Annotated in this window: 47 protein-coding genes and 1 rRNA gene (1 of these 48 only partly in view); 4 read left to right on the top strand and 44 right to left on the bottom strand. The window is 29.4% G+C overall.

Features of this window, described 5'->3' with window-relative positions; all coding sequences use genetic code 11:
* The 7 genes from FNZ64_RS08160 to FNZ64_RS08190 all read right to left on the bottom strand — a co-directional run.
* Positions 1-1,579, bottom strand: partial view of a glycoside hydrolase family 94 protein gene (locus FNZ64_RS08160; RefSeq protein WP_142414302.1) — the 5' end (the start) only. The gene continues 7,031 nt to the left of window position 1, outside the view; the window shows 1,579 of its 8,610 coding nt (coding positions 1-1,579); its start codon is at positions 1,577-1,579; its stop codon lies off the left edge, out of view.
* Positions 1,580-1,770: 191 nt separating this feature from the next.
* Positions 1,771-3,072, bottom strand: a complete 1,302-nt coding sequence (locus tag FNZ64_RS08165; RefSeq protein WP_142414303.1) for a M18 family aminopeptidase — start codon at positions 3,070-3,072, stop codon at positions 1,771-1,773.
* A 223-nt stretch (positions 3,073-3,295) separates the two neighbouring features.
* Positions 3,296-4,024, bottom strand: coding sequence for a class I SAM-dependent methyltransferase (locus FNZ64_RS08170; RefSeq protein WP_185903720.1), 729 nt, complete (start codon positions 4,022-4,024; stop codon positions 3,296-3,298).
* Position 4,025: 1 nt separating this feature from the next.
* Positions 4,026-4,583, bottom strand: coding sequence for a TetR/AcrR family transcriptional regulator (locus tag FNZ64_RS08175; RefSeq protein WP_185903721.1), 558 nt, complete (start codon positions 4,581-4,583; stop codon positions 4,026-4,028).
* A gap of 217 nt (positions 4,584-4,800) precedes the next feature.
* On the bottom strand, positions 4,801-5,451 hold the full coding sequence (locus FNZ64_RS08180) for an ATP-binding cassette domain-containing protein (protein WP_142414305.1): 651 nt from the start codon (positions 5,449-5,451) through the stop codon (positions 4,801-4,803).
* Positions 5,444-6,904: a hypothetical protein gene (locus tag FNZ64_RS08185; RefSeq protein WP_142414306.1), complete on the bottom strand. Its 1,461-nt coding sequence runs from the start codon at positions 6,902-6,904 to the stop codon at positions 5,444-5,446. The genes FNZ64_RS08180 and FNZ64_RS08185 overlap by 8 nt, the downstream gene beginning before the upstream one ends.
* Positions 6,905-6,948: 44 nt before the next feature.
* The gene (locus FNZ64_RS08190; protein WP_142414307.1) at positions 6,949-7,437 is read right to left on the bottom strand and encodes a hypothetical protein; all 489 of its coding nucleotides are present in this window, start codon (positions 7,435-7,437) and stop codon (positions 6,949-6,951) included.
* 220 nt (positions 7,438-7,657) lie between these two features.
* Here FNZ64_RS08190 and FNZ64_RS08195 point away from each other — a divergent pair, with 220 nt between their 5' ends.
* Positions 7,658-8,845, top strand: a complete 1,188-nt coding sequence (locus tag FNZ64_RS08195; protein WP_142414308.1) for a cation diffusion facilitator family transporter — start codon at positions 7,658-7,660, stop codon at positions 8,843-8,845.
* A gap of 191 nt (positions 8,846-9,036) precedes the next feature.
* Positions 9,037-10,110, top strand: coding sequence for a PRK06851 family protein (locus tag FNZ64_RS08200; RefSeq protein ID WP_423244942.1), 1,074 nt, complete (start codon positions 9,037-9,039; stop codon positions 10,108-10,110).
* Positions 10,111-10,445: 335 nt separating this feature from the next.
* Here the strand turns inward: FNZ64_RS08200 and FNZ64_RS08205 are convergent, their stop codons facing one another.
* The 5 genes from FNZ64_RS08205 to FNZ64_RS08225 all read right to left on the bottom strand — a co-directional run bounded on the left by FNZ64_RS08205 (position 10,446) and on the right by FNZ64_RS08225 (position 19,178).
* Positions 10,446-12,584, bottom strand: a complete 2,139-nt coding sequence (locus tag FNZ64_RS08205; protein WP_142414310.1) for a HelD family protein — start codon at positions 12,582-12,584, stop codon at positions 10,446-10,448.
* Positions 12,585-12,665: 81 nt separating this feature from the next.
* Complete coding sequence (locus FNZ64_RS08210; protein WP_142414311.1) at positions 12,666-13,760, bottom strand: mandelate racemase/muconate lactonizing enzyme family protein; 1,095 nt, start codon at positions 13,758-13,760, stop codon at positions 12,666-12,668.
* 222 nt (positions 13,761-13,982) lie between these two features.
* A complete protein-coding gene (pepV, locus tag FNZ64_RS08215) occupies positions 13,983-15,374 on the bottom strand; it encodes a dipeptidase PepV (protein WP_142414312.1) in 1,392 nt (463 codons plus the stop codon).
* 142 nt (positions 15,375-15,516) lie between these two features.
* Positions 15,517-17,448 (bottom strand): OPT family oligopeptide transporter, encoded by a 1,932-nt coding sequence (locus tag FNZ64_RS08220; protein WP_207705521.1) that lies wholly within the window; start codon positions 17,446-17,448, stop codon positions 15,517-15,519.
* Between the two features lie 251 nt (positions 17,449-17,699).
* The gene (locus FNZ64_RS08225; protein ID WP_142414314.1) at positions 17,700-19,178 is read right to left on the bottom strand and encodes a leucyl aminopeptidase; all 1,479 of its coding nucleotides are present in this window, start codon (positions 19,176-19,178) and stop codon (positions 17,700-17,702) included.
* 520 nt (positions 19,179-19,698) lie between these two features.
* Between FNZ64_RS08225 and FNZ64_RS08230 the strand changes: the two genes are divergently transcribed.
* The gene (locus tag FNZ64_RS08230; RefSeq protein ID WP_142414315.1) at positions 19,699-20,772 is read left to right on the top strand and encodes an HD-GYP domain-containing protein; all 1,074 of its coding nucleotides are present in this window, start codon (positions 19,699-19,701) and stop codon (positions 20,770-20,772) included.
* Between the two features lie 98 nt (positions 20,773-20,870).
* On the opposite strand, the gene FNZ64_RS08235 is transcribed toward FNZ64_RS08230, so the two are convergent.
* From FNZ64_RS08235 to FNZ64_RS08370, 28 genes are all read right to left on the bottom strand, one after another.
* Entirely contained in the window at positions 20,871-22,763 is a 1,893-nt protein-coding gene (locus tag FNZ64_RS08235) for a type IA DNA topoisomerase (protein ID WP_142414316.1), read from the bottom strand.
* A gap of 11 nt (positions 22,764-22,774) precedes the next feature.
* Positions 22,775-23,389: a 3'-5' exonuclease gene (locus FNZ64_RS08240; RefSeq protein ID WP_142414317.1), complete on the bottom strand. Its 615-nt coding sequence runs from the start codon at positions 23,387-23,389 to the stop codon at positions 22,775-22,777.
* Between the two features lie 227 nt (positions 23,390-23,616).
* A complete protein-coding gene (locus FNZ64_RS08245; protein ID WP_142414318.1) occupies positions 23,617-25,053 on the bottom strand; it encodes a spore germination protein in 1,437 nt (478 codons plus the stop codon).
* Positions 25,054-25,065: 12 nt separating this feature from the next.
* Positions 25,066-26,217: a Ger(x)C family spore germination protein gene (locus FNZ64_RS08250; protein WP_142414319.1), complete on the bottom strand. Its 1,152-nt coding sequence runs from the start codon at positions 26,215-26,217 to the stop codon at positions 25,066-25,068.
* The gene (locus FNZ64_RS08255) at positions 26,201-27,301 is read right to left on the bottom strand and encodes a GerAB/ArcD/ProY family transporter (RefSeq protein WP_142414320.1); all 1,101 of its coding nucleotides are present in this window, start codon (positions 27,299-27,301) and stop codon (positions 26,201-26,203) included. The genes FNZ64_RS08250 and FNZ64_RS08255 overlap by 17 nt, the downstream gene beginning before the upstream one ends.
* A 108-nt stretch (positions 27,302-27,409) precedes the next feature.
* The gene (locus FNZ64_RS08260; protein WP_142414321.1) at positions 27,410-28,783 is read right to left on the bottom strand and encodes an MATE family efflux transporter; all 1,374 of its coding nucleotides are present in this window, start codon (positions 28,781-28,783) and stop codon (positions 27,410-27,412) included.
* Positions 28,784-28,805: 22 nt separating this feature from the next.
* Positions 28,806-29,612 (bottom strand): sugar-phosphatase, encoded by an 807-nt coding sequence (gene yidA / locus FNZ64_RS08265; protein ID WP_142414322.1) that lies wholly within the window; start codon positions 29,610-29,612, stop codon positions 28,806-28,808.
* A gap of 180 nt (positions 29,613-29,792) precedes the next feature.
* Complete coding sequence (locus FNZ64_RS08270) at positions 29,793-30,260, bottom strand: cupin domain-containing protein (RefSeq protein WP_142414323.1); 468 nt, start codon at positions 30,258-30,260, stop codon at positions 29,793-29,795.
* A 94-nt stretch (positions 30,261-30,354) separates the two neighbouring features.
* The gene (gene eutH / locus FNZ64_RS08275) at positions 30,355-31,440 is read right to left on the bottom strand and encodes an ethanolamine utilization protein EutH (protein WP_142414324.1); all 1,086 of its coding nucleotides are present in this window, start codon (positions 31,438-31,440) and stop codon (positions 30,355-30,357) included.
* A 49-nt stretch (positions 31,441-31,489) separates the two neighbouring features.
* On the bottom strand, positions 31,490-32,026 hold the full coding sequence (locus tag FNZ64_RS08280; RefSeq protein ID WP_142414325.1) for a BMC domain-containing protein: 537 nt from the start codon (positions 32,024-32,026) through the stop codon (positions 31,490-31,492).
* A gap of 24 nt (positions 32,027-32,050) precedes the next feature.
* Positions 32,051-32,323 (bottom strand): EutN/CcmL family microcompartment protein, encoded by a 273-nt coding sequence (locus tag FNZ64_RS08285; protein WP_142414326.1) that lies wholly within the window; start codon positions 32,321-32,323, stop codon positions 32,051-32,053.
* Positions 32,324-32,345: 22 nt separating this feature from the next.
* The gene (locus FNZ64_RS08290) at positions 32,346-33,095 is read right to left on the bottom strand and encodes a hypothetical protein (protein WP_142414327.1); all 750 of its coding nucleotides are present in this window, start codon (positions 33,093-33,095) and stop codon (positions 32,346-32,348) included.
* 12 nt (positions 33,096-33,107) lie between these two features.
* Positions 33,108-33,932 carry an ethanolamine utilization protein EutJ gene (gene eutJ / locus FNZ64_RS08295; protein ID WP_142414328.1) on the bottom strand — a complete coding sequence of 275 codons (825 nt, stop codon included), beginning with the start codon at positions 33,930-33,932 and terminating at the stop codon, positions 33,108-33,110.
* A 13-nt stretch (positions 33,933-33,945) separates the two neighbouring features.
* Entirely contained in the window at positions 33,946-34,596 is a 651-nt protein-coding gene (pduL, locus tag FNZ64_RS08300) for a phosphate propanoyltransferase (RefSeq protein ID WP_142414329.1), read from the bottom strand.
* An 11-nt stretch (positions 34,597-34,607) separates the two neighbouring features.
* The gene (locus FNZ64_RS08305) at positions 34,608-35,363 is read right to left on the bottom strand and encodes a cobalamin adenosyltransferase (RefSeq protein ID WP_142414330.1); all 756 of its coding nucleotides are present in this window, start codon (positions 35,361-35,363) and stop codon (positions 34,608-34,610) included.
* Between the two features lie 80 nt (positions 35,364-35,443).
* A complete protein-coding gene (eutM, locus tag FNZ64_RS08310; protein ID WP_142414331.1) occupies positions 35,444-35,728 on the bottom strand; it encodes an ethanolamine utilization microcompartment protein EutM in 285 nt (94 codons plus the stop codon).
* 51 nt (positions 35,729-35,779) lie between these two features.
* The gene (locus FNZ64_RS08315; protein WP_142414332.1) at positions 35,780-37,246 is read right to left on the bottom strand and encodes an acetaldehyde dehydrogenase (acetylating); all 1,467 of its coding nucleotides are present in this window, start codon (positions 37,244-37,246) and stop codon (positions 35,780-35,782) included.
* Between the two features lie 4 nt (positions 37,247-37,250).
* Positions 37,251-37,997, bottom strand: coding sequence for a BMC domain-containing protein (locus FNZ64_RS15020; protein ID WP_142414333.1), 747 nt, complete (start codon positions 37,995-37,997; stop codon positions 37,251-37,253).
* A 14-nt stretch (positions 37,998-38,011) separates the two neighbouring features.
* Entirely contained in the window at positions 38,012-38,668 is a 657-nt protein-coding gene (gene eutL / locus FNZ64_RS08325; protein ID WP_142414334.1) for an ethanolamine utilization microcompartment protein EutL, read from the bottom strand.
* A 22-nt stretch (positions 38,669-38,690) separates the two neighbouring features.
* Positions 38,691-39,566, bottom strand: coding sequence for an ethanolamine ammonia-lyase subunit EutC (gene eutC, locus FNZ64_RS08330; RefSeq protein ID WP_142414335.1), 876 nt, complete (start codon positions 39,564-39,566; stop codon positions 38,691-38,693).
* A gap of 14 nt (positions 39,567-39,580) precedes the next feature.
* Positions 39,581-40,948, bottom strand: a complete 1,368-nt coding sequence (locus FNZ64_RS08335) for an ethanolamine ammonia-lyase subunit EutB (protein WP_142414336.1) — start codon at positions 40,946-40,948, stop codon at positions 39,581-39,583.
* A 22-nt stretch (positions 40,949-40,970) separates the two neighbouring features.
* Complete coding sequence (eutA, locus tag FNZ64_RS08340) at positions 40,971-42,416, bottom strand: ethanolamine ammonia-lyase reactivating factor EutA (protein WP_142414337.1); 1,446 nt, start codon at positions 42,414-42,416, stop codon at positions 40,971-40,973.
* A gap of 146 nt (positions 42,417-42,562) precedes the next feature.
* Positions 42,563-44,029, bottom strand: coding sequence for a histidine kinase N-terminal domain-containing protein (locus tag FNZ64_RS08345; protein ID WP_142414338.1), 1,467 nt, complete (start codon positions 44,027-44,029; stop codon positions 42,563-42,565).
* A gap of 25 nt (positions 44,030-44,054) precedes the next feature.
* A complete protein-coding gene (locus FNZ64_RS08350) occupies positions 44,055-44,636 on the bottom strand; it encodes an ANTAR domain-containing response regulator (RefSeq protein WP_142414339.1) in 582 nt (193 codons plus the stop codon).
* 147 nt (positions 44,637-44,783) lie between these two features.
* Positions 44,784-45,215 carry a EutP/PduV family microcompartment system protein gene (locus tag FNZ64_RS08355; protein WP_142414340.1) on the bottom strand — a complete coding sequence of 144 codons (432 nt, stop codon included), beginning with the start codon at positions 45,213-45,215 and terminating at the stop codon, positions 44,784-44,786.
* A 12-nt stretch (positions 45,216-45,227) separates the two neighbouring features.
* Positions 45,228-45,581 carry an ethanolamine utilization microcompartment protein EutS gene (eutS, locus tag FNZ64_RS08360; RefSeq protein WP_243129240.1) on the bottom strand — a complete coding sequence of 118 codons (354 nt, stop codon included), beginning with the start codon at positions 45,579-45,581 and terminating at the stop codon, positions 45,228-45,230.
* Between the two features lie 233 nt (positions 45,582-45,814).
* Entirely contained in the window at positions 45,815-46,984 is a 1,170-nt protein-coding gene (locus tag FNZ64_RS08365; protein WP_142414341.1) for a 1-propanol dehydrogenase PduQ, read from the bottom strand.
* Between the two features lie 272 nt (positions 46,985-47,256).
* Positions 47,257-48,270, bottom strand: coding sequence for a hypothetical protein (locus FNZ64_RS08370; RefSeq protein WP_142414342.1), 1,014 nt, complete (start codon positions 48,268-48,270; stop codon positions 47,257-47,259).
* A 199-nt stretch (positions 48,271-48,469) separates the two neighbouring features.
* On the opposite strand from FNZ64_RS08370, the gene FNZ64_RS08375 reads away from it, so the two are divergent.
* Positions 48,470-49,888, top strand: a complete 1,419-nt coding sequence (locus FNZ64_RS08375; RefSeq protein ID WP_142414343.1) for an alanine/glycine:cation symporter family protein — start codon at positions 48,470-48,472, stop codon at positions 49,886-49,888.
* A 390-nt stretch (positions 49,889-50,278) separates the two neighbouring features.
* Here FNZ64_RS08375 and FNZ64_RS08380 read toward each other — a convergent pair whose 3' ends face one another.
* The 4 genes from FNZ64_RS08380 to rrf all read right to left on the bottom strand — a co-directional run bounded on the left by FNZ64_RS08380 (position 50,279) and on the right by rrf (position 53,975).
* The gene (locus tag FNZ64_RS08380) at positions 50,279-50,818 is read right to left on the bottom strand and encodes a signal peptidase II (protein WP_185903722.1); all 540 of its coding nucleotides are present in this window, start codon (positions 50,816-50,818) and stop codon (positions 50,279-50,281) included.
* 432 nt (positions 50,819-51,250) lie between these two features.
* Positions 51,251-52,822, bottom strand: coding sequence for a LexA family protein (locus FNZ64_RS08385; RefSeq protein WP_142414345.1), 1,572 nt, complete (start codon positions 52,820-52,822; stop codon positions 51,251-51,253).
* Between the two features lie 231 nt (positions 52,823-53,053).
* A complete protein-coding gene (locus FNZ64_RS08390) occupies positions 53,054-53,719 on the bottom strand; it encodes a Bax inhibitor-1/YccA family protein (protein WP_142414346.1) in 666 nt (221 codons plus the stop codon).
* 139 nt (positions 53,720-53,858) lie between these two features.
* A 5S ribosomal RNA gene (gene rrf / locus FNZ64_RS08395) occupies positions 53,859-53,975 on the bottom strand.
* Positions 53,976-53,983 lie beyond the last annotated feature (8 nt).

A 53,983-nucleotide genomic window follows, 5' to 3' on the forward strand; every position in this document is an offset into this window, starting at 1 on the left:
CTAGTTCTGATACTAATTCTCGTGCTCTTTTAACATTATTTATTAAGGTAGGCACTATAACTATAGTACTATTTTCTTCTGTTATACCCTCTGATAATTCTAGTTTAGGTATAAACCTTATGGGAGCAAGTTTTGTAGCACTCCAATTAAATATAGAAATAACTATTTCACTACATGGAATAATTAAAACTAAAAATGCTAAAATATATTTCCAAAGCTTAAAATTAAAGTCACTATCATAACTTACTTTTAAAAATACTCCTATAATTGCTATGGTTAAGACTGTTAAAGTACATAAATAAACCCTAACCCTATGTTCTAGTGGTTTAAATCCTATTTTAGAATTTGATTTTGCCTCATTACCTAGTTTATCTATAAGTTCCTTTTTACCTTCATCAAAGATATAATAACCTATATGTTTTAAATATCCCTCTTTACCATTAGGATTCTTAGCACATTCTAAGGCTTTTTTAGCTACAGTTAATTCACTTTTTCCTGTGTTTTTAGATATTTTTTGTATTTCATGCCTATAGTAATCCCTAGATTTAAAATCCATGGTTGAATATACCCCAATAGGATCTTTATCTAAAATTTCATTTACCTTACATAGTTCTTCAAAATTATCTTCCCAACTTAATGATTCCATTTTTCTTACGCTGTTAATGCTATTTCCAATGCTCATTTCATAGTAAGACTCTTTCTTATGGGCATTAGATACGATATGTTCAAAAGTAGTTTCTGATTCCTCTAATTTTTCCTCTATCCAATTGTAAATTTCTCCATTATCAACACTGTTATCCCTTAATAACTTTAATAGTCTCTCAGCAAAGAATGGATTAAAATCTACTTGTAACTTATATAATTTGCTTATTTCCTCATTTAATCTCTCTTCATTAAAAGCATTTATAAACATATCTCCAAAAAACTCTGCTTTATCTCTTTCCCCTTGTATAAAAGAAATTTTATCACAAATTCTACTTATATTTTGTATTAGAGCAATTCTTATCATAATTGGCATTGCCCATAGTTCTGCCATGGATAACACCGTATGTTTTTCATAAGACTTAATAAATCTTTTAATTGTAGTTTCATCAATTTGTCCCTCTGTATGAGATACAATTTGAATTGCTAAATGGTATACCCTTGGATATCCTTTCATTATGCCTTTTTCCATAAGAGGTAACTCTTTATAGTAACTTCTAGGCATAGCTTCCTTTATGCCCTTATATTCTTTTTCTATTAAATATAAATTATCTAATAACCATTCTGCTGATGATATTATATTTTTATTTTCTCTGGATTCCTTTTCCATAAAATTGTATGTACTAACTATTGTATTAAAACTAGAATCTAAACTTTTAATAAGATTTTTTCTTGAAACATTTTGTTTAATCTTAGAGTTTTCATGTGAAATACTTTCAGCATGTTCCTCTAAGTTTTTCCCATTACCTGCAGATACGAAATCTATAGAATCTGCTATGTCTTCTTCCTTATAATCTTTATATTTAAAAACTAATATCCCTAAAATAAAAATAGCTATAACTAATATTAAAATTTCACCATATAAGAACAAACTCATACTCCTCCACCTCTTTAGTAAAATTATACTTATGCTTAATATATTATTGCCAAAGTTTATAAAACTTATTACTGTTTTATATTTTTCAAGTGTTCTTATGGTAAAATAATGAATATCTAAAATAGAAAAACCATGTATAGATAGAGAATAAATTCCCATCTCATACATGGTTTTACTTACAATAAATTAAATTATATAGAATAGAATTCTACGAAAGATTTATATACATAAGTATGGTCATCTACCCCTGCAAGTTCTCTTATGGAGTGCATTGCTAGAGTTGGATTTCCTATATCTACTGAACGAATATTTATATGTGCTGAAGATATAGGCCCTATAGTAGATCCTCCTCTTTCATCAGAACGATTTACAAATTTTTGATAAGGAACCTGTGATTGTTTACAAATTAATTCATATACCACATCTGATTCTGCATCTGTAGTATAGCTTTGATTAGCATTTATTTTAATTACTGGTCCTTTATTTATATAAGGTCTATTTGTAGGATCATGTTTTTCTGGACTATTTGGATGTACTGCATGAGCATTGTCCGCTGAAATAATATAAGATTTTGCAAGAGCTCTAAAATAATCTTCTCTAGATTTTCCAGAAGATATTACTATTCTCTCTAAAACATTTGCAAGCATATCAGAATCTGCTCCTTGCTTTGTTAGGGAACCAATTTCCTCATTATCAAAGCAAACCATTACATTTGTGCCCTTTGAAGCCTTTGAATCCTTAAGTGCATTAATTCCAGCATGAACCATTTGAAGGTCATCTAGTCTTGATGCAGATATAAACTCATTGTTTAATCCCATGATGCAGCCTTTTTCATATTCATATAAGAAAAGATCAAAGTCTAATATTTCTTCTTTTGACACACCTAATTCTTTTGCAACTAAATTTAATAGATAGTTTCCTTTTTCTAACTCTTCATTAACTAAAGAAAGTAGAGGAAGCGTATCCTTTTGCTTATTTAGTTCTATTCCCTTATTTAAGTCTCTATTCATGTGAATACAAACATTTGGTATGATTAAAATAGGTTTATTTATATTAACTAGTTTTATTTCTGGATATAATATTTCTTCTCCTTTTAAAACTACCCTTCCTGCTATAGCTAAAGGTCTATCCATCCATGTATTTAAAATAGGACCACCATAAACCTCTGTATTTAATCTAACATAAGTATCTTCAACCACCATCTCTGGTGAAGGTTTAACTCTAAATCCTGGAGAATCTGTATGTGCCCCAACTAATTTAAAACCTGATTCCTCTATTTCACCTGTGCCTACAACAAATGCAACTAAAGCAGAACCATTTTTTGTTGTGAAATATTTACCACCCTTTTCAAGGTTCCATTTTTCCTCTTCTTTTAACTGCTTAAACCCAGAGTTTAATAAGATGTTTTTAACATTTTCTGTAGCATGAAAAGCTGAAGGACTTTCATAAAGAAAATCCACAAGATTTTGTGCGAATTCCATTTTATTCATAATACTACCTCCCCTAAAACTCTATTTAACAATAAATACTCTTTAATCAAAAAAGTATTTATCTTGTTATTTTAAAATATAATATAAATAAAGTATACTAGATATTTCGTAAATATACAAAATAACCTACTATACTTATATTCTACAATGAATTTTAAAAACCCTTTATAGATTTATGTAATACAATAAACTTTAATAATACATACTATATAATCACAGATTTTGCTTATTCATTAGCATTTACTAACTTTTTAGTGGCAACAATCATAGGTGTATGATCTTCCCCTCTGTATCCCATAAACTCAACTTTTTCAAATCCTGCTTGTTTCATTAAATTAATCTCATGTTCTAGGGTTAAAGGTGTGTCAAAATGTACAAATACATCTTCTGGAATATTATCTCGCTTTCTTCTACGATTACACTCAGCAAATAATAATTCCTCTTGTTCCTGCGTTCTTGCAATATAATCACATTCAATATAAGATCCGCCATTTCTTAAACTATCATATAATTTTTGGAAAATTATAATTTTCTTTTCTGGTCTAAAATGGTGTAAGGTTTGAAAGGATAGTGCTACATCAAAACATTCCTTTCCAAAGGGTTCAACAAAATAGTCTTTACAAATCAATTTAATATTCTTATCTATATGCTTTCTTTTAAGCTTATTTAACATAGACTCTGCCAAATCAATACCTGTTACTTTTATATGGGGAAACTTCTGAAAAATACGGTCTAATTCTAACCCCGTTCCGCATCCAATATCCAACAATTCCTTTGTACCTTCTGGTATAAGCTCTGCCATCCATTCATAGCATTCTTTCCATGGAGACATATGTTCTTCATAATCCCCAACTCGTAATTCAAAAAACTTATCCATTTCCTCCAATTTTGTATCCTTTGTATCTTCAAGCCACGCCTTAAGCCCCTCCATATATTCTACATCTTTTTCTTCCATTTTAAGATTCCCCCTTTAAAAAACACTTAATCGCATGTGTTATTAATTCCTTTACCTCTTCAGTGGATAACACTATAGCATTTCCATATATTTGTGTTGCAACTCCATGTGTATACAGCCAAGTATCACGAAATATATTTTTTGCACATATTCTAGAAATGTTATACCTAATCATTGTCTGTTTAATAACCCCTTGGTTCCATTCAGCTTGTAATACATCTTTAATACTCCAGGCTGCATTTGCATTTGATACAAACATTGCTTGAAATAAATTACGTTCAGTTTGTGCCATTTCTATATATGCTAGACTAATTGTTAATAGCTGATCCTCTGGATTTATACGCTTCTCCATAAACTCATTATAAAAATTAACAATTTCCGTCATGATATCAGCTTTACAAGCATCCATATTTTCATATAATCTAAACAATGGTTTTACTGAACAATTCAACCTATCTGCCAGGCTTCTCGCATTTAAATAGTCAATTCCCTGTTCTCGAATCAGTTCAAAGCCTGCATAAACTACCATATCTCTATTTATCTTTACCTTAGGTGGCATATTTCCTCCCCCAAACGCAACAAGTGTTGCGCAACATTTGTTTCCTATTATATTATACATATTTTTAAATGTCAAATTAAAAGCTTGCACTTTACATTGCAAGCTTTTTGCCGTTTTATATTCTTATTTTTAATTATAATTCTATAGACCTGAAGAGGCCCTACCTTAATTGATAAAAATTTTTCTAATTACATATTATATCCTTAATCGTATACTTTTAACTTAATATTATTTTTTTAATTTCACTGCTACTCTTAAAATTATTATCAAACTCTTGAATTTTGCCATTTTGTAGCAACAATATCTTATCACTTATTTCCTGTGCAATATCTAACATATGTGTAGAAATAACAATTGTATTTCCTGCCTTTGTATACTCTCTTGCTACATTAATCATGGCATCTGAGGCAATGGCATCTAATGAAGTAAAGGGTTCATCCAAAAGTATATATCTATAATTCAATAAAAATGACATAATAAGAACCAGTTTATGTTTCATTCCAAAGGAATAATTAGAAATTGGTTCTTTTATTTTTTCCTTCATTAAAAGTTTGTCTACAATCATATTATATTTAGATTCATCTATTTGCATTTTCTTTAAACTTAAGATAAAATTTATAAATTCATATCCTGTCAAATATTCGTAGAACTTCATTTCATCATGAATATATAATATTTCATCTTCATAACTACTTAAATCAATATTTGAGTGTAAATCTCCATTCATAAGCTTTAATAGTGTAGTCTTACCAGCACCATTTATACCTAATAAAGAGTATACATACCCTGGTTTAATATCAAAAGACAAATCCTGAAATATATTATTTTCCCCATCATAAGCGAATTTTAGATTTTTTATTTTAATCAATTTTTAAGCTCCTTTCTTGAAATCTAATTAATATTAAGTTTGCATAATATGCTATTGTATTTAGTAAAACTACAGCGGAATATTTTAAAACTAAATCCCCTACATTTGTAAATTTATTTAAAAAAGCTATCTCTACCATGAGTTTAATGCTAATTATAGTTACCACCATAAAAATTACGCCTCTCAGTTCCTCCCTCTTAAAATTATTAATATCTACAATTATCAAACACCAGTATCTAATTGATGATAAAAGTAAAAATAAAATGCAAAGAGTTTGTAGTAAACCATTTAAATTAAACTTTAAAACTAAATTAGTAAATATTAGTCCAAATATAGGAATTGTAGCCATTAAAAATAAAACTTTAGATTTTACCTCAATTAATTTTAAAATATCTGCCTTAACTTTAAATCTTCTAAAAATCTCCACATCATCATTGATTTTTAACATTTTAAGATTTGTAAATGCAGCTATGGCAATAAGAAATATAGAAACAAAACAACAAACAACATAAAAAACTGCTACAAAATAAAATTTATCTATAAATCTTATAGGATTCTCTTTTAAAATAGTAAAATAATAAAAAGTATAGCTAATAACTTGTGCTAGTATTACTAAATAAAAACCAATACTTTTTTTCCTTATGAAAGCGCTTAAATCCTTGAATAAAATTTTCCAATAAAAATTATTAATCTTAAAATTCAATATTCTTCCTGAAAAACTTTTTTCAATACTTTTATATCTATTAGGACTACTTGAAATTACATGTAAGCTATTTTTAACCAATCTTAATGTTATTACATATAATATTATTTCTATTAGAAGTGAAATGCTCAAAATCATAATATATGACTCTGAGTAAAAATTAAAAATTTCACCTCCTTTTTTTATGATTCCAATTAATATTTCTCTTGATAAAAATATTTCTAAATTAATAGTAGCAATAGCTAGTGCCACTATTTCTATTATGTATATAAGTCCGTATAATATATTTCTACAGTACATAAAACTAAAATACTTAATTGAAACTGCTAATACAATGTTGAAAAAATAAAAATTAAGTATACTTAATATACTCACTGTTATAAATGACATATTTCCCTTTGAATAAATTATTAAAGGGAATAACATTGGAACAAGTACTAATAGTATTACCTTAACCACTTTTAATTGCAATTTTGTTTTAATATAGTTATGCCTTTCTTTTTTCAAAAATACTATTGCAGGGTCATACTTAATTTCCTTTATTTCCGAATGAAGCATTACCTGTAATATAGCAGTTAAATAACTACTTAAATGAACTACAATAGCCATATAAGCATTACTTTTTACATCTATTAATATAAAAAAAGACAATATAAAAACTATTAATAAAATAGTTATAAAAGACTTTATTAAGTTTATTTTCTTAGATCTTTTGTCCAAATAATCAAAATAAATTAATTCTTTTATCATTCATAATACCTCATTTGAAAATTTTTATTTTAAATATGTTCTATCTATGGTCTCTTTATATTTTTTTCTCCTAAGATTGATGTAAATATTATTATTATACTAGATAGCAAATATTCAATTAATAGCAAGTAAAAATTTTTAATTTCTCCCCTATATAAATAAGATAAGTTTAATATTCTTATAAAAAAAGGATAAGAAAATAACAAAGCCCCTATTATATATCCTGTTGTAGGATATGCATTCAATAATTCTCTATCAAGTTCATTATCATCTTTTAACTTTCTAATTTTTCTATAAATCTTAAAATAACTAAATACTAAATATAAAATAAATAAAATTATAGACATTACAACAAAATCTTTATGATAGTGAAAATATTTTAGTAAACATATCTTAATTCCTGTATATAGTGCACTACCTAAAATAAAGTATTTAAATAAATTATATTTTTTAAAATCTACAATTACATATTTAAATAATACAACTACAAATCCAAAAGGAATCATAAAATGCATTTCTCCTGAAAAACCCATACTTTAATATTCCTTTTACATCTATTACATTCAATATTATACAATATATATAACAAAATCACAATTACAACCAATTAATCCATAAAAATTTTATAAACTTTTATTTTTTCTCTTCATAAAGATAGATTTATGTTATAATAAAAGTTAAACTTATATATTAATTTACCTATATTAATACTATAATTTGTATAGTTACTACTAAAAAAGAAAGGTGAACACTATGTTTTCTAAAATTTTAATAAAAAGATTCATAAAGAATTATGATAAAGTAGAAGATAGGCAGGTTAGAAAATCTTATGGATATCTAGCTGGAGTTGTAGGTGTTATAGTTAATATTTTATTATTTGCAATTAAATTTTTTGTAGGTATTTTTACTAAAAGTATAGCTATTACTGCAGATGCATTTAACAACTTATCCGATTCTGCTTCTTCTTTGATTACTATATTTGGCTTTAAACTTGCAAGTAAACCTGCAGATAAGGAACATCCTTTTGGTCATGGAAGAATAGAGTATATTTCAGCCTTAATTGTATCTTTTTTTGTACTACTTGTAGGTGTGGAGTTTACTAAAAGTTCTTTTTCAAGAATAACTAATCCTGTAGAAATTAAATTTAATGCTGTAGTTTTCATGCTTATGGTGTTTTCTATATTAATGAAAATTTGGCTTGGTTATTTTTATAAATCTTTAAGTGATTCTATAAATTCTAATACACTTAAAGCTTCTTCCAAGGATTCTTTTGCGGATGTTATAACTTCTAGTGTAGTTGCTTTTTCTCTTATAAGCTCAAAAATATTCCCTTACCCTATAGATGGGTACATTGGCATTGTGGTTTCTCTGTTTATAATTTATTCAGGTATATCCTTAATAAAGGAAACCTTAGATCCTCTACTTGGTGAATCTCCTGATCCTGAACTTGTTGAGGATATTAAAAATTCTCTTTTAAAATATGAAGGCATAACTGGAACTCACGATTTGATAATTCATAACTATGGTCCTGGAAGATGTATTGCCTCTATTCATGCTGAAGTTCCTGCCGACTCTGATATTGTTCGCATTCATGAGGTAATAGACAGGGCTGAAAGAGAGATTTCTCTTGATTTAGGAATACTTTTAGTTATCCACATGGATCCTATTAACACAAACTGTAAGGAAGTTGAAAAAACTAAAAAATTTATAAAAGATATATTAAAAGAATATAATATTGTTAAATCTATACATGATTTTAGAGTGGTTGGCGAGGGTGAAAATAAAAACATTATATTCGATGTGGTAATTGATTATGATAAAGATTTTACTATAGAAAATGAAAATAAACTTATAAATGAAATAAATGAGGATATTAAAAAACATCATCCAAATTTTAATGCTATTATAACTGTAGATCAAGATTTTCTAGGTGTATCTTAGGGCTGTCGCATTAAGAAATTTACATACAATATACTGTTTTACAAATTTAAAGTTAACACAGTATATTGTATCATTTATTTCTAGTGCAACAGCTCCTTTTTAATAATATATTTAAAATATAGTAAACAATTTAAAATTGCACAAATATAATGTTAGTGATACAAATTTATGGAGTGTGATTTTTTTTGAATATGAGAAATAAACGTTTCTTTTTAGGTGGTAATACCCCCTTAGGGTTTTACTCCTTTTTTTCAGAGGTAATTCCCCTAGAAAAAGCAAATAAAATTATATGCTTAAAGGGTGGTCCAGGTACAGGAAAATCTTCACTTATGAAAAAACTAGGAGAATACTATAAAAATTTAGGACATGATGTAGAGTTTTATCATTGTTCTTCAGATAGTGATTCTTTAGATTGTATTTTAATAAAGGACTTAAAGGTTGCTATTTTAGACGCAACAGCACCACATATTACAGATCCTAGAGCTCCTGGTGCTATAGACGAAATAATTAATTTAGGAGAGTTTTGGGATGAAGCAGGCATAAGGCAAAATAAAGAACAAATTTTAAATATACAAAAATCAATTTCTAAGACCTTTAAAAGAGCCTATAAATATTTTGCTGCTGCTAAAATTATTCATGATGATTGGAGTGAAATGAATAAAGAAGCCTTAGACCTTAATAAATTTAATTTTTTAAGGGAAGATTTAAAAAATAGGATATTTAAACAACCTATTTCTTCCTTAGGTACTTCCAGAAACTTATTTATAACAGCTTTTACCCCTAAAGGTGTTGTAACTTTTCTTGATGAGCTAATAGATAATTGCGAAAGTACTTATGTTCTAAATGGTCCACCTGGAACAGGTAAAAGTGAAATTTTAGAATACCTTAGAGATGAAGCATTAAAAAGAGGTTTTAATGTTGAAGTGATGCATAACCCAATTTCACCTACAAAAATTGAGCATTTGTATATTCCTGCTTTAAACTTAGCTATAATAAGTTCTAATGAAATAAATCAAAATTTATATAAAGGTCATCAGATTTATATGGAGAACTATTTAGATTATAATATTATAAATTGTTCTAATGAAAAAATTATAAATGCTAAGGATTGTTTCTATACTCTTTTAAATAAGGGGCTTTCTATATTAACAGAGGCTAAGAAATTACATGATGATATTGAGAAATACTACATTCCTAATATGGACTTTAAAGAGATAGACAAGGTATATGATGAGATAATAAAAAAAATAAGTAATATGTACTAAATCTTTTATTATTTAAGTAAAAGATATTTTTAAAAATAACCGAAAAAATTGATGTCTATACTTTAATAACTCCATAGTATAGAATAACAGGTAACAACGTATATGTTTAAAAAACAATATTTATTAATTTGCTATGAATAAAACCATGTATAAAAGGAGTTTTAAAATGTCCTTTACAAAGGGTACACTTTATTTCTCCTAATTTATACATGGCTTTTATTATATATATGTTAAATTTTTATAATACTCTTTTATAGCTCTATTAGTCTTATGATTTTTGCTAATTTTATTAGCTTTTTAGTCTTATAAGTTTTACTTATATTGTAGGTATTTACTTATTTCAGTTTCAATACTGATAATTTGTGAAGAGCTCTTGTAGACATTATATAGTTCATTTTGCCACTATTAATATATTTTGATGCTGTTTCTTTTCTCTCATCCATAATAAACACAACACCATCAAACTCTAGACCTTTTGCAAAATATGAAGGAATAATTACAAGTCCACCTTTATATATTAAATCATCACTATCTAATAATCTTATGTGAACCTTATGTTTTATACTCTCATGTATTTCTCTACACTGATTTATATCCTTGCATATTACAGCTACACTTTCATAGCCCTCTTCTTTATATCTTAAAATTCTTTCTAATATACATTCTTTTAGAACTTCCTTTGAATGAACTTGTTTTTCCCATACCTTATCACCACTTCTAACTAGTGGAACTATAGTATCCTTCTCTAAAAACTTATTAGCATATTCCATAATTTCTACTGTAGACCTATAACTTTTATCTAAATTATAATGTTTTATATCTAAATCTTTATATATACTATTTAAGTTTTCCATAGGTAGTTCACCTTCTAGTGGAAGTATTCTTTGATTTTTATCTCCTAAGATGGTAAAGGCTGATGCGCCAGTAATCGCTCTAATAACCATAAATTGTAGTTTACTTAGGTCTTGTGCCTCATCAATAATTACATGCTTTATCTCATCCTTTATCTTATAATCTTCTAACTTTATTTTAAGATATAATATTGGTGCTAGGTCTTCTGGGGTAAGCTTTTTATACTTATTAAACTCATGGTATAAAGATACTACATCTTCTGTATCTAACCAGTTTAAGGACTCCTTAGTCTTTACAAAATCTTTTATAACTTCTCTTACAAGATTTTTTCTCTTAAATTCTAGATGATTTTCATTAAGTTTTAATTCCTCTTCAGAAAGAGATTTGCATTTTTCATCATATGATTTGTTTATACTTCTTACTTCCTCATCTCTAAAGTCCTTTAATCTTGCTATTATTATTCTTTTTATCTTTGAAACTCTCTTATATAGAGGCATATATTTATAGTGATTATTATATAATTCATCTATTTCTTTTTCACTAAAAACTTGTTTTTCTCTAAATTCAACCTGTCTAGGTTTAAATTTATTTTCTTCTAAGTATTTTATAAGGTTATTTAAAGCTTCTATATATTCTTCTGAATTTTTATAAAGAAAATCCTCAGTTAAATCTTCTTCACCCTTTATAATTCTTTCAAAATACTCTTTATGAGGTATTACTTCCATATCTAGATTTAAAAGCTTTTCTGCCATGTCCCAAAAGGTATCTTGCTTTACTGCAGTTTCTCCTAGGCTAGGCAACACATTGGATATATAATCCATAAATATGCCATTAGGCCCTAGGATTAGAATTTTGTCTTCTAATTTTTTTCTATTGTTATATAGAAGGTAAGCAACCCTATGTAGAGCAATAGTTGTTTTACCGCTACCTGCAACTCCATTTACAACTATTGTCTTTAAGTAGGATTCTCTAATTATAGAATCTTGTTCTTTTTGTATGGTCATTACTATATCAGTAAGTTTATCACTAGCATTTTTAGAAAGAACCATCTGTAATATTTCATCTTTTACATCTAAGTCTGAATTAAACATACCCTTTAAAATTGAGTTTTTAATTATATACTGCCTTCTTCCCAATATTTCAACTGGTATTTCTGCTTTTGGTGCCTTATACTTAGCTTCACCAACCTTACCTTCATAAAAAAGAGAAGAAACTGGCGCCCTCCAGTCTACTATAATAGGCTCAAAATCTCCTTCTTTTATTAGTCCAAACTTACCTATATATATATTTTCTATGCCATACTCTTCTTCCCTAAAATCTATCCTTCCAAAGTAAGGTGATTCCTTTAAAGTAGTAAGTTCTTTTAATCTTCTATCCATATAATTGAAGGCTTCTTCTGTAACAAACTTTTCATGATCGAAGTACTCAATAACCTTATCTTCATCATCTCTATACTCTTCTATGAACTTCTTTCTATACTCTAGTAATTCACCTATAAAATTCTTTCTCTTTTCTACTACCTTTTTTATTTCCTCATCTATGATAGTAAGAGTATCTTTTAGTTTTTCCTTTTCTATTTGAACTTGGATTTCTTTTTCTAATTCTTTTTTTACTTCATCCATTAAGCCTATCACCTCATATATACTTAAAATCTTGGTTGAATTATTTTACCAAAGATTTTGGATTTATTCAAGTTAATAGTATTATTCTATCTTCTCCCATCCCTTAACTTCTTCTATGCCTAAGCCTGGTTTATCTGAAAGAGTTAAAATATCATTTTTTAACTCTACCCCACCTTTTATAGACTCTTGTGAAAACATAAGCATGGTATCTAAATCAGCTTTAATCATATTATGTTTTGCTACTGCGAAGCTTGCAGCTGCAGTAATACCTATTTTACTTTCTGTCATACATCCCATCATACATTTTATTCCCATAGTCTCTGCCATATTATAAATCTTTATAGCATTATGGAAACCACCACATTTCATTAATTTTATACTAATTAAATCTGCAACCCTATTTTTAATTATTTTAAATGCTTCTGGTGCTCCCATTACAGCTTCATCTGCTAATATTTCAGTTTCTACATTGTCTGTGACATACTTTAAGCCTTCTAGATCCCAAGACTTAACTGGTTGTTCTACAAACTCAATATCTAGTCCCATATCTTCTATTCTTCTTATAATTTTTACTGCCTCTTTAGGTCTCCACCCTTGATTAGCATCTATTCTTATGGTAGTTCCTCTTTTTATAGCTTTTTTTATAGCAAAAACCCTATCAAGGTCTCCTTCTACGTCATCATTATATCCTATTTTAATTTTTAAATTTCTGCAATCAGCCATACTAGCCTCTACAGATTTTGTAACCATTTCTTCAATGGTTCCATAATTAATAGTTATATCTGTACCAATAGATTTTGAGAATCCACCAAATAATTTATAAAGAGGTATATTATATTTTTTACCGAACAAATCATAGATAGCCATATCAATAGCTGCTTTTGCAGAATTGTTATTTACTAAATTTCTATTTAATATAGTCATTATTTCTTCTCTGCAATCTATGCTCTTACCAAGGATTAAAGGCTTTATAAATTTAATAGCACCTATTATAGAAGATTCTATTTCTCCAGTAATTTCAGCTGTGGTTACTGCACTTCCTATGCCTATTTCACCATCTTCTGTTATAAGTTTTATTACAATTTCTTTTGGATCTTTAATTTCTCTTCCTTGTTCTTTGTAACTTCCTATTATAGGAAGATTTATTTTCCCTATTTCTAAATCTTTTATTTTCATATTAATATTTAGTAAAAAACAAAACTGTAAGTAAAGTATAAGTAATTCTATAGTTTATTACAGATCTAATTTTTACTAAACTTCCCCCCCTCTATTTTTTAATAGTCCATTTAAACTTTAAATAAGCATGCAAAGTTTAAATTGCATGCTTATTAGATATATTGTCCTAAGTCTATTATAATACTTAATTATAACATTTACCCATAATATTTAATTATACCACTATTTAGCTAATTCATATAGTGCATGAGCATATATTTTAGCATTTAAAACTAAATTATCTAAGGTTATAAACTCATTTGGCTTATGAATACAATCTGGGTCTCCTGGGAACATAGGTCCAAATGCTAGTATGTTAGGCATTTCCTTTGCATATGTTCCTCCACCAATTGAAATTAGCTCTGCTTCTTTTCCGGTTTGCTCTGTATAAACCTTTTGTAATGATTTAACTAATGGATGTTCTGGTTCAAAATAAAGAGGTTCTTGGTGTGAGAAATTCTCTACTTTTAATCCAGTACCTTCAATAGTCTTATTGAAAGGTTCCATCATATCATCTAATTTCTTAGTTACAGGATATCTTAAATTTAATGTTAAAACAGATTTTTTACTATCCATTTTTATTACTCCAGTATTAAATGAAAGTTTTCCTGAAACTTCATCTTCTAGGCAAACTCCAAAGGATTCTCCATGGAACTCCATACCAATATGATCATTTAAGAACTTAACATAATCTGAAACTTCTTTATTAGAAATTTCTAAAGTTCCTAGGAAAGCAAATAATTGCATAATAGCATTTTTACCTAATTGTGGAGTACTTCCATGAGCAGATTCTCCCTTAGATTTTATAACTACCATACCATCTTTTTCTTCTGCACATAGTTCATAAGATTTTTCCTTTGCAAAAGCTTCTAACTTTTCAATTATGCATTTAGCATCTTTAACTTTTAAATGAGCTTCACAGTGGTCTGGAACCATATTAGATGCCTGACCGCCAGTAATGCTTTCTATAACTATATCTCCCTCTTCAGAAGATTTAAATTCCTTTATAAGATCAAAAGAAGTTAATCCCTTTTCTCCATTAATTAGAGGATATTCAGCATCTGGAGTAAATCCAGCGACTGGTGCCTTTTCTCTTTCTAAATAGTATTCTAATTCTTTACTACCAGTTTCTTCATTGGTACCAAAGATTATTCTTATTCTCTTTGAAGTTGAAAGTCCTAAGTCCATTATAGCTTTAGCTCCAAATAAAGCTGCTACTATAGGTCCCTTATCATCTGTTGTTCCTCTTCCATACATTTTCCCATCATGAATTTCTGCTCCATATGGAGGGTATATCCATCCTTCTCCTTCAGGAACAACATCTAAATGTCCTAAAGCAGCTACATAGTCTTCTCCCTCTCCCATTTCAGCATATCCAACATAATTATCTAAGTTTACAGTTTTAAATCCTAATCTTTTCGCAATGTCAAGTGCACATGCTAATGCTTTTGCAGGATCTTCACCAAAAGGCATTCCCTCTTTTGCTTCACCCTCAAGACTTTTAATCTTGATTAACTCTGCCGTACTATTAATAAGGTCTTCCCTCATCTCATCAATCTTTTTATTTATATCCATAATCTTACCCTGAAATAAAAATAGTTAAATTTTTATTTCAAGTTCCCCCCTTTCTTATAAAAGAAACTATATACTTTGAGTATAGACTGTAAAAATATAAAAATCAACCATTTAATTTCTATGATTCTTCTATATTTACATTTTATCGTTCTCTTTCTACTCTTGTGGAAAATCTATAAATCCAAAGTCCAAATAAGAAAAATATTATGGTAGCAAACCCTGAATTACCTGTTAACATAGGATATACTTTTTTTCCAAAGGCTATATCTATATTTAATGTAGCAAAAATAGCTATAATAATACCCATTAAAGCATCTCCTGCAACTATACCAGAAGATAATAGTATTCCTTTTTCTACTTGTTCTTTCTGTTGTTGTTCCTTATGTTTAAACTTTTTCTCTACCAATAATCTAACTATACCACCACAAAGTATTCCTGCATTTAAATGTATTGGAAGATATAAGCCTAGAGCAATTGGAAGTATTGGTAACTTTACAAGTTCACAGAAAATAGCTATAACTGCACCTACTATAACTAATATCCAAGGTAATTGCCCTGTCATAACTCCCTTTACAACTACAGCCATTAATGTAGCTTGGGGAGCTGCAACGTCTTTTGTACCTATTCCGAAAGTACTATGAAGCATTAATATTACCATTCCAGAAAACACTGCAGAACATATAAGTCCTAAATACATACCTATTTGAACACTTTTAGGTGTTCCTCCAATAATGTATGTAGTTTTTAAACTCTGAGCTGTTCCACCAGCTACGGCAATAGCAACACAAACTATTCCTCCAATTAGTATAGCTGTCATCATACCTTTATCTCCAACATTTCCTGTAAGCTTCAACACTGATGTAACTATTAATAAGGTAGCTATAGTCATCCCAGAAACTGGATTGTTAGAAGCACCTATTATTCCAACCATTCTTGCTGATACCACTGAAAAGAAAAATGAGAATACAACCACAAGTATTGACCCTAAAACGCCTACTTTAATACCTGGTAATAGCCATGAAAGCAAGAAAACTAAAATAGCAGAAGCTATAACCCAAGTAATAGGAGCATCTTTATCCATTCTTCTCTCTTCATGCTTTGATGCACCTTTACCTATACCAGACATAGCTGATTTAAATGACTTAAATATAGTAGGTAGTGATTTTGCAAGACTTATAAACCCACCAGTTGCAACTGCACCTGCACCTATATATTTAATGTAGTTTTTCCATATTTCCCATGCTCCCATATTTTTTATTAATTCTGTAGAAGGGAATATAGGACTAGCTAAGCCTTCACCTATATATTTTATTAAAGGAATTAATCCAAGCCAAGCTACTAGGGAACCTGCAAACATATATAGTGATGCTTGAAGTCCTACTATATATCCAACCCCCATTAAGGATGCAATAGTATCAATACCAAATATGGTACCACCAACAGGTTTTATAACCCATTCAGGTTCTTCTAACCAGAAACTAAAGCCACCAGATAATAATTTGTAAAGTCCTCCTCCTCCAAGACCAAGTAAAACGGTCTTAAAAGCGGAACCTCCTTCACTTCCTGTAACTAAAACCTCCGCTGCAGCCATGGCTTCTGGATATATTAAAGTTCCATGTTCTTCAACTATTAAAAATCTTCTTAAAGGAGTTACAAAGAAAACTCCAACTAAACCACCTATGGCTGTAACCATGAATATAGTACTTAATTTTAATTCTAAGCCCCATAAAATTATAGCTGGTAGAACGAATATTATCCCCCCTGCTATGGATTCACCAACAGCAGCAATAGATGATATCATATTAGATTCTAAAATATTATTTCTTTTAAATCCGAATTTTAATAAGCCTGTTGCTAAAATGGCACCTGGAATACCAGCAGAAATTGTAAGTCCCACTTTTAGACCTAAATAAGTATTAGCAGCAGCAAAAATTATGGCAAATAATATACCTATAATAAATGAAATTGCTGTACTTTCTGGCACTACTACATCGGAAGATATGAATGGTACATAGTCCTCACCTTTTATACCGCCGTAAGCAGTATGCGATAACTTTCTTTTTTCTTCCATGATTTCTCCTCCTTAGTTAGAATCAATATAATTACACAATAATACTAAATTAAATAATACACATAACTACTTAATCTTCAGTTAAAGAAAATGTAATTACACAATCTTTAGTTAAATATAACTCTAAGAAATTTAGATTAAAGCTTTATGTATAAATATTTTGTACTTAATTACAAAATATATACTAAAAAAACGTCGATTAACATTAATCGACGTTTTTTAGTATATTTATTTAAATCTCTACAACCAACTTTTTATGAATTCATAGACTTAGCTAAATAGTATAAAGTTCTAACTCCTACACCTGTACCACCTTTTGTAAAATAGCTCTCTTCACTATCTTTCCATGCAGTACCTGCTATATCCATATGAACCCAAGGTGTATCTCCAACAAATTCTCCTATAAACAATCCTGCTGTTATAGTTCCTGCCCATCTACCACCAATATTCTTTAAGTCTGCTATATCAGATTTTATTAATTTTTTATATTCTGGGAAATTAGGTAGTTCCCATACTTTTTCCCCTGACATATTTGATGCCTTTTTAAGGCTTTCTAAGAACTCATTATTATTTGTTACAAGTCCAGTTACATCCTTACCTAAAGCTACTAAGACAGCTCCTGTTAATGTAGCAATATCTATTACTTTTGTTACTTTTTCTTTATGGATTGCATAATAAACAGCATCAACTAAAGTAAGTCTTCCTTCAGCATCTGTATTTAAAACTTCTATAGTTTTATTTCCCATAGAATTTATTATATCTCCTGGTTTATATGCCTTACCTGAAATTAAGTTTTCACATGCTGCAACTACTGCAACCACATTTATCTTAAGCTTGCTTTTAGCAATAGCACTAATAGCTCCTATGACCGCTGCAGATCCTCCCATATCTGATTTCATTGTAACCATGCCATCAGTTGGCTTAATTGAGTATCCGCCGCTATCATAAGTTAATCCCTTACCTACAAATCCTAATATTTCTTCACTATCTTTATCTCCAAAATATCTCATAACTATTAATCTTGGACTTTTTTTAGATCCCTTAGCTACAGCTAAGAAGGCATCCATATGAAGATCTTCTATTGCATCCTCTTTTAACACTTCTACTTCAAAACCATATTCTTCTCCTGCTTTTTCTGCTGCCTTTGCAAGTTCATTAGGTCCTAGTATATTTGCAGGCTCATTTACAAGGTCTCTTGCTAAAATAGTTGTGCTTGCTAAAATTTCTGCCTCTTCTATAGCTAATTTAGCATCTTCAAAATCTATTTCATTATTAAAATTGATTAAGTTTAACTTATTAAGATGAAACTCTTTTTTCTTTGATAAATATTTTTGGAATGAATACTCTGTTAATAATGCCGCCTCAACAATGGACTTAACCATTCTCTTAACACAAACTTTATCTGATTTAAATAAGTTTAAGGTAATCTCTTCTTCCTTTATTTCATTTATCTTTCTTAAGGCTTTACCTAATGATAATCTTATTGTTTCACTATTTAATTCTTCTTGTTTTCCAAGTCCGAAGAACACAATTGGAAAAATTTTATCTTCTTTTAATATATTTATTGTAACTTGCTCTCCTATGTCACCCTTAAACTTTTTATTATTTATTAATCCATTAAGTATTTCTATATGTTCTTTTCCTACATGTGCATTTTGGTTTTCAGTAAATACCGGTATCAATATACCACCATTTTTGATTTCTTCCTTATTTTTAATGATTTCTATTTTCACAAAATCACCTCGTCTTAGATTTTATTGATTATTATTATTATATAATATTAATTCACAATATTCAACCTAAGTTTTAAATACTATATAAGTTTCCAAGTTGTCTTAAAATCCTTATTTTATATAAATTTTAAAACTAACTAATATATTACATTAAAATAAATCTATAAATCTAATAAATTTAAATACTAAATTTATTAGATTTATAGATTTATAGATTTAAAAATCAAATTAAAATATTAATTTTAATATACTTATAAATTATGTTATAATTAATAACATATACACTTTAATGTTTAAGTAATTCTTGGAATTACATGGAATATATTTGTAATACTTCTTAAATTCAGAGAGATTTTTACTTCAAGTAAAGCTTAAAAATTCTTATTAGGAAACTTTACTAATTCTTTGCTCCATTTTAAACAGCAAGGGGTATTGGAGATAAAAGTCATGAGGTGAAGATTCCTTCTTTCCATGTATAACTTTGGATTGCTTATAAATTAATCTTTATAAGGAGAGGTTTATGGGTAAAGAGGATTATGTTTTAGTTAATAGTTTTGACTTAAAAGAAGGCATGATTATAGCTAAGGATGTATTTATGGGGGAAACTAAGCTTTTAAATAAACATACTGAACTTAATCAAGCCTTAATTGAAAAACTTAATAATATTTTTTCTTACAACAGCGTGCCTGTTATATTATCTTCATTTTCTGCCTATGATGACAAAATTAATGATATTTCAGAAAAAACTAAATTTTTAGAAAGTGAAGCTATATTTGAAAGCATAAGCGCTAGTGTAGATGAGATTCTTTTTTCTTTAAAATTTACATCCCAACCAAAGTTAAACAATATACGGGAAGTTTCTAAGAACATAGTTAGTAACATAACTGATTATACCAATGCCCTAAAATCAATTTCTAATGAAAGGGAAGTTGATGAATATTTAGTAAGACACTCAGTAAATGTTTCTGTGCTAAGTTCTATGATGGGAAAATGGCTTAATTTTTCACAAAAGGATATTACTTTGTTGACCTATGCTGGTCTTCTTCATGACATAGGGAAAACTAAATTACCTCAAAAAATACTAAACAAAACTTCAAAACTTACTAAAGATGAATTTGATATAGTAAAAAAACATCCAATTATAGCTTATGAAATCATAAAAAAAATACCTTATATGGACTCTTCCGTATCTCTTGCAGTTTTAATGCACCATGAGCGAATTGATGGTTCTGGATATCCTCTGGGATTAAGAAGTAGTAATATATCAAATTTTGGTAAAATAGTTGGTATAGCAGACATGTATGATGCCATGACTTCTAATAAAGTATACGCTAAAAAAGTATCTGCTTTTAAGGCCTTAGACATTATGCAAAAAGAACATATAGATAAATTAGATTCTGTATATCTAAATGTTTTTATACAAAGAATAAGTGATTATTTTACTGGTGAAATGGTTAAATTAAATAATAATTCTATAGGTAAAATAATTAAAATGGATTTAAATAATATTTCAAAACCTCTTATTCTCGTGAAGGAAGAATTTATTGATTTAAAAGAGAGAGAAGATCTTCTAATAGAAGACATTTTAAATTAAATATACCTCAAAAGAAAGATGTTTTTATATCTTTTCTTTTGAGGTAATTTCTCTTTTAAATCTATTTCTCTACTATCCCAACTAAGTATTTGGGACCACTACTTAGTTTTAGTTGCTTTTGATGGTTCAATGTCCCTACTATCACAAATAAGTATTTTGGAACCTCTTTTTATTTGTTCCACACCTCTTCTAGTAAACTTGTAGATATAATTTAAAAATACATCTTTCTCAATTTTACCTTTTTCCATATCTGATAGAGCTTTTTCCATTCTTCCTGTATAATCTGTATCTAATAACTCTTTTATTGGAAAAGTTTCTATTAGATTTATTCCTTTTTCCGTTATAATAAGAGATTTACCCTTAGTCTTTATGTAACCTGCAGTTTTTAGCTTATTTATTATTTCTGCCCTTGTAGCTGCTGTGCCTATAGAATACCCACTTAAAACTTCAATGGTCGCCTCATCATTCTCTTCATTATTACTATCATTACTATCTGAATTTTTACCACAGGTTTCCATAGCTTTAAGTAAAGTCTTTTCTGTATGATGAGCAGGTGGTTTAGTTTTCTTACTCTCCATTTTTAAATTTATAACTTCTACTTTATCACCTTTATTTATTTCAGGTAAAAGTTCATCTTTCTTTTCGTAGCCCTCAAGCTTAAGCCAACCTTCTTTTAATAAAATTTTACCCTTAGTTGAAAATAATCTACTATATTTTTCGCCTTTTATGCATGTTACTATCTCTGTATGCTCAAATTGAGCTGGCTCCATAAATTGAGCTAAAAATCTATTTTTTATAGCCTTATATACTTTGCTCTCATCCTCTGATAAGCCCTTAGGCATTATGTATGTTGGTATTATAGCACTGTGGCTCTCTACTTTATCATTATTAAATACTTTTTTACTCTCTGAAAATATTATTTCTTCTTTGAAAGGTATATCTTTTATAAGATTATTTAAAACCTTCTTTGCCTTGTCTTTTAAGCTTTCTTCTAAAGCTGTACTAGAAGTTCTTGGATATGTTATATATTTTTTTTCATATAAACTTTGGGCAACTTTTAATACTTTATCTGCAGTCCACCCTTTATATTTACTAGTTATATATCCCTGCAGATTTGTTAAGTTAAACAATGATTGTGGATAATCTTTTTTGAGCTCCACTTTTTTTTCTATGACTTCTCCATCTTTTCCTTCTAATTCCTTAATCAGTCTGTCTATACTTTCTTTTTTAGGAAACTTATCTAACTTTTCATGAAAGAACTTGCCTCTATACTCTCCTTTTTCTCCCTTGAAATCCGCATAAAGTTCAAAGTATTTTTCCGATTTAAACTTTTCAATTTTCATATCCTTGTCATATACCATTTTTAAAGTAGGCATCAAAACTCTTCCTACATTAAGTAAGTTTCCTTTTCCCCTACAATACTTCATAGTTGCAACAGAAGTAAAGTTTATTCCTATTACCCAATCTGTAATTTGTCTACTAATTCCTGCATCTTGAAGAAGTCTCATCTCTTCATTTTTCTTTAAACTATCCATACCACGCTTTATTTCATCTGGTGTCCATTCATTTATAAGTATTCTATATATAGGCTTTTTAACCTCTAAATAATCAAATATTAAAAGGGCTATGGTCTCTCCCTCTCTATCATAGTCTGTAGCTGATATTATTTTATCTACATCATCTCTACTTATTAACTTTTTAATAGTTTCCAGTTGCTTTTTAGCACCTAAATCTATGGCATTTTTATTTTTAGAGGAATTTTTAATTTTATATTGAAACTTAGAGGGTATATACGGAAATTTCTCCATACTCCAAAGTGCCATTTCTTTATTATAATCTTTACAATCATATAAAGTTAAAAGATGTCCAAAAGCCCATGTTATTATAAAATCTTTTCCTTCAATAAACCCATCTTTTTTTTCTTTACAATTTAAAGCATCTGCTATATTTCTTCCAACAGAAGGTTTTTCAGCTAAAATTAAAGTTTTCATAGGATCACCAACTATTTATTGAAAATTTCTAAAGCTTCACTCCAGAAGGGTGAATTCACTTTGGTTCTATTTTTTGATTTTAAGCAGCACATATACATGGCAGTAACATCATATCTTGCATCATGAAAGTCAATATCTTCACAACCAAACAACATTTTAGCCTTATCCATTATTAGGCTTTTATCTATATGATAGAAGTCTACTACTTCTTCTAACCTTGGATTTTTATATCCAACACCATTTCTTGATGGTAGTTTTAATATGTCTTTAAAGTACTGCATAGTACAAAACTCCTTTGAATATCCTGGTAATTCAAATATTCTTTGAAATTCTGCCTCTATGAACTTTTTATCAAAACCTATATTATGAGCTATTATAATTCCATCTTGAAGATCCTCTTGTATTTCAGGGGCTAAATCTGCAAAGGAAAATCCTTCAGATAAAATTTCTAATTTTTCTTTACTAAAGCCATGAACTTTTTCAGCCTCTATCTCAACGCTATCTACTGTAAAGAAATAATTTTTCATTCCAACTAATTCTTTATTTTCTTCTATAACATAAGTAAGCTGCGCTATTTGACCTGGTTTTAATCCAGTAGTTTCTGTATCTAAGAAAATACTCTTCATTATTATTCTCCTCTATAAAAAATTTCATATATCACAGTATTAATAATATCATGTGAAGTTCATATATGCAATTTTTCATGATATATTGAATATATGCAACTTTTCATAAAATATTGGTTTTACTTATATAATAGTAAATATTCATTTCTGTAACCAGAGTTATTGGCTTAAGAGGGGGTTTTTACTCCCTCTTAAGCTTAAAAGTCCTTATCCTAATATGATTATTTTCAGTTAGAGTTTTTTCTTTTTTTATTCTGTGGTCTTAAATAAGATTTTCTATATTTAAACATCTTAACATCACTAAGTAAAAACTTAAAAGTTTCTTTAAGGTTAAATGGTGCAATAGGTGCGCCATAAGGCACTCCTAAACTATCTTGTGAAATCATTTTTATTAGAATTAAAGTAATACCTATAATGTATCCATATAATCCAACAATACCCGATAAAATAATTAAGCAAAATTTAAGTATTATTATAGGTTCCATAAAGCTATAGTCTGGCAAAGCAAAGGATGACATGGTGGATAATGATACTATTATTACCATTAGAGGGCTAACTAACCCTGCTGCTACTGCAGCCTGACCTATTACTATGGTTCCCACAATACCTACTGCTGGACCTACAGCTTTAGGTAGCCTTAAACTAGCCTCTACTAATATATGAACAATCAATTCCATTATAGATGCTTCTAGAAATGCACTTACTGGAACATAATTTCTTGAGTACGATAAGGTTAATATATATTTAAAGGGCATAATATCTGAATTATATCCTACTATGCATACATAAAAAGCAGATGCCCCTAAATTTATCATAACAGAAATATATCTTATAATTTTTAATAGTACAGACATATAAGATTGTTGATAATGATCATCACCAGCATCAAAAAAATCCACAAAGGTACTTGGTACAATAAGAGATATTCCACTACCTTCTATTAATATGCATACAGCTCCTTCTAAAATGCTAGCACTTGCCTTATCAGACCTTTCAGCTAAGGACATAGTTGGAAATAGATTGAATTTTTTATCAGATAGAAGCTTTTGAATATACCCTTCTTCAAAAACTCCATCTATATCAATCTCTTCTAACTTCCTACTTAATTTATTAACATACTTTGGGTCTACAACTCCATCTAAATATACAAGAGCAACTTCTGTCTTAGTGCGTCTTCCTACTTCAGTTTTTTTTATTCTTAAGGAAGCATCTTTTACTCTATATCTTATTAAGGAAATATTAGTATCCATATTTTCTGTAAAAGCATCCCTTGGAACTTTTAAGCCATCTTGTAATTTAGGCCCTGATATCGCTCTCTTCTCAACTTCTTTTGTATTACATATTATATACTCTTCTTCCTCTATACTAAAAATAATTGAATATCCTTTTAACATATACTCCATTGCTTCACTAATATCACTCTTTATGCTGGCATTGTGTACAAGTACAATCGACCTATATATTTTTGAAATTGTAATATCCTCTTCCTTGCTCTCTAATAAGGGTTTTATAATATATTTAGATAATAATTCTGTTCCAGTTATTTCTGGTATATAACATACGAAAAATTTTATACCATTTTTCTCTAATTCCCTAAATCCAATTCCTAAATCATCTTCTTTTATAAGCTTTAAAAAATCTAAAACCCTCTTGTTTTCTTCCATTGTAGCATCTCCTTAGTTTTTAACCTCAGAGTTAGGATCATTTAAATTCGTATATAAAACTTTTGTCTTAACATTTACATTCACTTTTGCCTTTAAATATTCTTTTTTCCAATCAATATTTTTATATATACTATAGTTTTGTCCTCTAAAATAATTCCCAAACCCTAAAAAATCTTCCTTATACTGTTTTTGAGACTTTTCAATGATATCCTCAATTTGCTTTTTAGTAGCTTCTTCTATTTTAAATTCTATGTTCTTAATTTCTTCTTTAGATATACTTTTTCTAATATATTGATATTTAATATTGCTTACTAAATTTATATTTATATCTATTATGGGCGTATTGTCTTTATAATAGGTCTTTATTTTTTTATTCTTTAACTCATTTTCATAAGATATTCTATTGCTTGGGTCTGAAGGCTTAGGTATAGCAAGCTGTAGCTTAGGTTTTTTACCTAGTAAATATACTATTCCTTGAGCATTCTTTACTGGAATTATATCTATTAATTTATTATTTTCCATTACTGCATAGCCTAAAAGAACTATGGTATCACTTTCCACACCTATATAAGGTATTAAATATCCTATACTTTTATCCTCTAACTTTGAAATAATTTCTCCTACTTGTATATAAAGACCTTCTCCTGTATCTGCTAAATATCTAAGTGTGTTATCAATATCTAATCCAACTGATATATTATTTGTTAATTTCCTACTTAATAGTTGATTACAAGGTTCTCTAGTAATACATACACTTGTTGATTTTCTATAGTTATAAGATAAATTAAATCTATTTAAATATGTTTCTATACCTCTTTCCCTGGCATATTTCTCACTAAAAACTAAACTCCTAAGTCCCCCATAAAACTCGTTAAAAGAACTTTTAGAATCATAATCTAATCTTGCTTCTTCAAAACTACTTCCCCTTCCCATATATGTATAAGTTCCTTGTTCAGTTTTTGGGTTTCCTTGTTCTGTACTAATCCTATAGTTACTTTTTAATACTTCCCCAGTAAAAACTATATCATCATCATCTGTATCTACCCCTATGGTAATTATAATACTCTTTTCATTTAAATCTTTATAATCCCAACATCCTGTAAAAAGAAATGAAATAGTAATAATAAGAGAGATAGAAATATGTTTTTTAAACCTTTTTATCATATTTTTTCACCTTCATAATTATAAACAATGATAGTGGTATTAATACGGCGGTAAAAACCCCAAAAATAGATGTTGATACTGATAGTAGACTATTTAACTTTGAAATCTTCACATTTAAAAAACCTAATAAAAATGCTATTAAGGACAATATAAAAATAATTTTATTTTTATATTTACTATTTTTTTTATTTAAAGCTAAATTTAAAAATAGTGCAGATCCATATCCAAAAATAATGCAGCTTAGTATGATTTTCATTGTCCAAAGAATTAAAAATATCCCATCTAACCTCGTAGATACCTCTAAATAAGCTGAGCTTATACTTCTTAATACTGTGAGAACTAAATTATTATATCTTATAACTTCCTGTGTTCCTAAAACAGAAATGCAAACCTCTATGATAAATATATATAATAAAATTATAATTGCAATAATTGAGATTACATATTGTTTTGATTTATTATTTTGTTTATCATATTTCATAAAAAATAAACATTCTATTCCTAAGAAGGGTAGAAAACTTTGATACATTCCTCCTATGAGATTTCCTATATTTTTAATATAGAATATAGGGAATAAGTTTATTATCTTTCCTTCAAAAGAAACTAAAATGCCAATCCCTAAAATGCCAACAAAAGTTATTAATGCATATATTTCACTTAACCTTCCTATAGTTTTTATTCCTTTTATAACTGCATAAATACAAACTATGTAAATTAGCATCTCAAAAAACCAAAAAGGCGTATTACTATAACTTGTTACCTTTATAATTTCTGTATATCCCTTTGGAATTATTACATAAAATATATAGCAATATATTGAGTATACTATACAAAATACTGTGGTGATTTTTTCTCCTACTAATAGTGAACTAATTTGATAAAAATTTTTGCCCCTAAAAGTAGTCATAATATTAATTATTATAATGGAAAATATTATTATTATAATTCCACATAATATTACACTGAACCATCCTGTAGTTCCCATATATGAAGTTATGTCTTTAGGTAGAGATATGATCCCATACCCAACTAATGTACTATATACAAGCGTCCCAATTTGTTTATCTGTTAAATTATCTTTCATTTAACTCTCCTAACAAAAAATATAAAAGGTTATTCTTATTATGAATAAGAATAACCTTTATTATACATAAATATTTTTTAATTTTACGAGGTTTTATTTTCTTAGGATTTAATTCACTAAATCTTTTACCCATCGTTTTGATATAACTCTTGGAACTCCTACAAAAAATTTCACCACTTCTTCCATGGTAATAAGTATAAATAATATATTTAATGATACTTTAAATACATAAGATCCAAGTAGTGCTAGTGGAACTCCTACAAGCCAAACAGTTCCTACTTCTAAATACATGGAGAACTTAGTGTCTCCCCCTCCTCTTAGGATTCCTACTACTAATACTCTATTAAATACCTTAATTGCCATGGTTATGCCCATAATATTAAGTACACCTATAGATGCTGAATATACATAGGAATCTACATTAAAAAACTTAACTATTGGAGGTGAGAATATTATAAGTGCTATTCCTAAAAGTAGACCTACAAAAGTTCCAAAAATAGAAAACTTAAAGGAGTAATCAATTCCCTTTTCTTTGTCACCATACCCTATAATATTTCCTATCATTACAGCACAAGCATTTGATATACCTGCAATTATAACATAAAATAAATTCTGAACTGTATTACATATTTGAACAGCAGCTACAGCTTCTTTTCCTATTACTCCATATGCCATAGCATATACTAACATTCCTAGAGACCATAAAGTCTCGTTTATAATAACTGGTGATATGGTTTTATAAATGTGTTTTACAAAACCCATGTTGAAATCCAGTAATTCTTTTATTTTTGCATTTAGTACGTCTGACTTAGTGTATATTATAATAAGTAAAACTACAGTTTCTATTACCCTAGAAATTAAAGTAGCAAGTGCTGCACCTTTTACTCCCATAACAGGCATTCCAAACTTTCCAAATATAAGTGCATAGTTTAATATAGTGTTAGTAACAAGTGCTATTAAACTTACAAACATAGGTATAGTCGCTTGTCCTACACTTCTACAAGCAAAACTAAAGGCAAAGCTGATTGCAGTAAATATATAACTTATAACAACTATTCTTAAATAGTCCACTCCTAGTGATATAACTTTTGCATCCTTATTAAATAAGGATATTATAAAATTAGGAGCTATTAATCCTATTATAGTAAAGATAATTGCTATTATAGATCCAGATACCAAACTTACTCCCAAAACTTTCTTAATACTCTTTTTATCTTCTCGTCCCCAATATTGTGATATAAATATACAACACCCACTATAAAGTCCAAATATAATAAGGTTGAAAAAGAAAAAATATTGATTTGCAATCCCTACAGCTGCTAAAGACTCTATTTTAGCTTCTTGAACTTTACCTATCATAAGAGTATCTACCATATTTAAAGAAGAAGCTATAAAATTTTGAATTACTATTGGTAATGCAATTTTAAATAGAACTGTGAAAAACTCCTTATCAGAAAATAACCCCTTTAATCTTGTTTTCATTTAATCCCCCCATCTTTAGTTTTTATTTATTTAATATAAATTCCTTAATAACTTGTGAAACCCCATGTTCTTCGTTTGTTCCCGTTATATATTTTGCACACTCCTTAATCTCATCAAAGGCATTTCCCATAGCCACACCAAGCCCTGCATTTTTAATCATATGGTAGTCGTTGCCTGCATCACCTACGCATATTACTTCTTCTCTTTTTATCCCTAGCTTTTCAGCTAATGCATTAACCCCAGTCCACTTATTTACCTCTTTATCTAAAAACTCGAAGAAAAATGGTGCACTTTGTACCATGGTATACTTTTGACTAATTTCCTCTGGTATTTTCTCTATAACTTCCTTTAGATACTCTGGCTCATCTATGAACATTACTTTTACTATATTAGTATCTTCGGGCAAAGTTTCTATATCACATTCTATTATATCTATTCCATTTAAGTCAGCTTCAAGCTTAGTGTATTTACTCATTTTAGGTGTTAATACCACCTTATCTGTTAAGGCATGAATATTTACCTTTAATTCTTTACTTAAATCATATAATAACCTATAATCTTTCATGCTTAAAGGTTTTTCAAATAAAACTTCATTGGTTAAGTTGTTTTGAACTAAAGCTCCATTATATGTAACAGTAAAATCCTCTTCTGTTATAAGCTCTAGTTCCTTTATATATTTCTTTACACCCTCAATTGGTCTTCCTGAAGATAGAACAATTTTAACTCCTTGTTCTCTAGCTTTCTTTATATTATATATATTTTCTTCCGATACTTTACTCTCGTTGTTAAGTAGGGTTCCATCTAAATCTAAGGCAATTAATTTATACATAAAAGATTCCTCCTTTGTTTTTTAAGTTGTAAACTTTGTAGACAAAAAATATTATATCATAATAAGTATTGATTTGTAATCTTAATAGAAGAACTTATAAACGGATTTCTAAGTTTAAGAAAGCATTATAAATATGTGCATAAAAAAACCCCACTAACTAAATTAGTGGGGGTATGTTTACTATTCTTGTTCTGCCCAGTTTGCTGGATATGTTACATACATAAATCTAGCATATTTAGGCACTGTGAAATGGATTGATGAGTTTGCTGGTATAAAGATTATTTCACCTTTATTAGCTACAACTTTTCTTCCATCTATATCGATTTCTAAAGTTCCATCGATTATATAGTCAACTTCGTCATATTTTAATGTCCAAGCAAAACTTGTTTCTTCCATTTCCATAAGTCCGCAACCTAATCTTGGGCTTTCTTCTAAAGTAACTACATCTTTAAGAAGTACTTTGTCTCCTTCTTTACCTGTATCAAATTTTTCAGGTTTAACTGTATCTAATTTAACTGATAATATTCCACTCTTATCTACATGCTTTTCAAAATCACATGCTGGGCAACTGCTTGTTGCTCCTGATACTTGCTCTGTTATTATTTTTCTTACTATTTCTTCTATTACCTTTGCATCTATGTTTTCCATTTGTCTTCTCTCCTTTAAGAAAATTTTGAAGCAATATATTTATTAAACCTAAAGCACTTAAGTTTAAGTGCTTTAGGAAATTATTATTAAAAAACTATTTTTGTTCTGCTTTTTTTGGAGTTAAGAAAGATGCTACTATAACAGCTGTAATACCACCAACTAATTTACCTACTATCATAGCAGTTATCATGCTCTTATTAACACCTGCTGCAAATCCTAAGTGATCCCCGAATACGAATGCTGCACTTACTGCAAAAGCAACGTTTATAACTTTTCCTCTTTCATCCATATCCTTCATCATTCCAAACATTGGAATGTTGTTAGCTAATGTAGCTATCATACCAGCTGCAGCTACGTCGCCTATTCCTAATAAAGAACCAACCTTCATTAATGGTTTTGAAAATACTTTTGTTATAACGTGAACTAGTGGATAAGCACCTGCTAATACTATAGCAATACTTCCTACTATATTTATACCTTCAGAAATTGGAGCCATACCTGGAATTACTACTATACCTGTTAATGTTTCTATTATAATTGCTGCTAAACCAACTGTAATAACTGCAGTAACGAATACTCCAAATACAGTAAATCCTTTTATCATTTTTTCTGGAATAGCCCATAATCCTATTGCTATTAATATAGCGAAGATTATGATAGGAATTAAGTTTTTAACAACTACACCTATTGGTAAACCTGCTAATACTCCACCTACAAGACATCCTACTGGAATTGTTATAATACCTGCTAATACACCTTTTGCTAAGAAAGGATGATCTTCTTTCTTTATGATACCTAATGCTACTGGAATTGTGAAAACTATTGTAGGTCCCATCATTGATCCTAATATTAATCCTGCAAACTCACCTACTTGTGGAGTTAAAGCCATTTGTTTTGCTAGAGGATATCCACCCATGTCACAAGCAAGTAATGTTGTTGCAAACATTGATGGGTCTGCTCCTACAGCTTTAAATACTGGAACTACTACTGGTTGTAATACTTTAGCTAATACTGGAGCTAATGAAACTACTCCAACCATTGCAAGTGTTAAAGCACCCATTGCCATGAAACCTTCTTCAAACTTTTCGCCTAGACCAAATTTGTTACCTATAATTTTGTCTACTGCTCCTAATACCATGAATATTACCATGATAAACATTATAATTTCATTGATTCCCATTATTTGTTCCCTTCTTTCTTTAATTTAGTTTGTTTATGTAAAATTTAAATTATAAACAATTAGTTAGTTCTAAATCTGGTGACGGAATTACTATTTTATTAAGAATTTTTTTGCTGTCTATGGAGTTTTCTGCATTTTTCATAGATTCTTCTACGTCACTTACAAAGCCTGTTATAACAAAATAACATTTTCCACCTATTAAATTTCCTAAATTAAATCTTATAATTTTTACTTGTCCTGATTTTAGGGCTTTATCTAAAGCTATGATTCCAGAAGCTATAGAAGTAAACTCCATTACTCCTATAGCTTTTACATCAATATTGAATTTTTTATTTATTCCATTTATAAGATCTTCATGGGCATTTGGTAAAATAAAGCTACCTATAATATTTTTTTCTCCTTTTGGCATAGCATTGTCTATAGCTTCTTCAATAGAAGCTACATCCCCAGTTATAATAATCATATATTTTCCTGGACAAGTATGCTTTGAATATAGAATTTCTATTTCAGAAGATTTTAAAATTATATCTGTAAGCTCTATTCCTTTAGCTATGCTATTTAATTCTACAATACCCAACGCTCTCATAACTTAACCCTCATTTTCTAAATTTTATTCATCTATTTCTAAGGAGTCTATTATTCCCACTATAGTTGCATCTACTGGAGCTCTTTCTCCACTATTGGACATTCTAGCTGAACTTCCTTTTACTATTAAAACTCTATCTCCAATACCTGCACCTACGCTGTCTGCAGCAACTATGGTAGCAATATCTCTTTTGTTTTCACCAAAGTCAATAGGCTTAACTACCAAAAGCTTTAAACCATTTAACTTTTCATCTTTTCTAGTAGCCCAAACATTACCTATTACTTCACCTATTATCATAGTAATTTAGACCTCTCTTAAATTATTTTTCACGGATAATCTCTATATGATTAATTCTCGCAAAATCTTTAGCAAGGGGAGTTATTAATGCCTTTTTAGGAACATTTACAGTTCTTATACCCTTTCTATAAAGATTAGTCATGTCATTTTCTGAAATTAATCTATTTGAACTTATTGTGTATACATTATTTTCTATACTTATTTCTTTTGATGTTTCAGCATTTACTTCTTCAATATTGTTAACTTTTATATTTTCTTCTGATTTAACAGAAGTGTTTTTCTTTTTGGCTTTTCCTTCTTTTATAAGGTTTAATATATTATCAGTATTCTTTATATTAATGCCAAAATCTTTTAACTTATTTTCGTATTCAATGTACATCTTAAAAAACACTTTATTTGCAGTATTAGAGTACTTTTTGTATTCTATTTCTTCTTCTCTTAAATATACTGGAACGCCATTCATTATAGCTTCTATTATGATTTCTTCATTTAATCCATTAGGTAATCCTAAGGCTAAATTACTTAATTCCTTTATACTTAAAGAAGGCATTATAACTGCTACATAATCTTTTATGTTTTCTTTTTCTTCTGTAGTTTGAATTTTATATCCTAGAGCACTTAATCCATCTTCATAAAATTTATAAGCACTGTCGTCCTTGCTACCTAGGAATAATATTTTTTGCTCTTCTAAGCTTTGTAACTCTATTCCTACTTTATTTAACTTCTTCATTACTTCTTTTGTAATAAGCTCTATTAACTTATCGAAATCCATTTATATCTCTCCTTATTCACAGCAATTTATTGCGATTCCCAAAGGAGTTACCAAGAAAGGATTAGAAGGTTTTACAGTTGTAATCCCTGTTTCCTTTTGGATTATTTTTTCAAAGTCTTTAAGACAACAGGTTCCCCCAACAAGATAAATAGTGTCTACATCGAAATCTCCGATATGATCCTTAATTATTCTTGCTACCTTTTGAACTACAGGTGTAACTATAGGAAAAACTTCATTATAATACTTTTTATCCTTTTTCCTTTCCTCTGCCTCCTCAAAAGGTATTTTATAGGCACCTGCTACAACTAGAGATAGTTGAGTACCTCCTGTAGCTTCATCTGCTGTATAAATAACCTCTCCATCTTTGAATATAGAAAGACCGGTAGTTCCACCACCTACATCTACAACTACGCCATTTTCAACTTTTAAAACTGCATTAGCTGCTGTAGGTTCATCTAAAACAGATGTAACTTCCATTCCAGAACCTTCTACCACATATTTGTGAGTTCCAATATCTCTTTCTCCTGTTCCTGGTGGTACAGCAATAGCTGCCTTTGTAAGCTCTACTCCTAATTTTTCTTCGATTTTTTTCTTTAGTTTTCTTACTATGTTTGTTGCTCCTATAAAGTCAACAACTAAGCCATCTCTTACAACTTGAGCAAATTCCATTTCACAAGCTACTGGATTTCTGTCTTTATCTAAAACAACAATTACAATATAAGCAGTACCTAAATCTACACCTACGAACAGTTCTTCATTCCCTTTTACTTTTCTAGGTTTTTTGATTGTATTTTCTACTGCCTTTATAAAATTGTCTATTTCTTTAAAATCTTTCATTTCCAAACCCCTTTTACTTTATTATGGTTCCACGGGTTCCATTCACAAATCCACATGCATTCGCTTCGTCATAATCTATATGTGCTGCTGTACTATAATTTGGACTTACTCTAATTACAACCTCATCAAATATTAAGGCTCTTTCACCTTCAACTCTTAGTTTAACTACTTCTTTATCTTTTACGTTAAATCTCTTTGCATCTTCTGGTGTAATATGAATATGTCTTTTTGCTGCTATTGCACCTTCTTCTAATCTAAGAGCTGCCTTGTCTGTAGCAATTATAATTGGCGCACTTCCCTTTATGTCACCTGACATTCTAACTGAAAGCTTTGTGCCTAATATGACTGCATCACTTTTTGAAAGTTCTACTTGAGTTGCTCCTCTTGCAGGTCCTAGAACAATTACATTTTGTATTATTCCTCTAGGTCCTATTAAAGTTACTCTTTCTTCACATGCATACTGTCCTGGTTGAGATAAATCTTTTTTTCTATTTAGCTTATATCCTTTTCCAAATAAATAATCAACATGCTCTTGTGAAAGGTGTACATGACGCCCTGAAGCTTCTACTAAAATTGTGTCATCATCTTTTTCTGCCTTTGTCTCTTGTAGCTTCTTTACAACTTCTTCAACTATATATTCTAATCTCTCATCTAATGTACTCACACTTTTCACCTCTATTTTCCTTTAACTACAATAGCTTTTAAGGTCATTATATAGAAACAGCTGCTTAATCTGTTTAAATATCTAACTATATCTTTTCTAGATATTTCGCCTTCTTCATTTTTAAAAGCCATTATTGCAGCAATTTCAACTTCTCTTGTAGCACTTCTTAAAAGATTTAATGCTACAGCCATATCTCCAATTTCATAAGATGGATAAAATAAATGATCCACATTTATATATTTCTTAGGATTATGAGAAATTGCTCTTAATTCATCTTCATTCATACCTAGTAAAGAAAACTCTCCTAAATTTTCATTTAGTATTTCTGCCTTTGCTATTTCCCTTAAGAACTTTAATACTTCTTCTAATTCTGAAAGTACTTTTTTATTACCTAAGTTCTTAGCAAGGATTTGAGTTTCTAGTATTTTTCCTTCTAAGCTATCTATTTTCCCTCTAAAGATTATTCTCTTATGATCTTTAACTACAAGTTTATTTCCATAAAGTTGAGTCATGAATTCTGGTTTGGTTTCATAAAAACCGCCTTGAAGTCCCTCATACTTTGGCATAAACTTATTTTCTTCCTCTTTTTCAATTTTCTGATTATTGCCTTCAGGTGCTTTATCATCTTTTAAAACAAGCTTTATACCCTTATCTTGTAAATATTGTTTAGCTGATGGTGTAATTATAGTATTTTTTTCTACTACAAATTCCTTAATGTTTTCGCCTCTTAATTTAGATCTAAGTGCATATTCTGTTAATACACTCACTGTACTCACACCCTTTTTATATACACGTCCCCGAACCTTTCAGTTCGGGAACATCTATATGAATTCAACATTATTAAATCTTAGAATTCTGACTTTGGAAGAATTACTTCAACTTCACCGTGTGGTCTTGGGATTACATGTACAGATATTAATTCTCCAACTCTTTCAGCAGCAGCTGCACCAGCATCTGTAGCAGCTTTAACAGCTCCAACATCTCCTCTTACCATAACTGTTACTAATCCGCCACCAACTTGCTCTTTTCCTATTAAAGTTACGTTTGCAGCTTTAACCATAGCGTCTGCTGCTTCTATAGCTCCTACTAAACCTTTAGTTTCGATCATTCCTAATGCATTTGTGTTTGCCATTATAAATTTCCTCCTTAAATTTAACTATTTATATATGTTAAGTTTAAATTTTTATTTAGATTGTAAAGCTAATTTTTCTATTATCTTGTTTACAATTAGGTCAATGTATTCTTCTGGAATTTCATTTGACACTACTTTATTTGAAGTACCTTTTATATCTTCTAATTCTCTAGTTCCCATAGCAATTCTTCTTATGTTTAATAAGTTCATTGGGCCTACATTATCAGAAGTAGCACTTCCACCTATAGCACCACATCCTAAAGTTAAAGCTGGAACTAAGTTAGTTGAACCACCTATTCCACCTAAAGCACCTGGTGTGTTTACAAGTAATCTAGATACAGGAATCTTAACTGCAAAATCTCTGATTACTTCATCATCTTCTGCATGAAGTACTAGTGTATGACCTTTTCCTTCATTCATTAAGATTTCTATACACCTTTCTACTACTTTGTCATATGACTCTTCGCAGTAGAAAGCAAGGATTGGAGTTAATTTTTCTCTTGAGTATGGATTGTTCTTTCCAACTGTATTTTGTTCAGAAATCAATACTCTAACACCCTTTGGAATATCTAAACCTGATAATCCTGCAAGAACTTCTACACTCTTACCAACTATTTGTGGGTTCATTGTTCCATTTGGTCTTAAGATAAATCTTCCAAGCTTATCTGATTCTTCTTTGTTTAAGAAATAAGCTCCTTGACGAATAAGTTCTTCTTTAACAATTTCTTTCATTGGTGCTTCTACAACAACTGATTGTTCTGATGCACAAATTACTCCGTTGTCAAAAGTCTTAGAATCTAAAATTCTCTTAACAGCTAATTTTACATTAGCACTTCTGTGAATAAATGCAGGGCCATTTCCAGGTCCAACACCTATAGCTGGAGTTCCTGAGCTGTATGCAGCTTTAACCATTGCTTCTCCACCTGTAGCTAAAATTAATGACATATCTTTATGTTTCATTAATTGATCTGTTCCTTCTAATGAAGGTACTGTTATGCATCCAATTAATCCTTCTGGAGCACCTGCTTTAACTGCAGCTTCTGTTATAACTTTTGCTGTTTCAATTATGCAGTTTTTAGCATTTGGGTGTGGAGCAAGTATTACTGCATTTCCTGCCTTAACACTTATCATTGCCTTATATATAACTGTTGAAGTTGGATTTGTTGAAGGTATTAAGGCTGCAACTACCCCAACTGGAACTGCAACTTCAAGAATTTTGTTCTCTTTATCTTCACCAATTATACCAACAGTTTTTAAATCTTTTATATTTTCATAAACATGTCTGCTTGCAAATTGATTTTTTATTACTTTATCTTCCCATCTACCAAAACCAGTTTCTTCGTTAGCTAATTTTGCAAGTCTTACTGCTTCTTTTTCAGCAGCTTCTGCCATAGCCTTAACTACTTTATCAACTTGTTCTTGGGTAAATGTTTTAAATATTTCTTGAGCTTTTTTTGCTTTAGCTATAAGATCTCTAGTTTCTTGTATTGCATACAAGTCTCTATCTAATATCTCCATTTAGCTACCTCCTCTTCCAATGATCAAGAATAGCTTCTATTAGTTGCTCTTTCTTGCTAAATTTAATTTGTTTCTTTGTCAAAGAGGTCAACTCCATTTTTCTTGCAAGGGTTCTTAATTCTTGAACTTTCATATTTTGAAGTTCTTCCCTTGTCTTAACTTCTATATCTTCACCGTGTGTTTTTTCCTCTTTAATGTCTGTTTCTTTATTGTCAGATAAAACTTCATCTTTTGTGCTTTCTACTAATTCTTCTTTAGTATTTCTTGTTTCATCTTTAGTATTCTTTATATTTTCTTTAGCTTCACTTTTAATTTCTTCTTTTGTGTTTTCTAAAGCTTTTTCTTCATTTGTGTTGTTTGGGTTCTTTTCTTTTGTTTGAACTTCTAAGTTCTTTTGTTCTTCTTTAACTTCATCTTTTGCGTTTTTTAAATCTTCTACTTTAGTATCTTGTTCAAATTTATCTTTTGTGTTTATATTTCTACCTTGTAACATCTCCCAAACCTCACTAGTAGCTTTAGGAATTACATGGATTGAAATCAATGATCCAAGCTCATCTACTGCTACGGCTGCTGCCTCAACAGCAGCCTTTACAGCAGACACATCGCCCGTTATTTCTATGGTAACTCTACCACCTTTAACATATTCACAGCCTATTAAACTTACATTTGCAGATTTTAGTGCAACATCTAAACCCTCTATGGCTCCAACCAAGCCATAAGTTTCAATTAAACCTAAAGCTGATTTTTTCATAGGTTAATACCTAATTAGAAATCAGTAGGGTTATCTGCTACAAACTTAACTGCTGCTGCAAATGCATCACATGCCGCCTTGCAAGCTGATTGGCTTCCAGTTAATAGTCCTCCACCAAAGTTTGTTTCTGTTGGTGGTCCGAAGAATGCCTTCATTTCAACTGCAGCTGCTTTCATTGCTGCATCTAATCCATACATTGCTTCTAGTGGTGGAGCTACTAAGTAAGCTAGAGCTTCCCCTTCTTCAATTCCTGCTGTTTCAGAAAGGTAAGAACCTGTTCTTGAAATACATTGTGCATAGTATGGAACGCTGTCATCATCGTTTGCACTGAAGAATGTAGCATTTCCGCTTTCTATGAAATCTACTACTGCATTTAATCCACTTCTAACTTCCGCTGGACTTGGTCCTGAAATTATTCCAAGAACTTCTCCTGCTAATTTTGTGCTAGCATTTGCTGCACCAGCATACATTGATCTAGCATATACAACTTTAACATCTGCTTTTTTAGTAGCTTCATCTAATGCTGTGTATGTAACATCATCACAGTCTGCTGTAATCATACCTATACTTTTGTGTTCTTCTGGTAAATTAAACTCTTTTGCCATTTCTGGGTTTGCATTTGGTATTATTTTAATACTTAAAACTGATGGACGAAGTGCATCATTTTTCATATATTTCTCCTCCTAAACTAAACTATAGTTTTAAATCAAGTCCGCTTGCTTTCTTCTCTAACATAATTTTGATGATTTCTGCAATGTGTGCACCTGCTTCTACTGGAGGTGTACCACCCTTATGGATATTTGATAAAACTGTTCTTCTTGATTCTGGCATACCAACTGTTGCTTTATATGCAATATAAGCACTCATACTTTCAGCTGTAACAAGACCTGGTCTTTCACCGATTAATACGCAAGTTACATCTGCACCAGTTTCTTCTGATATAACATCCATAGCACCAACTCTTCCGTACTTAACAAAGAAAGGAGTTCCTACATTGATTCCATATCCTTCTAATCCTTGGATTAATGCTGGTAATATATCTTTAATGTTAGCTTCTATAGCTTTTGAACTTAATCCATCAGATACAAATATTTGAACTGTTGGATTTGCTTTAATATTAGATTTTAATTTAGCTAATTCTTCTTTTGAAATAGCTCTTCCATGGTCTGGTCTTGTAATATACTCATCTTTTGTTTCACAAGTTGACTTAATTGAGAAAAGGTTAGCTTCTTTTAAAAACTCTTCTGGAACATCTGTGAAAACTGAGTCTTGTGCTGCTGCGTGGTCAGCTCTAAATCTTAACATTGTTTCTGTTTTATATCTAACACCTGCTCTGCCGATACCTATTCTTGCAGGTGTATGTTTTTTCATTTTTAAATATCCTTCTCTGTCAGCAGGATTTTCAACTAAAAGTTGTTCTCTTATGTTTATTTCTGTAATATCAGGAATCATTCCATTTTCATCAACTACAGTTTTAGTTACTGAAGTAGTAGTGTTTCCTTCCTTCTTTGTTGACATTTCTACTAATACTTGCTCTACTAATTTTTTTAAATCATTTTCAGAAAACATCTTGTTACCTCCTTCTATTTGTTAAGAAATATAGAAGCATCACCAGCATTCACGCCTAGCTTACCATTTTCTAAAATTCCATATTTTTCTAACCATGCTTCAAACTCTTTGATTGGTCTTAAACCTAATGTTTGTCTTAATGCAGCTGATTCATGATATCCTGTACATTGATAGTTAAGCATTACGTCATCTCCGTGAGGGATTCCCATGAAGTAGTTACATCCTGCTGCAGAAAGTAATACTGCTAAGTTTTCTATGTCATTTTGGTCAGCTTTCATGTGGTTAGTGTAACAAGCGTCACATCCCATTGAAATACCAGTTAATTTACCCATGAAGTGGTCTTCAAGACCTGCTCTTATAACTTGTTTGTTATCGTATAAGTATTCTGGTCCTATGAATCCAACAACTGTATTAACTATAAATGGATTATATCTCTTTGCAAATCCATAACATCTAGCTTCCATTGTAAGCTGGTCAGCACCATAATGAGCATCTGAAGATAATTCAGAACCTTGACCAGTTTCAAAGTACATTACGTTTGGTCCTGCTCCTGTTCCTTCTTTTAATGCTAAGTCTCTAGCTTCAGCAATTAATGAACCTGTTATACCAAAAGCTTCATTTCCTTTTTCAGAACCTGCTATACTTTGGAATATAAGGTCTGCTGGAGCACCTTGTCTTATAGCTTCCATTTGTGTAGTAACGTGAGCTAATACACAAGTTTGAGTTGGTATTTCGAATTTATTTTTAATTTCTCCAAATTTCTCTAATACTTTTTTTACTGATCCTACAGTGTCATCAACTGGATTAAGACCTAATACAGCGTCTCCAATACCATAAGATAATCCTTCAAATAATGAAGCAACTATACCGTCAATATCATCTGTTGGGTGGTTTGGTTGAAGTCTTACTGCTAAAACTCCTTCATCACCAATTGTTGTGTTACAGTGAGCTGTTATTTTAATTTTGCTAGCTCCATGAATTAAGTCTAAGTTAGACATTAATTTAGCAACAGCAGCTACCATTTCAGAAGTTAAACCTCTTGAAATCCTCTTAATCTCAGCACCTGTTGTTTTGTTATCAAGGATCCATTCTCTTAAATCTGCAACTGTCCAGTTTTTAATTTCATTGTAGATTCTTTCATTTACGTCATCTTGAATAATTCTTGTTACTTCGTCGATTTCGTAAGGAACTACTGGGTTGTTTCTTAAGTCAGATAATGTTAAGTGACTTAACACAACTTTAGCTGCAACTCTTTCTTCAGCAGATTCAGCTGCAACTCCAGCTAATTTATCTCCTGATTTTTCTTCGTTAGCCTTAGCCAACACATCTTTAACATCCTTGAACTGATACATGTTTCCAAATAATTTAGTTTTTAGTATCACTGTGTTCACCTCTCTATAATAATTATGAATTGAATACCAATGTTTTTATTACTACTGGAACGACTTTACCATTAACTAAAGGCTTTCCTATGTCTATATAGTCACCATTTTCAACCTTAATGCTATCTATGCATATAACCTTATTTTTACGTTTTAGATCCATATACATAGTTTGACCTAGCACCTTGGCAATATCTGATTCTACTATGACAAACACGGGAAAATCTTTTTGTAAGATTTCAGTCATTCCATATATTAAAGCTTGTGAAAGCTTTTTAACTTCATCAAAACTTGGAGTTTTAATTCCTCTTAGGGCAATTGCCACTTGTTGTTGTTCATTATCCAAGTTAAACCATTTTAATTTCTCTTTTACAGCATTTCCTATGCTTTCAAATCCACCTTTTTCATCTTCATCTGAAAGTTTTAGTATTGGCAAATTCTTTATAGGAAATACATCTTCTGTGTAGGTTATGGTGCTTCCACTAATATCTGTAGTATGTGAACCTGCCCCTACCACTGTAGCTCTGATTGTTTCTACAGCTTCTCTTAATTTAATTTTTGATAACAATGAAGACTTTACAATTTCTTCTCCCAAGATTACTCCAATATCTCCATACTTAAATGGATTGCTATAATCATGATTGTAAATATAATCTGCAACTCCTCCTGAAAAGGTTATATAATCAATTTTATAATTGTCTTTTAATCCTTTTCCTCTTTCATTATTTGTAATAGAGTTTTCATAGTCTTCTGTTCTAGGTTTTACTGAAACTGATTCTTCTAAAATTCTTGCCATTTCTTTAGCTATTTTTCTAATCTTTTCTACTTCTGCTATTTGACCTTCTTCTATATGAACCCCTATTTTTTCGGCAAGCCTCTTTATTTTAGGGAATATATAATAAACTTTCTTTGTTTCAGGATCTATTTTTATAAGTCTTCCACCTATATCTAGACAACCTGTATCTATTACTTCTCCATCCTTAAAAAGTACTAGATTCGATGTTCCACCACCAATATCTATATTAACTACAACAGAATCTTCTTTTGCAGAAATCCCATCAGCACCAGCACCTTTACCAGCTATTATGGATTCAAGGTCTGGCCCTGCTGTAGCAACTACGAAGTCTCCAGCAAAACCACTTAAGCTCTGTAATACCTCGTTAGCATTTTCTTTTCTAGCAGTTTCCCCAGTGATTATTACAGCCCCAGTTTTTACATCCTTTGGGCTTATACCTGCTTTTTTGTATTCACTTTCGATGATTTCTCTTACTTTATTACCATCTATCTTGGTGTTGGAAATTAAGGGAGTAAAGTATATATCACTTCTGTAGATTAACTCTTTATCTACTATTTTTATCCTTGGTATTGAAAAACTTGTTGCCAAATTTTCAATTGTAATTTTACTGAAAACTAGTTGGCTAGTTGACGTACCAATGTCAATTCCAACACTTAGTATTTCTTCCCTCACCTTAATTACTTCCTTTCATTATTTATTTAAAGGACATAAAAAGCCTAGAGACTATCAATAGATATATTTATATCTACTGAATATTCTCTAGGCTTCATTGCCTTGCTAATAAGTACATCTTTGTACTTATTTGTACAAATATTTTTTTAGTTAATAAAGTCGAATACTACTTTTGTTCCTTCATTGTTGGAGAATATATTAAGTTCTCCGCCAAGCTTATCCTTAACTAAACTTTTAACTATACTTAATCCTAAATTGTTTTTCTTGTGATTGTTTATATCAAAGCCTATACCATTATCTATTACAAAGATAGTGGAATAGGTATTGCCTTTATGTATCTTAATTTCAATTTTTCCACTGCTTCTATCTACAAAAGCATGCTCTAAGGAGTTTTGTAATAACTCATTTATAATGAGAGCTATAGAGGTGGATTTATCTGAATCTACTTGAAAATCGTCCCCTGTAATTTTAATTTCAATGTTACTATTTTCAATATTATAGCACCTAACCATATTTACTTTTAGCTTTTGAATGACTTCTTTTATATTTAATTCATCAATTCCTTGCTGTGCTAATATTTCATGGGTAGTTGCTATGCTTAAAATTCTATTCATGCTCTCTGTTAATGCACTTTTAAATTCATCATTATCAATCCTTCTAAGCTGTAGTCTTAAAAGACTAGCTATGGTTTGAAGATTATTTTTTACCCTATGATGTATTTCTCTTATAGCTACTGATTTTAGTATCAATTCTTTTTCTTTTTGTTTTACATCTGTTATATCCTTAATCAACATAACTAAATTTAACACCTTACTAGTTTGAACTATATATTTAACTTGTAACACCATGTTACTTATTTCTACTTCAAAAGAGTCGGCACCTTTAGCATTCATTATATCTCTAAAATTATATTTATTTAAGGATATATTACTAAAATCCATGCCTAAAAGATCATCTTTATACCCTAAGTTTTTATATAATTCTTCAGCTACAGGGTTTTTGAATCTTACAATTCCATTTTCGTCAAAGATTATAATAGCATCGTCTATATGATATGTTATATTCTTATCATTATTATTGGAATATTCGTTTTTTGTTCTTAGATTTTCTTTTATAACTTCTGGAACCATCCCTTGAGATAAGGCTTTTTCTTGTAATATATTTGTTAGTGTTTCATTGGTCTCAGCTAAGATTTCTATTCTTCTAGTGTTATCTATAATTTCTGTTTCATCTTTTTCTATAATTAAAACTCCTATGGTATCGCCTTTTTTATTTTTTATAGGTTCTACTGTTTGTTTAACCTGGATTTTTTCTTGAGTTACCCCCTTTAAATCCTTTGTAGGCATACCCACTTCAAGAGTTCTTATTACTGCTGGTTCATGTTCCCTTAAAGCAAATTCTCCCACTACACTGCCCTTATATATAGAGCTACAATAGGAAGGTTTTGCCTCTGCTACAACTATAGCTTTTCCATTAGAAGGGCAATCTATGAAAACATCTGCCTTAACTAAGTCTGCTATAAACTGAAGCATTTCTGATATATTTTCTATTATATTAATATCTGAATCATTCAAATGAGTATACATCTTGCACAGTGTTTTTATATCCCTCATAATCATCAACCACACTTATCTTTTTTTACACTTCTAAACTGCTACTCATTATAATTATTTCTGAAATTTCCTTCATAGATGTTCTCTTATTCATACTAAGCTCTCTTATATAAGCATAAGCTTTGTCTTCATCTACATTTTTTTCTTTCATTATGATGCCTTTAGCTTTTTCTATAATCTTTCTTGCCTCTAGCTTTTCATTAGCAGTTTTAGCTTCTTTTTTGATAGTTTTAAACTCTTTCCCTTTAGAAAGGGCAATTTCTACTGCTGGAAGTAAGGCCCTATCATCAATAGGTTTTACTAAATACCCTATTACCCCTACCTCTTTGGCTCTTTCTATAAAGGTTTTGTCACTATAAGCTGTAAGCAATATAATTGAATCTGAAAGTTCATCTTCGTTTATTATCTTACAAGCATTTATACCATCTAAAAGAGGCATTTTTATGTCCATTAATATCAGGTCTGGCCTGTGCTTTTTGCAAAGTTCTATAGCATCAAAGCCGTCGGAAGCTTCTCCTACAACATTGTATCCTGCAGTCTCCAACATTTCTCTAAGATCCATTCTTGTAATAGGCTCGTCATCGGCTATTACAATTCTCTTAACCATATTTTCCACCTCTCTTGAACAAATCGAGATTACACAATAAGCTATATCTTATTATGCATAATTCGACTACAATTTATTACTACATATTTAATTTTTTATAATATAATTATTTTATCATAACTAAAATTAAAATAGTAGTATTAATTGTTATTTTTTTAGATATTCTATAAGTTCAATTGTTCCTTCTTCTGAGAGAGGGTTTATTTTAAAGATCTTTTGAGCTCCTGCAGAGATTAAATAATTTTCTGCTCTTTTAATTTCTTCTTCACTTTTAGCCTGATCAACTTTAGTTATTATACCTATTACAGGTTTTGCAAAGGTTGCTCCAAAGGTTGGTGGAAATATACTTTCATTGTCTGTACAATCTTGTAAAAGTCCTATAACTTCACTATCTGCTGATAAAACTATTAAGGCTTTATAATAAGATCTATTTTCTATATATTCTCCTGGAGTATCTATAGCCTTATCTGTATAACTTACTGCTTGAGTTTTTTTGTACTCTATATTTTGATTGTTTAGAGCCTGAGTCAATGTAGTCTTCCCAGCTCCAGTTCTACCTATTAGCATTATTTTTTTCACTAAATTCTCCTCCTAAGATCTAGTAATCTTAGAAACTGAAAAATCTAAAACTGTGGTTAACATATTAATAACTTCTTTTAAGGCAGCTTCTACACTAGATACATCTCCTGTTAATACTAAGGAACCGCTGAATCTATCTACAAAACCAATATCAACTCCCGCAGCTTTTGTAGCCACATCTGCTGCTATAATAGCAGCTTCACTTGGAGTTATAGTTAGTATTCCAATAGCTTCACTGTTTTCCTCCATAAGCCCTAGCTTTCTATAAATATTAACATTAGGATGAGCTATTAAATGTGCTAATGTTATCTGCTTACCTGGTACATATTCTTGTATGACCCTTTGTTTTTCTTCCACATCTTTCACTCCATTTACAATAAACTTAAAACTTTTTTGCGTCTTCGCTAAAAAAGAGCTTAACAAAAATAGTAAAACTATTTTCATTAAGCTCCATTGCTTTCTTTTCACTTGACACATCATCGTATCAGTTTTAGTATTGTTTCTTATTAGAAATTTATACAATCTTAATTTAAGATAATTATAATTCAAAGTTAAAGGCTTGTCAATAGAATTTATATTTTTCTAAATATTTTTATATATTATTTTTCAAAATACACTTTCATAAATAAAGCTTCTAACTCTTCTGCTGTAGGAACTCTTGGATTTGTTGGAGTACAACCATCCTTCATAGCAACCTCAGACATCTCTTTAACTAAGGCTTTAAATTCTCCCTCATCTACTCCAGCATTTTTTATAGAGCTTGGTATTCCAAGATACTTAGTTAAATTTTTAACACCAGCTATAAGTGCCTTTACTCCATCTTTAACATTATTAGAAGTAGTTAAATTTAAGAATCTAGCAATTTCAGCATATTTTTCTGCAGCTACAGTATATTCCTTAGTGTATGTTGATTTAAGTTGTGCATTATATTCTATTACATAAGGCAATATAATTGCATTTGATCTTCCATGAGGTACATGAAACTTTCCACCTAATATGTGCGCCATACTATGATTTATTCCTAAAGATGCATTAGTAAATGCTAACCCTGCAATACATGATGCATTGTGCATTTTTTGTCTAGCTTCTTCATCACTACCTTCTTTAAAGGCTTTAGGTAAATATTTAAATACTGTTTTAATAGCCTTTTCTGCTAAAGCATCAGTATAATCTGTAGCTTTAGTAGAAACATAAGCTTCTATAGCATGAGTTAAAACATCTATTCCTGTATCTGCTGTAATAACTGGTGGAACTGATTTAACTAGGTCTGCATCTAATATAGCCACATCAGGTAGCATAGATTCATCAACTAATGGATATTTTACATTGGCAACTGTATCTGTTATAACAGAAAAGCTAGTTACTTCTGAACCTGTTCCACTCGTTGTTGGTATAGCTATGAACATTGGATCTACCACTTGTGAATCTGGTTGTAATCCTTTTTTAACCATACCTCTAAATTTTCTAATAGCCTTTGAAGCATCAATAGCAGATCCTCCACCAAGGGTAATCATAACATCTGGATTACATTTATCCATAGCCTTTATTCCTATAGCTACTAAAGAAATTGGTGGATCTGGAACTATATCTGAAAATACTTCATAAGGTATATTAGCTTCATCTAGCATAGACGTTACCTTATTTATAGCTCCTGACTTAACCATAAATGGATCTGTTACAACAAAAGCTTTTTTGCATTTTAATGTACTTAAGTATTTTAGAGAACCTGCTCCAAAATATATTTGGGGTTTAACGCTAAAATTATCCATTTTATCACTCCTTATTTTATATACTCTTACTTTTCACAAAAATTCACTTTGTAAAATCTTGCTTTTAAAGATTTATTTATAAAAAATAAAAGCTTCCTAAGGACTTTTCCTTAAGAAGCTTCATTGCTCTTATAATTTATACATCATTGTACAAATAATCATATTTTGTTTTTTATTATTAAACCAATATTTATTATATGTATATTTCAATTTTATATTTATACATTATTATTGTCAAGCTATTGTATATATCTGCTGATGGATTTTATATTTTATTTTCTGTTCTTCTTATTAATAAAGGATTTTTTAGGAAATAACTTTAAAAACCCTTCTACACTTCCCTCTTTAATATTGTTCTTAGGTATGTGCATAACTACTCCCTTTTTAACAGGAATTAATATTTTTAAAAACCACTGATTATCTTCTATAATTTTAATACTTCCCGCTCTAATTTTTACCCCCATTTTACTACTCAATATACCAATATACCCATCTTTAGATAGATGGATAACAACATCCTCTTCATCTATAGTATTTTTCTTTAATAGATATGCTAAATAGGGATATCCTATATATAGACAAGCTAATGCTCCAAAACTAAAAGCAATTCCCTTATTAGTAGTAAACATAAGCCCACCTAAAGCAGCAAATATAATGCCATATGCAAAATGTTTTTTTCTACTATAATACTCGATTTTTAAAATATTTTTATACTCTTCTTTAGAAAGATTATATCTTAATACCCTCTTTCCTTCTGTATACTCCTCTTTAAAAAGCTCTTTACCCTTACTAAAACTTTCAAGTTTATTTTGTAAACCCTCCACAAATTCTTCCAAATCCCCAGATTCTATAGACTTTTTAGGTATTAAAATCTCTTTTAAAAGCTCAGTATTTCCATCTTTAGGCATTACTCTAGTATAATATTTATCCTCTTCAGTCCCCTCTATATTTTCATATTTAACCCTTAAAACCCCAGTATTATCCTCAACCTTAAGTGTACTTTCTTCTAATTCTAAAGACATTTTATTATTTTTAACCTTAGTCATATTAAATAATAATATTGTATAGGGAAACATTATGTAAAAAACACCAAAAGCTATAAGCAAATTAGGTAAAAAAAGTTTTGTAGCTCTTGTTCTTATAAGCACTCCAGATAAAATAAGCACAGGCCCTAAAAAAAGCTGTGTTTTATTTTCATAAAATTGTTTTATGGCCGATAGAAAAACGTCTTTCTTTTTAATATTATAATTTATTTTATTTTGCGTATTTATTTTTTCTGTTTTCACTATTTACCCCTCCCATCCTAGTTTATTGTACTATATAAAGCATATTTTTAACACTATGATTTATAAAAAATATTCTTAATACTACAAAATTAAATATTCTGAAATTTGATTTTTAATACTAATTATGATACAATTTTTCTATATTTTTTTTGATGTTAAATTGAAATTATCATACTAATGAAAAAGGAGTTGATTATTTATGAATGTACTTTATAAATTTATTTCATTTTCTAATAATATTCTTTGGTCCTATGTATTAATTTTTCTTTTAATTTCTCTAGGACTATTTTTCACTTATAAAACAAAGTTCGTTCAATTTAGATATTTTAAAGAAATGTTTAAACTTTTAAGTAAAAGTGTATCTAACAAAAGCGAAGGTATTTCATCTTTTCAAGCGTTTTGTATTAGTACTGCCTCAAGAGTAGGTACTGGTAACTTAGCTGGTGTTGCTATAGCAATTTCCTTAGGGGGACCTGGTGCAGTGTTTTGGATGTGGGTCATAGCTTTAGTTGGAGGTGCTTCTAGTTTTGTGGAAAGTACTCTAGCTCAGGTCTTTAAAGTAAAAGATACCCATGGATACAGAGGTGGTCCTGCTTACTACATGGAAAAAGGACTAAATAAACGTTGGCTTGGAATTCTCTTTTCTATTCTTATTACAATTTGTTTCGGATTAGTATTTAATTCTGTTCAATCAAATACAATTTCACTTGCATTTAAAGAAGCTTTTAAAATAGATACAAAATTCACTGGAATACTATTAACTGCTCTTACTGCTATCATTATATTTGGTGGAGTAAAAAGGATTGCAAAGGTATCTGAGTTTATAGTACCAATTATGGCCTTAATTTATATAGCAGTAGCTGCCTTTGTTGTAGTAAAAAACATAACTTTAATTCCTCATATTTTTTCTTTAATAATTGAAAATGCCTTTGGAATAAAAGAAATGTCTGGTGGTGGTGTAGGTGCTGCCATAATGATGGGAATAAAAAGAGGATTATTCTCTAATGAAGCCGGAATGGGTAGTGCCCCAAATGCAGCAGCTACAGCAGAAGTTGAACATCCAGTTCATCAAGGATTAATACAAACCTTAGGTGTTTTTACTGATACTATATTGATTTGTTCATGTACTGCTTTTATAATATTAATTTCAGGAGCATATACAAATCAAAGTTTAACTGGCATTCAATTAACTCAAATTGCTCTAAGTTCAGAGGTTGGATCTTGGGCAAAGATTTTCATAGCAATATGTATATTCCTATTTGCATACAGCTCAATTTTAGGAAACTATTACTACGGAGAAAATAATATAGAGTTTATTAGCGAAAATAAATCACTATTAATATTATATAGACTTTTAGTAGTATCAATGGTCCTAGTTGGAGCTTTAGTAAAAGTGCAGATCGTTTGGGACATTGCAGACTTATTTATGGCATTTATGGCTATCTTAAATCTAATTGCTATAACTTTATTATCTAAAATAGCCTTTGATGTGCTAAAAGATTATGATATTCAAAGAAAAAATGGTTCTCCTCTAAGTTTTAACCCTAAGAAAATAGACAGCCTAAAAGGTATAACCCTTCCATATTGGGGAAATGAAGAAGAAACTGAAATTAAATAGAACTTAAACATAATTTATAATAAAGCAAATTAATTAAAGCTAAAAATCACTTTGTAATTTAAGTATTTTTAGCTTTAATTTTAAAAAAATAGTCAGCACAATACTATGCTGACTTTATAATAAGGGAATACTTTATATTATTGGCTTTAACTCTCGTTACATTTACCAACTTATATATTTTCATGAGTTAATTTTACATTTTAAAAATATACTGTATTTAACTCCTGGTATATTGTAATAAGCTTATGTTAATTATAGGTTAAGAGTACGTTAATAATAGGTTAAATTTATTTGCAAAGTGTAAATCTTTTTACCTTGTTGTATTTTTATGATTTTTTTTGTGGTTTTTTGTAGTTTTTATATCCTTATTTATCATGGCTCTGTTAAATTTCACTTTGTAAATATATCAATGTTTTCATTTAAAATCATCTCAAAGATCAATAGAAAAATTGACATTATTAGATATACATCTTTGAAATCAAATATTATTAAGTTGCTAAAGTGAATAAAATCTATGCTCCCCTTCCAAAAAACCTTATCCAATAAAGAACAAATGAGTCCAGAACATATAAATACAATAAAAAGATCACTCCAAAGACTTTTCCCATATGCTTTTACATGAATTTTATATCCCCATATAGAAATAGCTATAAGAATCAAATTAATTACGATAAGACTTAAGATATTAATGTTCATATTAAAAATTTGATTAAACGTAGAATAAACCTCATTTTTAACAGGCACAATTCCTACTTTTTTTATATTAAAACATATTAATTTTATTAATTGATCCAATAATATAAAAAAAATAATAACTAAATTAAGAAAGCTTTTTTTTACTCCTTCTCTAAATTTATTTCCTAAATAATAAAATACAATCCCCACACTAGGTAAAAATAAAAATAGAATTAAATTTCCTTTCAAACTCAAAACATTCCCTCCCGAACAAATCCCTCTAGACTTTATATAAATATTCTATATACTAATTGTATATTACCACATTTTAACTGTTAAATTGTGTAATATCTTAAGTTGAATTTAAAAATTCATTTGTCATTTATATGCATAAAATTATAAAATATTCTTATTTAATCCCTATATCGCAAAAAATAAATGTTGTTATTTAATCCCTATATAACAAAAAATAAATATTATTATTAAATATGAGATAAAAATATTTTTATTTAATACTTTTATAACAAAAAATAAAAAAACATTAGAACTTTATTATTAATATAATAAAATTCTAATGTACTATTTCATTTAAAATATTTTTAGTTTATTTAAAGTATTTTAGTTTATTTAAATAGAAAGGAATAAGTTTAATAACATTTATACATGCCCATCTTAATTATTTAAAAATTAAAGTTTTTTAACAATCCCTATAGCTACACCTAATATAGAAATACCTTCTTCCTCATTTACCACAATAGGACTATATGCCTTATTTTCAGGCAAAAGTAAAACTTCCTTCTTATCTACATATAATCTCTTAAGTGTAGCATTTCCACCTAAATCAACAGCTACTATATCCTTATTTTCAGCATTAAATTGCTGTCTAATTATAACGTAATCTCCATTTTCTATATTAGCATCTATCATACTGTCTCCCCTTACTTTCAGCATAAAACAATCCTTCATACCTTTAATCCAGTACTTAGGTAAAAAGAACAATCCTTCTTGTTCTGAGGATATCATAATTGGTTCTCCAGCTGCTATATTTGTAAACATAGGAACTTCTTTTAACTCATCTATTTCATATTCCTCTTCTTCGCTACCATTACATACTATAATATCATTTATATCGCTATAATCTCTTTTAAAATCAAATTCCCTATTATGTCTTAAATCTACAAACTTAAAATGTTCCATTAAATCTCTAGAGTTATTTTCTAAATCCATAGAATTATTCCCTAAATCTCTAAGGTGATTGCCTAAACTTTTAGACTCTGTATCCTTACCATTATGTTGATTAATATATTCCCCTATTTCTTTACTATGTCTTAAATTGTTATCTTTATCTTCAATTATCTCTTCCTTAAAATTATATCGTCTTTGAATTTTTCCTAAGGATTTTAGATTTAATCTTTTTCCACTTATTAAAGCTGAATACCCCTTGTCCTCCATAGAATGTAATATAAAAATTCTCTCACTATAAGGTTTAGGGTTATATATAGAATTTAAAAACTGTAGTTCCATTGGTGATAATTTTTCACAATGATCCACTATGATATGTACAAAAGATTTAAGATTCTTTTCAATTAATTTATGCAAAATATCCTCATATTCAACATATCCTAGACTATTTAAAACTTTATTATATTCCTTAAATAAATAATATATAGCTTCTCTTGTTTTAGAATTTTTTCTTATACTGCTTAATTTAGCAGCCTTCCCTCTCCTCTTAATAGTTTTGTACTCTTCTAGTGAATTAATATTATTTAATTTAATAAACTTAATCTCTTCACATATAGCTTCTATGTTATCTTCTCTAAATATTTTTATTCTGTTTAATCCCTGATTCTCTACCTTAAATTTATGATATGTTTCCGTAATAATCTTTTTTCTATCTTCCTCATTGCTTAGGATCTTAAATTTTAATGCTTCTTTAGGAAAAAGCTCCTTATAAAGCTCTAATGATAAATTTTCTATATCATATAGTTCCACATCCCTACCTAAAATAGAAAAAAAACTAAATTCTAGAGGAGTATTTATCCCTTTTAATTCATCTAATTTCTCATTTATATAATTTAACTTTTTCTTCTCTGAAACAAGATATAATATTCTATCTTCACTATACAAACTATAATTATCCTTTAAAAACAATGCTCTAGATAAAGCTGCTGTTGTTTTGCCAGAATTTAAGGTCCCTTTAATTATTTTAGTTCCCATATTTTTATCTTTAATAACTCTATACTGTTGCTTTAAAAACATTATATAAACCTCCTCCCACTATATGATATTTTACCATATTTCCCGAGAAATTTTTTATATAGTGACATTATTTTTTTTAATATAATAAAAATAGGAAAGAGAACTACACTATTCCCTTTCCTATTTTTTATTTCTTAATTTTTATTTCTTAGTTTGCCATTGTTCTACACTGATGTAAGTTTCCCTATCACAAGTGTGCTAAGTTTTATCTACTTAATTATATATATTTCACTAATCGTCATTTGCCAATCTTAGAACATATAAAAATAAATTAATAAAATCAAGATATAATTCTAAAGCTGAAATTATTATAAATCTATATACATCATTTTTATCCATATTATAACTCTGTGAATGGAAAAACTTTATCTTTTGAATATCATAAGCAGTTAATCCTGAAAAAGCTAACATTCCAACTACAGAAATTGTTAAGTTCAGTCCTTTTAAAGGAATAAAAATCTGAACTATAGACATAAGTAAAAGTCCTATAATAACCATGAGAAAAAACTGTCCCATAGCGCCTAGGTTTTTCTTTGTAGTAAATCCAATCATAGCACTACTTATAAACATAACTGATGATATTACAAAAACTATTCCTAAAGTTTTTAAACTATACATAGCAAAAATCAAACTGAAAGTAACACCATTAAGTGCTGAATAAATAAAAAACCACATAGTTGCCTTGGCTGGTGAAAGTTTTCTCACCCTACTTCTTAGATATATTACTACTCCAAGTTCTGCAGCCATAGCCATATACATATGCATAGGTCTAATATACTGTATCATATTTGTTAGCGAAAAACCAATTCCATAAGTTATTAAAAGTCCAATTCCCATTAATAATAAAGTTTTTGAGATAAATCTTGATTCACTTACTCTATATTCTTTTTCCAACATAACTCCTCCTCTTCTAGCTTAATATAAACCCTGTCTATTAATTATATCACATTGATTATTAATTTATTACCTTACAATTGATAATATTTTGTAAAACATGAAAAACCTTGTTGAATAAATTCAACAAGGTTTTTTTCTTACCTGGCGACGTCTTACTCTCCCACAGGGCTTCCCCTGCAGTACCATCAGCGCTATAAAGCTTAACTTGCCTGTTCGGTATGGGAAGGAGTGTTACCTTTATGCCATTGTCACCAGATGCTGATT

Origin of the sequence: Hathewaya massiliensis (assembly GCF_902143515.1) — a bacterium.
Taxonomy (GTDB): domain Bacteria; phylum Bacillota; class Clostridia; order Clostridiales; family Clostridiaceae; genus Hathewaya; species Hathewaya massiliensis.

What these genes read in the sequence shown, in the direction of transcription:
- eutL (WP_142414334.1), bottom strand. Translation starts at nt 38,668, where the DNA reads ATGAAAAATGATGCACTTCGTCCATCAGTTTTAAGTATTAAAATAATA.
- FNZ64_RS08205 (WP_142414310.1), bottom strand. Translation starts at nt 12,584, where the DNA reads ATGGATGAAGTAAAAAAAGAATTAGAAAAAGAAATCCAAGTTCAAATA.
- FNZ64_RS08345 (WP_142414338.1), bottom strand. Translation starts at nt 44,029, where the DNA reads ATGAGGGATATAAAAACACTGTGCAAGATGTATACTCATTTGAATGAT.
- yidA (WP_142414322.1), bottom strand. Translation starts at nt 29,612, where the DNA reads ATGTATAAATTAATTGCCTTAGATTTAGATGGAACCCTACTTAACAAC.
- FNZ64_RS08195 (WP_142414308.1), top strand. Translation starts at nt 7,658, where the DNA reads ATGTTTTCTAAAATTTTAATAAAAAGATTCATAAAGAATTATGATAAA.
- FNZ64_RS08315 (WP_142414332.1), bottom strand. Translation starts at nt 37,246, where the DNA reads ATGGAGATATTAGATAGAGACTTGTATGCAATACAAGAAACTAGAGAT.
- FNZ64_RS08170 (WP_185903720.1), bottom strand. Translation starts at nt 4,024, where the DNA reads ATGGAAGAAAAAGATGTAGAATATATGGAGGGGCTTAAGGCGTGGCTT.
- eutC (WP_142414335.1), bottom strand. Translation starts at nt 39,566, where the DNA reads ATGTTTTCTGAAAATGATTTAAAAAAATTAGTAGAGCAAGTATTAGTA.
- FNZ64_RS08385 (WP_142414345.1), bottom strand. Translation starts at nt 52,822, where the DNA reads ATGTTTTTAAAGCAACAGTATAGAGTTATTAAAGATAAAAATATGGGA.
- FNZ64_RS08235 (WP_142414316.1), bottom strand. Translation starts at nt 22,763, where the DNA reads ATGAAAACTTTAATTTTAGCTGAAAAACCTTCTGTTGGAAGAAATATA.
- FNZ64_RS08245 (WP_142414318.1), bottom strand. Translation starts at nt 25,053, where the DNA reads ATGGAAGAAAACAAGAGGGTTTTAGATTTTTTAAAGCTTATAAAAGAA.
- eutH (WP_142414324.1), bottom strand. Translation starts at nt 31,440, where the DNA reads ATGGGAATCAATGAAATTATAATGTTTATCATGGTAATATTCATGGTA.
- FNZ64_RS08270 (WP_142414323.1), bottom strand. Translation starts at nt 30,260, where the DNA reads ATGGAAAACATAGATGCAAAGGTAATAGAAGAAATAGTAAGAAAAATA.
- eutJ (WP_142414328.1), bottom strand. Translation starts at nt 33,932, where the DNA reads ATGAAAGATTTTAAAGAAATAGACAATTTTATAAAGGCAGTAGAAAAT.
- FNZ64_RS08185 (WP_142414306.1), bottom strand. Translation starts at nt 6,904, where the DNA reads ATGATAAAAGAATTAATTTATTTTGATTATTTGGACAAAAGATCTAAG.
- FNZ64_RS15020 (WP_142414333.1), bottom strand. Translation starts at nt 37,997, where the DNA reads ATGAAAAAATCAGCTTTAGGTTTAATTGAAACTTATGGCTTGGTTGGA.
- pepV (WP_142414312.1), bottom strand. Translation starts at nt 15,374, where the DNA reads ATGGATATAAATAAAAAGATTGATGAGATGAGGGAAGACCTTATTAAT.
- FNZ64_RS08200 (WP_423244942.1), top strand. Translation starts at nt 9,037, where the DNA reads ATGAGAAATAAACGTTTCTTTTTAGGTGGTAATACCCCCTTAGGGTTT.
- FNZ64_RS08285 (WP_142414326.1), bottom strand. Translation starts at nt 32,323, where the DNA reads ATGATAATAGGTGAAGTAATAGGTAATGTTTGGGCTACTAGAAAAGAT.
- eutM (WP_142414331.1), bottom strand. Translation starts at nt 35,728, where the DNA reads ATGGCAAACACAAATGCATTAGGAATGATCGAAACTAAAGGTTTAGTA.
- FNZ64_RS08260 (WP_142414321.1), bottom strand. Translation starts at nt 28,783, where the DNA reads ATGAAAACAAGATTAAAGGGGTTATTTTCTGATAAGGAGTTTTTCACA.
- FNZ64_RS08280 (WP_142414325.1), bottom strand. Translation starts at nt 32,026, where the DNA reads ATGAGAGCGTTGGGTATTGTAGAATTAAATAGCATAGCTAAAGGAATA.
- FNZ64_RS08210 (WP_142414311.1), bottom strand. Translation starts at nt 13,760, where the DNA reads ATGAAAATAAAAGATTTAGAAATAGGGAAAATAAATCTTCCTATAATA.
- FNZ64_RS08175 (WP_185903721.1), bottom strand. Translation starts at nt 4,583, where the DNA reads ATGCCACCTAAGGTAAAGATAAATAGAGATATGGTAGTTTATGCAGGC.
- FNZ64_RS08365 (WP_142414341.1), bottom strand. Translation starts at nt 46,984, where the DNA reads ATGGATAATTTTAGCGTTAAACCCCAAATATATTTTGGAGCAGGTTCT.
- FNZ64_RS08190 (WP_142414307.1), bottom strand. Translation starts at nt 7,437, where the DNA reads ATGGGTTTTTCAGGAGAAATGCATTTTATGATTCCTTTTGGATTTGTA.
- FNZ64_RS08390 (WP_142414346.1), bottom strand. Translation starts at nt 53,719, where the DNA reads ATGTTGGAAAAAGAATATAGAGTAAGTGAATCAAGATTTATCTCAAAA.
- FNZ64_RS08240 (WP_142414317.1), bottom strand. Translation starts at nt 23,389, where the DNA reads ATGAAGAGTATTTTCTTAGATACAGAAACTACTGGATTAAAACCAGGT.
- FNZ64_RS08290 (WP_142414327.1), bottom strand. Translation starts at nt 33,095, where the DNA reads ATGGATTTCGATAAGTTAATAGAGCTTATTACAAAAGAAGTAATGAAG.
- FNZ64_RS08230 (WP_142414315.1), top strand. Translation starts at nt 19,699, where the DNA reads ATGGGTAAAGAGGATTATGTTTTAGTTAATAGTTTTGACTTAAAAGAA.
- FNZ64_RS08250 (WP_142414319.1), bottom strand. Translation starts at nt 26,217, where the DNA reads ATGATAAAAAGGTTTAAAAAACATATTTCTATCTCTCTTATTATTACT.
- FNZ64_RS08350 (WP_142414339.1), bottom strand. Translation starts at nt 44,636, where the DNA reads ATGGTTAAGAGAATTGTAATAGCCGATGACGAGCCTATTACAAGAATG.
- FNZ64_RS08255 (WP_142414320.1), bottom strand. Translation starts at nt 27,301, where the DNA reads ATGAAAGATAATTTAACAGATAAACAAATTGGGACGCTTGTATATAGT.
- FNZ64_RS08375 (WP_142414343.1), top strand. Translation starts at nt 48,470, where the DNA reads ATGAATGTACTTTATAAATTTATTTCATTTTCTAATAATATTCTTTGG.